Below are 57,671 nucleotides of genomic sequence, written 5' to 3' on the forward strand. Positions count from 1 at the left end.
AGTTTTTTACTTTGCTTTCACTTTATTGACTTGTTTGTCGGCCAACTATGGAACTCATTCCGGCGTTGCGGTATTCCTGGGGAGAAATCCCCATCTTTTTCTTGAAAAACGTCGTGAAATAGGAATGCGAATCGAATCCGACCCGGGCGGCGATTTCATTCAGCTTCAGGTTCGTCTCCCGCATCAGATGAAGCGCTCCTTCCAGCCTTTTCGTCTGAATGTATTCGAGCAGATTATGTCCCGTCATTTGCTTATAATAACGAGACAGATAAGACGGATTGAAATGGACCTCCTCCGCGATGGCCGTCAGCGAAAGGTCACCTGATAAATGCTCGAGTATGTACCTGTGAATCTGGTCGATGACAAAAAGCTTCATCTCATCCTGCTGCATCCGGCCCCGCTCATACAAAGCCTCCTCATGCATATTTTTCTTTTCGATGTCGACAATGACCATCTTTTGATCTAATAGAGCCCTGCCCCGCAGCATGGACCGCAGTGTCTCGAATTGCTGCCGGGCGGTATCCCAGCGTCCATTCAGGTTGCCCGATATGCCGAAAGAAACGGAAGCGCCAAGCAATTCTTCACATTCATTCTGAATGAGCTCCAGTATCCCCCTCATATAGACCGTAATCCCGTTCCAATTCAGTTCTCCGGCAGACTCAGGATTTTGAAAACGCGCAAGAAGCTCCTCCCCGGGCTGAAGCAGCCATATAGGCATTTCTTCCATTACAGCGGGCTCGCAAGCAAACGAAGCTGGCAGGTAATTGCGAAAAGCTCTTTGAACGGATGCAATCAGAGTCCGGGTATTCCCATCCTCCTTGCACTCAATCCTACCGATCAAATAAAATGCGGCCCGGTCGGCTGCGATATGAAAATTAAGCCCTTCATACCGGGGTTCGGACAAAAGCTTATGTATCGGCTCGCCATTCAACACTCTGTCTACCAACTCGCTTCGCAGCAGCGGTTCCGCGATTTCAAAATGTAGTTTCGCCTGCTCCTCTTGAATTCTGCGGCGGTTTTCCGTATCAAGCTTGTTTGTTGCCTCCCTCACGGCTTCGAAAATAGGATCGATGCCCTCGGTCTTCAAAATGTAATTGTCCACGTTTTTGCGGATAGCTTCATGAACGTAATCGAATTCGCTGTATCCGGTCAAAAAAATAACCCGGCACAGCGGCCAATAGTAGAGGATCTCATCCATCAACTGCAGCCCGCTCTTTTGCGGCATGCGGATATCGCTCACAAGGATATCCAGCTTCATTTTTTTCGCGATCTCAATCGCTTCTTTGGCGGAATACGCTTTGCACACATCCAGTTCGAATTGGTCATTCTCCCGAAAAAGTTGAACCAGGCCGTTTACAATGACAGGTTCGTCGTCTACGATCAGCAGTCTGTACATCATTGTACCTCCTCATTTCCACTCTTAATGATCAGATCCACCCTCATCCCGCCGTATGAACTGCGCGAGACGAACAGCCCGCTTTCAGGCCCGTATTTCAGCTGCAGCCGGTTGTTCACGTTAACTAATCCCGTTTTTTCCATATGCTTCGAATCTTTGGCGAGCTTATCCCGCAATTGTTCGATCATCTCGTCCGTGGCCAGATGACCGTTGTCCTCCACCGTAACGCGCAATTTTCCTTCCTCATATCTAGTAGCGATATAAACCATGCCCTCCATCATACCATCTTCGAAAGCGTGTTCAAACACATTTTCGACCAAGGGCTGGATGATCAGCCGCGGTACGGAAATGGAAGGCGGAACTCCCGTGATTTCCTCATATTCGTAAGCAATCCGGTTGGAGAAACGGATGCACTGAATCTCGCAATAATCCAGCGCATGCCGGTATTCCTTGTAAAACGGCACTTCATCCGACCCGCTCCTTGTGATGTACTGGTAGTAGTTCCCCAACTTTTGGGATAACTCCGCGGCGCTGTCCGAGTCCCCGACCTTGCACATCATATAAATATTAAAAAAGCTGTTATACAAAAAATGGGGATTGATTTGGGACTGAAGCTGTTTTAACTGGGAATGCTGCAATGCGATCTTTTGCTCATAGTTTTCCTCAATCGAATTTTTCAGCTTCTGGACCATATTGTTAAAGCCGTTAAACACGTAGTGGAACTCGTCCTTTGTCCTCGATTCGATCATGATATTCAAATTATCGGTTTCGATCATATGAAAAGCTTTGACCAGCTTCGACAGCGGCCTGTGAATCATCAAATTGACGGAAAAAGAATACAGCACCATAACGATAACCGCAATGATAAACAGCGTATAAAACCAGGTCGTAAACTGGCTCAAAGGCCGGGTGATCTCATTTTGGTTCACATACATGATCAGGGATAACTGCAGCGAACTGACTTCGTTCTGGACGACAAAATAGCTGATTCCATTCATCCGTTTAATCTCCGGCACATTGGGGTCGGGAATGCTTTGGTTGTCAAGCAGATCCAAGATGGCATTCGATTCCTGCCGATCGCTCGCCGTCGTCAGCACGGTGCCCAATTCCTTGCTTCCAAGCAGCACCTCCGACTCCTCATATAGCTTGGCGATTTGACCCAAGGCCTCAAGCAGCTTCGGTCTGGAAAGCTCGATGTATGAACACACCCCTCCGTTATTCTCGGTTTCAATCAGAAAAATCCGGTCCCCGCTGCGATAGAAAGACGGCTTCGGCTTGACGGTCATCATGGAGGTAATCAGCTGCATTTCCGCATTTGGCGTCGCGGTTACGCCCGACATCGTTGAAATGGTTTTACCCACCGCCTCGACATAGACGCCCGCGTTCACTACATATTCGCTGGAAACCAGCAGCGTAGCCAAACGGTCCCTGACCTGATCGATAAGCTCCACTTCCTCATAATTCTCAAGCATGCTGCCGCGGAAGCTAAGCTTCTGCAGGTCTCTGTCATTAAGCAGCTGCAGCTGTAAATTCCGTATAAAATACATTTCTTTATCCAACTGCTTGGAATAAAAAGAAGCTCCCGCCAATGAAGAATTCAGGATCGCATGCTTCGTGATGGACATGCCTTTGTAGTTCAGCCAAATATTCATCGAAATTAGCGGAACCAAAAACAAGACAAAAACAATGATTATTTTTTGGTATACGAACCATTTTGCTTTTCCCGCGGCCTGAAGTTTCATGCCTTCCCCCCGTTTTCGAATCATGATGGGTGTTGGTATATATGTTGAACCAATGATTGAAACGTAGAAGGCAGCCAGGAGAAATGTTCTTCCGATCGCTGTTGCTCACAGATTTCTTTGATTTGAACTCAGCCATAGTCGAAATCTGCTCACAAAGGCGAACGCTTCGCTTCTCCAGAATCATTTCTCCGTCTTGCCTATTCCTTTTCTTGAATTCAACATATATAGAATTTAGTATAGTGCTAAACAAAAAAAGAACCATCCCTATGGGGAGATTCTCTTTTTGCCAAGATACAAGAAAGGGCAGGCTTCGAATAAGAGGAGCTTCCTTATATCTCGAAAAATGGCTGACTAGCGTCGATTGTACATTTCAAGCTCATTGATCGCGAAGTTACCCCACTTCAGATTCGCTGCACCAATTTTCAGCCTGAATTTCGCAGCCGTGGTCTGGTCAAAATCGAGGGTCTTCGCTTCGTTCGTCTGATCGCTGTACTGCCATACCCATTCAACGCCGGTCTTCAAAGGCAGCCAGTTTGCGCCATCGAAATATTCAAGATCAAACTTCGTGACACCTTGCCCCGTTCCGAATCTCGTTACGATTTTCAGTTGATTGACGGTTACCTGCTTGCTGCCGAAATCAAGCGTGATATAGTTCGGAAACGTCACGCCCTTGTCTACGCTGGACCAAGCTTTGTCATACGATCCGTCCGTCAGGCTTTTGATGGAGCTGGTGGACAAAGTCGCTACAGAAGCCGATGCTGTCGCGAGCGGCGCCAAATTGCCGGGTTCCGGCCCAGGCGGCGTCGGTAATGGCTTAATTGGCGCAGGCGTATATACGATCGGCGGTTTTCCGGTTGCCGGAGGCACGTTTCCTTGATATTCGAATGCTCCAATGTCCGGGTCGCCGTTGTACAGCGGATTGCCGAAGTAGTCCCTTCCCCCGTTATCGGCAATAGGCACGCCTGCCCCGATCAGCGGAGAATCGCTTTGCAGCTTGTAACCATCCACGGTACCCATACCTGTTCCGCCGCTGCCCGGATTCACGAATTTCGGATTCGCCGTCACTTTATGGGCATCTGCATTCACCAATGTTTTACCGCCGTAATAAGCGTTGCTGTCAAAGGTTTGTCCGGTTAAATTCCAGCCCCTGTCCCCCACGCTGTAATACACATTGTTATAGTTATATATATTTTTCGGACTGCCGGAAGATTTCGTGAAGTAATCGCTCATGACCGGATTGCCCGAACCCGCGCCGACATAAATGGTGTTGTTGTAGTTCAGCACCGTATCGATCGAACCGCTGTAGCGGAAGATGCGGGCCTTGTCGTCTTGGCTGATGTTGTATCTTACGATCGTATTGATCGTGTTATAGGTATCATTGACATAGAGCATAAACCCGCCGGCATTGTCATGGCTGTAATTGTATTGCACCAACGAGCCCAGATTACCGGCATCTACGTCGAACCCCGTTCCGTCCTCCGAGCCGTTGCGGCTTGCAAATGATTCATTGTATTGAACGATGCTGTTATCCGCATAAGCCCACCAGATCGAAGCGTTCGTAGCCAAATAGGTGGCTTCTTGAACGGTATTATGTTCCACCACCGCGCCGTCCGTCACATTCCAGGCAATGCCGCCCGTTGCCGCCCGTACGACGGTATTGTTGGAAATTTTCACGTTGGTAGAAGGGGTCCAAGGTCCGTATGGTTTGGGCACCCATTCCCACAAATCGCCCATGCCGTAACGCAGAATGCAGTTCGAGCTGATATAAATCCCGTAAGCATCCACATCGGTTAACGTATTGCCGTCGATGAGGACATCGTTGAACGCGCTCGGCACCCATGAACCCACGGAATCGAAAATAATACCGCCGGATCTTGTTGTATACACGCCATCAACGTCGTGGATATTAAGATTTTTAATATAAATATGGTTCAAAATGCCCTTTTCCTCGTTCAAAACATAAACGCCGCGCCGTTCCCCGCGCTTGCCTTTCCAATCTCTTGTGAACGGTTCCGATGAGGGATTCGTGACTTCCAGGTTACTGATTTCCCAGTACTCCTGGTTTTTCAGGAAAACCGTCTGCAGCTCTGAGGTGACGCCAGCGATAAGCGGCTTACTGCCTGTCCCGTACATATCGATGATGATCGGACTGCCTTCCATACCCGAGCCCTTAGGCCACAACTGGCCCTGCCAGGAGCCTCCAGCCTTGAACAAAATATGGTCCCCAGGCGCAAAGGTCGTCGCATTGACTTTGGCAAGCGACTTCCAGGCCGTATCGGGATTCGTGCCGGCATTGCCGTCGTCGCCGCTTACATTGTCCACATAATACGTTGTCCCCCGCGCCGTCTCGGCTTTGGCTGGCGATGGGACGATCGCTGTAATGCCTGACAACAAAATGATCGCCGACATCATGCTCATCATTTTTCTTGCTGTCCTTTTCAACATATGCCTGATCCTCCTTTTTGGATTCTTTGGCGGAAATCCAAGTTGTTTCCCTGTATCCGCCATATGTAATAGCACCACAGGCATTCTGTGAAGCGTTTACATAAATGTGAAGCTTTGCTTATTGGATGTGATTGAAGTTCCAAGCGTTGTACCGCTCTTCATTCACGTGGATGTCCGCTTCGGACAGCTTGTTCCGGATGATTTCCTCATATTCGTTATCGATATAATCTTTACGGACTTGCTCCTTGTTCTCGCCAAAGGCTTGATATGCCGTTCCCGGCTCTGTTTTGTCGACACACTTCAGCAGATAAAGTCTGCCGTTCTCGTCGATGATGCCGCTCATATCCCCGGGCTTCATCCATGCCGCAGCTCCCGCTACCGGGCTTCTGGAGTTTTGCCGCTCACTTCCGAGATGGAAAACAAGCTCCTGCTCGGTTCCCTGATCGGAATAAGCTTTGGCCGCCTCCGCAAAAGACGTGCCGGCTGCCAGCCTGACCGCCGCTTCCTCCAGCCTCTCTCGAACTTGTTCTTTCTTGCCCAAATCGATCTGCTGCCTGGAATCCAAATACGAAGCAGATATACTGAGAACCTTCACATCGCCTGGATTTAGGTAAAGCTCTTTTTTATGTGCATCATAAAAGGACTTCAATGTCTGTTCGCCGGGTTTTAGTTTCTTATCCAGCTTCTGCTTTACGGCAGTTGCGGCATTCGTCATGATATATTCAAAATAAGCATCCTCGTTATATTGAACAGGCCCATAGATAATCTGATGATTAGCGGCAGCCTTCGTCCTGCGCTCATTTTCCTGCTCAAGCTGATTCAAAAATCCCCGATAGCTGATATCCTTCAGCACGCCTTGCTCTTTAGCAGCCATTTGTCTGACCTTGATGTTGACGCTTTCATTCAGAGCCGTTTTTTTCAATATTTCCAAAGGGATTTCGCCGGCAAAAGAGGTTGTCCAAAACGAGGGGGTCTGTTCAGCACTGTATTTCTCGTGAAAATAATTCATGATTCTGGACTTGTTCATTTGAATAGCTCTGTTATATTCCGGCACAGTCACTGGAATTCCGTCAACGGTCGCCATGACCTCGTCGCCCTGTTCATCGGCCTTGAGCCCCCCTTTCGCGAACGCAGCTGTAGTACATACGGTGAGAACAAGCAAGCCCGCAATCGTCCATTTAGTTTTGACCCGCAGACGCTTCTTTTCCGCCATGATCTCCCCCGCCTCCTGCACTGATATGTCGATTATTATGGATTGTCTTTCCATTGTAGACCCGATTGTAAACGCTAACAATTTCAATTCATTTACTTTCGCTTATAATTTTTTTACTTGTTTACAAAAGACTTAGGTAGAATACAAAAAAAGCCTGGAGATTCTCTCCAAGCGTTTGGCTTACAGCCTGCCTTAGGCTAATTTTTGCAAAATAACCGGTTTCTCATATTGCCGGATGCACCAGTTGTATTTCTCCAACACCTTTTGGTTTACCGATGAGATGGAAGGATCCACTCTTGCAAACCCGAATTTTTCATAAAAATGCTCCAGCTCCCGAAACGGAATGCAATAAACCGATTCCAAACCTAAGCTTCGGGACTTATCCACCAAACAGCCGACCAATTCATGCGCAAGAGAAAGCCCGCGAAATTGCTCAAGGATATAGATCCCGCCCATCTCGGCTTCCTTCTCGTTTAGGAGAACTAGTCGTCCTACACCGGCGTTTCGTCCATTATGCGTTACGATCGCGATCTCTTCGCGCTCCAGACTGCTTGGAACAAATCCGATCTTCTCGTACTGCTCATTAATCCATGGCAGATCGCTGTTTTCTGCCCATCTGATAGCCATGTAACTCACCTTCCCGGTAAAAAGTATAAATATATAATAACAAAATTTCCCGGTCAGGTTAAACTTGAACCCGCTTCATTGCTCCATGCGGCAGACAAGCATGCACTCCTTTCACGCCGTTTACAATCTGGGTGACCCTTAGATCAATGACAGCGCTGCCCAGAGCCATCGCTTGAACCCGGTCCAAACCATATAACTCTCCCATCAAATCAAGCATGCCGTCAAGAGCATAGACCGTCGCTTCGTTCAAATCCTCATGGAAACCAAAAGCAAGCCACCCGGCAGGCGTATCGGCCCGCGGATATGCCAAACGCAAATCTTCCAGCAAATGAATGGTGACTTCAACCTCATCCATCGGACATTCGATCGCCTGGCAGCTCACCTCGCCATCCCCTTGCGCCGCATGCCCGTCGCCTATAGCCAAATATCCTCCATCTACGGGTACGGGCAAATACAATGTGCTGCCGGTTACAAGTTCTTTGCAATCGATATTCCCTCCGCAAAAACGGGGCGGCCAGGTAGAATGAATCCCCTCCTCTTCAGGAGGCATGCCAATTACGCCCATAAAAGGGTTGAGCGGTACAGAATAAGCCGCGTCGTTCATCCGGCAGCTGCCTTCCATGTTTTCTTTATCCAACGTCCAATCTATAGTGATTTCTTGGTATTCCGTCAGATGCAGCTTTTGATTTTGCCAATTGGGATATTGTCCCGCACAAGTAAATCCATATTTTCCGGGGACAATCCGGTTGAACTGAATGGCCAGAGTCATTCCCCGTTTGGCATTTTCGATACAGATCGGGCCGATTAAAGCATGGCCGCCATCCAGCTTATCTCTTCTGGCAAACGGCTTAACCCGCTCCTTATATGAAGGTCCTCCCCCCCAGGCCGCATCCGGGGCTTGAAAACGAATCGAATCTCCCGATGAAACAGTGATTAACGGCTCGGTATCTTTCGTAAAACACCCGATCAAAGCTTCTCGACATAATCGAATTTCATGTACCGCCATATCATCCGCCTCCAATAAGGAATCAATATTAAACTTTTAATCGTCCCGTAAAATACAGCTCATCGATTGAAACATGGTCGGCCCCGCCATCCAGGATGATCCTCACGTCCTCCAACATTTCGTGGAAAGGAATCCATTCCGCCTTTTTCTTGGTGTATGGCTCGGCAATATAAAAAGGTTGTGACAGATAGGCTTCCAATCTTTCTCCCCGGAGATATAACAATTGATCCGTTTCCGGGAGCTTCGCTGCCCCCCTGAATTGAACCAAAGGCCGCAGCTCCCGATAACGGCGCATTAATTTTCTGGCCTGCTGCTGAATGGACAGATGCTGGGGCTCCAACTGCGATCCTTCCAATAGGACGGAAGTTGAAACGATCGGGTCGATGGCCGGGAATAGTCGCCTTGTCGTTAGCTCCGTATCAAATCTAAGGAAAGTATCTAATGGCCCATATGGCATCTCTTCGTCCACCGCATCACCGCTGACATCAACGAGAAGCGTCGTAACCGGGCGAACGCCTAAAGACTTGAGCTTTTCTTTCATATCATCCATCTCGCCGGATAAAACCATAGAACGATCAGCCCCCAAGATCACATCCCTTCGTTCAGCATGATGAACAATCCGGCCGAAAATTTCCTCAGCCGTTAAGCAAACATCCTCAGACTCTTGCAGCAATTCATCAACCCCCGCCGTATGCTCGCTGGGCTTCCAAAAGATCGTTGCAAAATCCTTTTTTCTGAATCGGTTTATGAGCTCAGCCAGCAAAGCCATCTGGCCTGTGCCCGGACGGGCCACTAATCCGACCATGCCTCCCTTAACGACCGGCGCCAATAAATCCAAAACCTTGATTCCCGTTTCAAGCATTTCCAGCGGTTTGCCGCGGATAATGAGTTCGTCCATTGTGCAGCCGGCAAGATCCGCAAGCATGGCCAATGTCCGAACCTCCGCCTTTCCGACCGGAATTTTCCCTGTGCAAAGATTTGATACCGTAGCTGGACGCAGCCCCGCTGTACGGGCAGCAACCGTTAAATTCGGCACGCGGGCCCTTAGCAGAGCTACATTCAGATGCAGTTCATCCATATTTATCCACCTCCTGTAATTACTTTATATAGTAATATATATACCTTTAAAAGTAAATACAAATTTTTACACACAAAAAAAACGCCTGTCCACGCATCCTCATGGAAGACAGATCGTTTTTACGAGATTATTGAAGGGGATAATGTTGATAAATGTGGGACAGGCGGGGACTATCTCTAGCATGATGAGCAAAAAGTTGCGATTCTGCATTTTTTTGCTCGAATCTCACCATACATACGTTAAATTGATGCGAAAGTGCAATAATTTTACTTATTTTCCTCGTCATACCGAGATCACGCGCTCAAAACTTGCACTTTCGCAACCTTTTCCTTAAAAAGCCCCTTTCGCCTTGAAAAGCCTGCACTTTCGCAACTTTTCCCGTTTATGCCAATCATAGACCATGGGAGCGGGACAAATCTCAACATACAACCCTTCCCTCAATCCGCCTCTGCCTCATGGAGCAAAGATTGAAGTTCGCGTATCGCCGGAGCTAGCTCCTGATTGCTGTTCAGAATCGGTGCAAATACAGGCTCCGCCTGCTTCAGCAGCAAATAACTGAAATAATAATAGCCGAAAAACGGCTCCGGCCCGTAACCAGGGGGCTCTTCCTCTTCCCACTGCAGCTCATCTTCTTCCTCATCCTCCGGCCACAGATACCTTTCATCCAGCAGTTCATTCATCCTTATCTCTCCCTCAGGCCCCGATCCGATTTGCTGCCCGGAAAAGGATGATGCTACCGCTATGTATAATTCGATTTCATCCAGAGTTATATTTTCAGGGCTCGCCGCGCGCCGCTTTAGATCGCGCAATAGCTCACGCAGTACCCATGGCGTCACCTGCCACAAGGTGCTCTGATGTTCGATCAATTCCGCTAACGCTTTGTACTTTGTACTGCCGGGTCTCGATTAGCCGCGGAATATCCGTTCCTCTGCCATAGGCGGTCGTTAATCGCTGCCACGGAATGTGTTCGGTCGTTTCATCCAAAATATCCATTTGATTTTCCATCCTTCCACTCCATTCTTCGCCATTCGGGCCCTACTATAAAACGATGAATACACCTAGCAAGTTACCATCTATCTTATAAAAATTGCAGCTCTATTGCCAAAAACAAGCGTTTCGTCATCTTCATTCCCCCACGCTCTTCTATCAAACACGGCATAGAATAGCGTAAAGATCGATAGGGGTGGTGGATTGATGAACAGATTGAATAGAGTATGCCTCGTCAAAAATTCCAATGTCAAGCAATCGAATAACTTAGGCTGGGTTTCCTCCAACTGGAGCGGTTATGCCGTTTCGGGACGGAAAAACGCCTTTCGTAAAATATCAGCGAACTGGACTGTGCCTTTTGTACGGCCGAGTTCAAATAATTCTTATTCTTCCGCCTGGATTGGCATCGATGGTTTCGGAAACAGCAGCTTGATCCAAACGGGAACCGGGCATGACTTCGTCAATGGAAAAGCCCATTATTACGCATGGTGGGAAATCCTCCCCCAAACGATGACGCTCATCCCGAAGCCTGTTCACCCCGGTGACCACATGAAAGCGGTTATTTCCAAACTCAAAGGCAGCACTTGGCTGATCAGCCTCCGCAATACAAGCCGAAACTGGGTTTTTCGCACAATCAAACGGTACAGAGGCCCGCAGGCTTCGGCCGAGTGGATCGTAGAAGCACCCCAAGTTGGGGCCAGCATTTCGAAGTTGGCGAGGATTTCGAAGGTGTATTTTACCGGCTGCCGGTTAAACGGCAAAAATCCGATGCTGACTCCGGAGAATCGCGGCACCATGCTGCAGAACAACAATGTAACCTCGATTCCCGGTAAACCCAGCGCGGCGGGCGATGCTTTTGCCGTTACGAATCTGATCGGCCGAGCCAGCGGCCCAGTCAGAAAACCAAAGCGCTCATAACTTTACTGAATTTGGGCGGATTGCTGCCTGAACTGCTGCGGAGAAACCTGATATACTTTTCTGAACATCTTAGAGAAATGAGAAAAGTTATGGTAGCCGAAGGTTTTGGCCACATCCGAAATCGGAATGCTTGTCGTCGTGATGAGATCTTTTGCCAGCGACATGCGGACATGCAGGATATAATCCGTGATGGACTCGCCTACCTCGCGTTTAAACAGGCGGGATAGATAAGCCGGATTGAGATGCACGTAACTGGCAAGCTGTTCCCTTGTGATCTGCTCGCCCAGATTCTCCGTAATATAGTATTTCACCCGCTGGATGACGGAATGGTTTTGGTGCAATTGATCGTAGATGATCCGGACCAACTGGAGGGACAAGGCTTCCATTTGCTGAAGATTTCGCGGCTGGGCGCTTAAGAGAAGTCCCTCTTGATCCTGGAACAATTCGAAGGCGGAAAGCCCATTTTTATGGAGAATATAATGTACCATCTGCATGAACTCGTGACGGAATCCCTCCAGTTCATTCAGGGAAAGACCTGGCATCTTTCCCATCTCCGTTATCCGAGAGCGGATCTCCCGCTGCAGTTCCTCCAGCTTGCCCTGTTCCAGCAGAATCGTCCACGTCGAAATCCGCGGGATCATTGCTTTGATGGATTGCGTGCCTTGCGCCGCCAAGGTGTACACTTGATTGGATTTATTCAAATTATTGTATTCCATCTCCAGCAATTGCCCGTACGTATCCGCAATATCGTAGATCGACGAGCTTTTGCCGATATAACACGATAGGTTGCAGCCAAAATAATGATGGCAATTCCGGATATATTTTTCACAGCGTGCATGGATATCAAAATCGCCATCTGCCTGCCCATCCTCTCCGAAGGCTATCACGACATTGACGCCTTGTTTGGTCTGAATAACCTCGCCCTTTCCGGATGGAAGCAGCATCTCGGATGCGCCTTTGCGAATGGCATACTCCATGATCTCCTCATCTTTGGTACTGAACTCACGCAGCCAGGATTCCACGCTGACCAGAATGGGAAGGAATACCGCATGCTGTAGTTCCATAAGCTCATGCTCTTCCAAAATGCCGACGACATTGTTCGGCGAACAAACGACTCTGCCTGATAATAGATCATTCCAAAATTTATCCGTAATAAGAGACTTCTTTTTGCGCCATCTCTCATAATACGGCTTGTATTGCTCACGGAGCATATGTAATTCGCGTTCCTGTTTGATCGATCTTAAGGCCTTGGCAATCGTATCCTGAAGTACATCGAATTCGATCGGCTTTAACAGATAGTCGAAGCCATCCAACTGAATGGCTCTTTTCATGAAATCGAAATCGGAATGGGCTGTCAGGAAAATCGTCTCCGTCTCGGGCGAGATCTCATTCACCCGCTCCAACAGCTCGATACCTGTTCCTTTGGGCATTTCAATGTCGCAAATCATCACATCAACCGGAGTACGTTCAAACACCCGCAGCGCGTCCCGCATATTGTAGGCCTCGTATACCTCGGATACCTGCAATTCCTGCCACTTTACGCCGCTTTTGATTCCCATAACCGCATAAATCTCATCGTCGACGATCAATGCCTTATACATAGCACTACCTCCATTCAATATGAAGTGAACTGCTCTACCGTCCGGAAAGGAAGTACGATTCGAACCCTTGCCCCTGCGCCTGGTGCATTATCGAATTCAAGCTGGCTTTTTTGCCCGAATATATGTTTTAGCCGATACTGTACATTGGAAATCCCCAAATGCTCCCCGTTTTGATTTTCCTTATAACCCCCTGACTGCAGCTGCTCCAGCACCTCTTGGGAAAAGCCGTTGCCGTTGTCCCATATGACCATTTCCACCTGTTCCTCTTCAAACAAGCGAATGTCAATGGCGATATGGAACGGATGGTCCATGAAATCAAAGCCATATTTGATGGCGTTTTCGATAAAAGGCTGAATCAGCAGCGGTGGAATCGCCGCCTTTTCCGCGCCGTTCGAAATACGAATTTCATAAGTGATGCGTTCCGGAAAGCGAACCTGCTGGATTTTGATATAACTCTCCATATGCTCCATTTCTTCCGCAACCGTCACTGCCACCTGGTTGGTTTTGGTCGTGAAACGGAAATATTTTACCAAGTTCATGCACATGAGCTGGATGACGCTGTAATTTTTAATCTCCGCCAGATTGTATACGATGTTGATGGAGTTCAATAGAAAATGAGGGTTGATCTGAAGCTGCAAATGTTTGAGTTCCGCTTTATGCGCTTTGATCTGTTCTTCATACACGCTGATTTTCAGCCGATGAATTTCGGATGCCATACTGTTAAAGGTTTCGTTGATGATCGCGAATTCTTTTGACTTTGAGGATTGAAGCCGGGTATCCCAGTCGCCATGTTTAATTCTCCGCATCCCGCGAACCAGATTGTTCATGGGCTTTAGGATAATATCATTGAGATAAACCAGATAAATGAACAAAATAATGAGCGCAATCCCGGAAATAATCAGAATCCCTCTGCGGAAATGATATAAATTTTTCAGCATCTGGGACTCCGGAATAAACGCGCTTAAAATGACGTCCGTTCCCTGGATCTGATTCATAACGACGATATATTTGCGGTCATCCGTTTCTACAACCTGGTATACCTCATTGGATTCAGGTGCAAGCGAGGGGTCCAGGCGGCTCGGACCAATCCCAGGCGAACTCGTGATCAGTTCCCCCTCAGAACTCGCGAAACCGGCAAAACCATCCTCCAAATGGATCAGATCCAGCGGGATCATTAAATTTTCAAGCTCCACAAAAGCCCCAAGATAGAAATTGTCTCCCGTATCAACAAGCCGGATTAAGGCGTATTTCCCCCGGCTGTACTCGGTAGCTTTCCATTCCCGGAAATAACCGCTCTCCGGACGGACCTCCTTGACCAGCTTCTCAATGGTGGTTTTGATGGCCATAAACTCTTCATAGGATTTCGTTTTGATCGGCGTGGTGAATAAATCCTGTTTTTGCACTGAATAGATAAATTGCAGATCGACGCTGTTGTCGAACCGGTGGTACCTCGTGAATGTGTTCAATATCCTGGCTTTGGCCAGGTAATATTCGTCGGGATCGTGAAGCAGCTGCGAAAGGGCGGCGATATTGGGATCTTCCACGGCGATATTATAGAGAAAATTCGTTTCCTTGTTCAAAGCCGCTTCGATCTGGTGGGAATACAATATCATTGAGTTTTTATTCGAATCCGCCACCTGCTCCCGGATCGTATTGGATGCATAATAATTGTTGTAGAGCAGAAGCCCTACCAGAGGAACCGCAATCGTCACGAAACCGATGATTAACTTGAAGCGAAGCGAATGTTTAATATTCAACATATTCATAAAAGGACCCCGGCTTTATTAAAAGTTATAGAGGTTGTTCAAAAAGTCCGCGTTTGATAAGAAAGCCTAATGGAGGCAACATCAAGGTTGAGCGACCGCGATGCATAGGTACTTATAGGAAAGTCCAGTGTTTCCTGGATTCATAACTTGAGTATAGATATTCACGAAAAAAAAGGGAATCCCTGCGTAGGACCTTCAATGAACAGTCCCGGCTTCCGAATTCCCTTTTTTTCGAATCATCTCTTACTTGCTCTGAGTCTGGGCCCATTCCGCCAGCTGCTTTTCCACTTCGGCCTTGATTTTATCGAAGCCTGCAGCCTTGCGTTTTTCCTTCCACTTCTCAATGATCTTCTCCGGTTCCACGGCTCCGGATCTAAGCGTTGCTCCGAACTCCTTCTCCACGTTCGCCAGCGAAGCCATCTCCGATTTGACAGGCTCCTGGTTAAACGCGAATCCAAGTGCGATGGAATGCTCGGCCCGCTCATTGAACTTCTGGAATTCTTCCCACTTGTTCGGATCTTCATTGGCCCACAGATAGGAGTTGAACTGATTGCCGAACATCCAGCCTCCCGGATTCGGATAGGTCTGATTGTCGGCGTTTACCCCTTGCGGAAAATCGATGACGTTCTCGGATTTCTTGACATAATGTTTGCCTTCAATGCCCCAATCCAGCATGTTGAGCAGCTTCGGATCGCTGTACAGCAGATTCAGGAACATCATCGCTCTTGCCGGATCTTTGGAAGTACGCGAAATGCCGAGCATAGCGCCTTGCGCGTCGCCGGTCGTCGTAAACGGCTCTGCCGTTTCGACCTGAACCACATCAACCCCGAAGCCCAAGCTCATTTCTTTGTCTTTGCCCGGCTTCAAGGATTGGGCTACTGCAAACGCTTTGCCGGCTTTGATCATATTCATGCCTTGGTCCGAGTCCGAAGTTAAAATATCTTTGTCAAACCAGCCGTTTTGATTCCACTGGTGCATGCGTTTATAAAATTCGATAAACTTGGGATCCTCTAGCGTGTCGATTGCTTTAATTTCTTTGCTGCCGCGCGGGATGGCGAGGTTGGCCACAATGCCGTCATAATTGGCCGCTTCCCAAATATTCGTAAATTTGCTTGAAACGATTGGCGTTACCCCGGGTTCATTTTCTTTAATCGTCTTGAACATCGCTTCCATGTCTTCCAGCGATTTGACGCCTTTTGTATCAAACTTGTATTTGTCCACAAGCTTCTTGTCCAGCAGAAAACCAAAGCCCTGCCCGAATTCCTTTTTGGTCGGAAGCGCAAACAGCTTGCCGCCGATGCGGGAACCTTTAATAAAATCATCGCCGAGGATTCCCGGAATATCTTTGCCGTACTTGGCCATCAAGTCGTCCAGCTCCAGATACTGCCCTTTGGCGGCATCTTTAGGATATGAAAACCAGCTTGCCGTGAACATCAGGTCGAACGGTTCATTGGATATTTTCATCAAATTCGTTTTATCATCCCAGGACGCCCATTCAATCGGTTTGAGTTCGATCGTGGCATTGATTTTTTCCGTCAAGTATTTGCTCATTTCATCCTGGACAAGCTGCAGATCCTTGGGAGCTGAGGCCGGATAAACCAATGTAATTTTGTAAGGACTCAGCGAAGATGAATCCGACTTTTCTCCGTTCGCCCCGGATTCCGTTTTGGTGTCCGCTCCGCCCGTTTGGTCTGCCGTTTTGTTTGAATCCCCCTTGCCGCAGCCGGTTAATGCCAACATGCCGCATAACATGATCATAAGTATCAAATGATGAGCTTTTTTCATATTTTCCGGTGTTCTCCTCTCAATTTTTAACTTGGGCAAGCTTTATTGGAGCTTCCGTCAACCCTGCCAGCCCCACCTCCTTTAAATAACCCCGCAAAGAGTATCGGAAAGAAGTCCGACGCCTCCCACAGAGGCGCTTTTGCGGAGCAAAAGTACTGAGAGTATCGGAAAGAAGTCCGGGCGCCTCACAAAGAGGAGCGCTTTTGCGGAGCAAAAGTACGGAGTGGAGCCATTGCTTCGCTGCTTATTCCAAATACTTTGCGGGGACCCCCAATAAACTCATGAAACAAGGCAGTGATGTTTACTTTCCGATATGTTAAAAAGCCGCTTGGTTTAACCCTTCACTGCGCCGCTTGTAATTCCGCTGATGTAATACTTTTGAAAAAACGGGTAAGCGAACAATAAAGGGGCAATTCCGACGATCGCGAGCGCCATGCGGACGGTTTCCCTCGGCATCTTGGCGAGCAGGTCCCCGACCTGGGCCGAGCTGTTGGATTTCATCAGCAAATACTGAATGTTCGTAAGCGTCTTGGTCATGAGGTACTGGATGTTATACAACTCCGGTTTATCAATGAACAGCATGCAGTTGTACCAGTCATTCCAATAAGATAGCGTGTTGAACAAGCCAATCGTCGCCATAATCGGCAGGGAGAGCGGAACCACGATGCTGAAAAATATTTTCAGTTCGCTTGCGCCGTCAATCGTTGCAGATTCAATGACGGACTCCGGAATGCTTGAGGCAAAAAAGCTCCGCATCAAAAGCACGTTAAAAGCACTTAACAGCAAATTCGGAATGATCATCGCCATAATCGTATTTTTCAAATCAAACATGTTGACATAGGTGATATACCAAGGGACCATTCCGCCGCCAAACAGCATCGTGAAAAAAATATAAAAGGAAAGCGTGCGTCGGAACGGCAAATCCGGCCTGGACAGCGGGTATGCGAACAAAGCCGTAATCAGCAGGCTTACCACCGTCCCGACTACTGTAGTCAAAATCGTAACCCCATATGCCTTGGCGATTTCCGAGAAATCATTAAACAAAAATTGATACGCCGAAAAGCTGATATGGCTCGGGAACAAGGAATATCCGTTCTGTAGGATGGAATCCTCGCTGGAGATGGACACCATAAAAACCAGGATAAACGGCACTAAAGACACGATGGTGAACAACCAGAAAAACAGATGGATCAGGGATGGACCTATATATTTCGTCAATTTAAGCTCCTTCATTGTCTCTTCTCCCTCCCCCGGATTAAAATAATGCATCCCGTTTATTGATGCGTCTGACTGCGGTATTGGCGACCAAGATCAGTACGAAACAAACCACGGATTGATAGAATCCGGCCGCCGTCGACATGCCGATATCCCCCGATTGGATCATGGCGCGATAGACAAACGTATCGATCGTATTTGTCGTCGGAATCAGCGCGCCCGTGTTCATCGGCACCTGATAGAACAAACCGAAATCCGACCGGAGAATGCCGCTTACAGCCAGCAGGGTCATGGTCGTAATGACCGGCAGGATCAGCGGGATCGTAATCCGGGTCATCTGCTTCCATTTGCTTGCGCCATCGATCGTGGCGGCTTCATAATATTCCTTGTCGATGCCGATAATCGACGCAAAATAAATGATGGACAGATATCCGACGTTCTTCCATGCATTAACGATAACCAAAATATAAGGCCAATATTTCGGCTCCCCATACCATGAGATGCCTTCAGAGCCAAACCATTTGATGAGCAGCCTGTTCACGAGCCCGCTGTCCGCATTTAAAAAGCTGTAGACCAGATACGCAACCACAACCATTGAGATGATATGCGGCAGCAAAAACGTGCTCTGATAGAACCGGCTGATCACTTTCTCCTTGATTTCGTTGATCAGAAGCGCGACAAATACGGAAAGGATCAAATTCAGCAAAATAAAGACAAAATTGTACAGGAAGGTATTCCGCGTAATGATGTAAGCATCCTGCGAGTTAAACAAGAATTTAAAGTTGTCCAATCCCGCCCAATCGCTGCCCCATATGCCATCCACGAAGTTGTAGTTTTTGAATGCCAGAATCACGCCGTACATCGGGATATAGTTGTTGATGAACAAATAGACAATCCCCGGCAATGTCATGAGCAGCAGCCACTTGTACTTTTTGAGACTTCTCCTGAAATGCGATAATTTCCCCATGTTCCAGCCCCTTCGCTAACCCGTGATGTAAACCTTTACAAAAATAATTTTAAAACGCTGCAATAAGCCAGGCCACTATCATGATGACTTTCCGATACCACGATCATGACTTCTTTTAGACAGTTTTGCGGCAAAGATTGACAGCTTTCATCAGACTCATTATGCTAGGGGGGCATCATAAGCGCTTTCATACATTTGTTAGGGAGGTTTTCAGTTTTATGGGTAACGCGAGAACGATTCAACGGGTGTTCATTCTAGGGATGGACGGGGCCGGAAACTTCATTCAACATACGGCGACGCCGAATATCGATGCTTTTTTGAAAAACGGCGCCGTTACTTATAACGCCCAAGCGCAGTCCCCAACCATCAGTGCGGAGTGCTGGGGATCCATTCTGCATGGGGTCGTGCCGGAAAAACACCAATTAAATAACAAGGTAGCGTCAAGCGGGACGTTTCCTGCCGATTCCCCTTATCCATCCATATTTCGACTGGCGCGGGAAGCTTGGCCGGAAGCAAAGCTGGCAGCCTTTTCGAGCTGGACGCCGATTAACAGCGGAATAATCGAGGAAGAGCTTGGCATACATAAAGAGTCCATGCCGGAAGCGGAACTCGTAAGCGCCATCGAGTCGTATTTGGACAAAAACAGGGATGTTAAGCTGCTTTACATGCAGCTGGATGAGCCGGATGCTTCCGGGCATAAATACGGTTACGGCCCGGATTCACCGGAATATTTAGAGGCTATTTCCAGCATGGACGAATTGATCGGACGCGTGCTCCGCTCCATCGAAAAAAATGGGCTGCTGGAAGACAGCCTCGTCATTTTGCTTACCGACCATGGCGGCGGCGGTGAAGATCGCTATGACCACGGGAGCGATCATCCGATGGATAAGAATGTGTTCTGGGGATGCGTCGGCCCCGGGGTTGCGCCCGGTACGGTTTTGCCGGAGATGTTCATCGTGGATACCGCGGCGATTGCGGCGCATGCTTTGGGTCTTCGGCAGCCGGATGCATGGGACGCCAAAGTTCCTGCTTCATTGTTCCGCGCCTAGGAAGAAATAACGGAGATATGAAAAAGTTATAGAGAAAAGAGAAACGGGGCCCGTTCTTGCGGGCCCCGTTTACGATAGATTTAGTTGAGAGGGAGAGAGTTCAAATCGAGCTCCATTACCAAACCATGAACGGCTCCTTCCTTATCGATTCGTCCGTTCAAGCGAAACCCTGTAGACTCGTATAATTTCTGGGCATGGGCATTGTCGGGATGAATGCTTAAGTAGATTTTCTTGCAGTTGTACTGCTGTTCGATATGACGGATCATCAATAGCAAAAAACGTTTGGCGTAGCCTTTCCCCTGATAGGCGCGATCAACCATAAACCGGTCCAGCCAAGCGCTTTGATCTTCGGCGGAAGGCCAGCCGTACATGGCAAATCCGATCATGGTGTCATTGTCGTACATGGCCACGGATACGGCGTTTTTCTCGTAAAAGCACTCCGCCATGGAAAATGCATTGCTTTCAATAAAATGCTGCTGCTCCGGGGCAACGGACAAAGCGGTGGCGTTCCGCCAATTATCTTGATTAATTTCTCTGATGTACAAACTCATAAGTCTCTCTCTTTTCTGTGCAAAGTTTTAGAATCTTTATCGGCGTATAATTTCCATGTTCATATTCCCGCATATATCCAGTTTATCCACAAAACCGTATCGCTTCAACCTAACGAAACTGTGACACGCTATTCAGCCCAATAGAGGTTCATTCGGCCGTATTTCGGGCAAATAACGATTTGCAGTTTCGTTAGAGTTAATTCGGCTCTGTTTTTGCGCTTATAACGCTCCCCAGTTTCGTTAGCCGATTTTCTTCCCGCCAAGCTGAAAAAGCCCGACCGTGTCGGGCTTTGGCCGGGCTTTTCGCTGTAACTCCTAATCGTGGATCTTTATTTCACCGCAATGACTTCAATTTCGACAAGGCCGCCTTTCGGCAGCTTGGCTACCTGGACCGCGCTGCGTGCCGGATAAGGCTCAGCAAAAAACGTCGCATAAACCTCATTGACCTTCTGAAAATCATTCATGTCCTGCAAAAATACCGTCGTTTTGATGATATTCTCCATCCCGAAACCGGCGGACTCCAGGATGGCCTTTACATTAAGCAGCGACCGCTCGGTCTGTTCTTCTACAGTTTTAGGGAATTCGCCTGCCGCGTTCATGCCGAGCTGTCCGGATGTGATCAGGACGTTTCCGATTTGGACCGCCTGGGAATAAGGCCCGATGGCCCCAGGTGCTTCGCTCGTTGCAATCGTAAGTCTCTCTTGTTGTGTCATGATTTTCTCTCTCCCCATTCGCGCTTTTTTTCTGCGCTTATATTTATAATAAATCTTGCAATAACGTTAACAATTCTCACACTTCACGTAGGCATTGACCGGGATCGATAGCGTTTTCCGACCATTGTGGAATTCAGAAACCTTGGGGCTAGCCCCATATTATGACCTTCCGGCAGTAGAACTTGGTGCACGCTCTTAACGGGTTTATGCACCTTACCTATGCACCATGCCTATGCACCTTGCTTTTGCCCCAGCTCTTCGGCGTCCGAACTTTCGTATTCCTTCAGCATTTCTTTTTGTTGTTCAGGCGTCAGCTTCGCGATTCCGAATCCGGTATAGCCCCAAATCGTTGCGAAAATAATACCTGTCCAGCACAGCATCGCCCATGGCAAATAGGACAGTGTTGCGACTCCCAAAGTACCGGCCATGTAAGCGCCCGCCGCCGTCCAAGGCAAGATAGGTTCAATGATGGTCGCGGAGTCTTCGATTGTACGGCCGAGGTTTTTCGGATGCAGACCACGGCGGATATAAGCTTCGCGCAGCATTTCGCCCGGCATCAGAATCGATACTTGGCCGTTGCTCGTTACCCCAATCATCGTCAAGCCGGTAATAATCGTTGCAACGATCAGCGAACCTGTCGAACGCACATATTTCAAAATTTTATTTACGATAAGTTCAAGCGATTTGGTAAGTGAAATTGTGCCCGCAAACGTGATGGCGCAGAAACAAATTAACAGCGTGCCCATCATAGAATTCATGCCGCCCCGGTTAAGAAGTCTCGGAATGTCCGGAATAACGGCGCTTGCATCAAAACCTTTTGCATGAACCATCGCAATGTCAAACCCGTTCAATACCGAACTCACGACGTCATGCAGGGTGAAACCTTGGAAAATCATTGCGTTGGCCATGGCAACGGCTGAAGATATAAGCATTATGGGAATCGTCGGTTTTTTGGTGATTGAGCCGTATAACACGATCAACACCGGCACGACAAGCAGCAGATTCCAATCATAAATGGTGCTGAGCGTATCCAGGATCGTGCCGACCTTTTCGGGAATGGCGACGCCGGCAGCATTCATGTTCAAACCTGTGATGACATAGGCGATACCCGCGACAACAAATGACGGCAATGTCGTATACAGCAAGTGACCGATATGCTCGTACAGGTTAACGCCTGTAGCCAAGGATGCAATATTCGTCGTATCCGATAACGGAGACAGCTTGTCTCCGAAATAAGCGCCAGCTACGACCGCTCCGGCGACGGCAGCCAAATTGGCATCCAGCCCTGCGCCGACTCCCATAAACGCAACCCCGATCGTTCCCGCCGATCCCCAGGATGTCCCTGTACATATGGACACGACGGAAGTAACAAGGAAAGCGGTGATGAGCAAAAATTGCGGATTAATGATTTTCAGTCCGTAAAAAATCATCATCGGAATCGTTCCGCCAACCATCCATGCGCCGATCATAAATCCGACAGTAATCAAAATAAGAATGGCCGGCATCGTCTTGGCTATTTTTTGGGCGATGGACCCCATAATGTCGTCGTAGCTGTAGCCCAGCTTTATGGCGATCATCCCCGCAACCACAGTCGAAGCGATAATAAGCGGCTCGGGCGGCAGTTCAAACATGACATAACCTAAACTAAGCAGCACAACCATGGTGATGATCGGAACTAAAGCTAAAAACAATGTCGGTTTCTTGATGGTTTTTTCCTTCGCTGGTTTAGCCATTTTGTATTCCCCCTGGAGTAAAATGAATTCTTGCTAATCGTTGCGCAATGGGTACCTTTCCGCCAAACGTTCCAGCGCTTTCTTTAAAAGCGCTTTCGGAGCAGCTGCATTGATGCGGATAAAACCTTCGCCAGCGGCTCCGAATGTAGACCCAAAGCTGACGCTGACCCTGCTTTTCTCCTGTATCCACTCCACTAAATCGCTTTCATCTTTGCTGCAGCCCGTACAATCGATCCACAACAAATAGGTCCCTTCAGGCTTAATTACCTTCAATTCAGGCATGTGCTCAGCAATAAATTTTTCCGTAAAAGAGATATTTTCCGTGATATAGGCCCGCAGTTCCTCAAGCCAATCATCGCAAGCCGTATACGCCGTCTCCAGAGCAGGGACCGCAAAAAAAGTCGGATTATGGATTCCCGCCTGCTGCAGCCCTTCCTTGAAAAGTTCCCGGAGCCGTTCATTCGGAATGACAATGTTAGCAATCTCAAGACTTGCAAGATTGAAGGTTTTGCCTGGTGAGGTGCAAATGATCGAACGTTCTGCGGCCTCATCCGACAATTTGGCTATCACCGTATGCTTATGGCCTTCGTGAACAAAATCGGCATGAATATCGTCCGAAACGATCAGCGCATCATATTGAACGCATAGTGCCGCAATCCGCTCCAGCTCCTCTTTCGTCCAGACGCGGCCTGTAGGGTTATGGGGCGAAATCAGAAGCACGATTTTGACCCCTTCCTTCATTTGGCGCTCCATATCCTCCCAATCAATCTCGTACCGGCCGTCAACCAGCCGAAGCGGGCTTTCCACCAATCTCCGGTCATTGATCGTAACCGCTTTCGCAATCGGCTGATAAGCAGGAGTATGGATCAAAATGCGGTCGCCCGGAGCCGTGAACTTCTGAATGATTATGGATGCGGCTTGGACAATTCGCGGGCAAAACACGATCCATTCCGCAGGGACATGCCAATCGTAAGCTTTGGCAAGCCATTGCTTTACTGCCTGAAAGTACGGCGGGAAAGGATCCGTATACCCGTATATTCCATGCCGGGCCATCTCCACCACTTTATCCACCACAACGGGAGGCGCTTGCAAGTCCATGTCGGCAACCGAGAGGGCAATCATCCCCTCTCCGAATGACTGGGCCATCCCGTCCCATTTGGCGCTGTTCGTTCCGTATCTGCTGATGATTTGATCGAAATTATACTTCATGGTGTCACCATCCTTAATCACCGTATTAAAAGATGTGTTCAAAAAGTCCATTTGGGATCACGAACTAAAACGATATTATTTTAGCTTTTGCAAATACCGGTATACCGTCGGTTCCGATATGGACAATGCCGCTGCTACCTGCGAAACGCCGCCCTTCAGCAGAAAAACCCCCTGCTCGTTCAGTTCTTTCACGATCTCGATCTTCTCTTTGGAGGATAAACGGTCCGGAGGGATGCTTGTTTTGCTAAGCACGGTAGTGATCACATGCTGAAGCAGGTCATCCGCATTGCCTTGCAAATACTCCTTGGATTGCTTGTCTTCCTGCGGCGAATCGATCGATGTGGGCGGAACAAGCGAACCTCCCTGCAAAATGTGCTGGATCCATTCGGCCGCAGCTTCCATATGCGTAATGTCGATATTCAAACACATGAGTCCGACTAATTTTCCGCTGTCATTTTTAATGAAATATGTGGATGATCTGAAACTCTGTCCAAGCTTGCCTGAAGCCTTATAGTTGGCAATAAACTGTTCTTCATGGTATGCCTCTGCTTTAAGCAGCTTCAAGACGAGGTCAGTCGATGCATCGCCAACTTGGCGTCCGCTGATATGGCCGTTTTCGATAAAAATAATAGAACGCTCGGGGTCGCTGATATCATGGACAACCACCTCGCATTTCGGTCCGATAATGGCCGCAATGAAGGATGCAATCGGGAAAAACTTTTCAAGGAACTGCCGGTTTTCGCTCATCGATAACGTTTGCTCCTTTCCATTCCTTATCTTGGTAAAATTTTATCGTTATAATAATTTATTATCTTGATAAGATTGTATTACAAAAATAAAACGGTTTCAATACCTTTTTTGATAAAAATTTATTTTCGCAATAATTTTTTTGCTCGACGAATCCATAAAGATGCCGCCGAATCAATAACGTTTGAAATCATGACTAAAGTCCTCCATCCAAAGATTCATAAATTCACAAAAATGATTTTGCCAAAATCAAGACATATAGGGTAAAGGTATTAAGAATATGAGTTTTTATTCGATATATAAGATGACGGTATGTCGAATTATACTTCATATTGTCGAATCATATCATTCACATCATAGAGGAGGAACAGCAATGTTAAAAAGCATTCGAATGAAACTGATTCTAGCCTTCCTGGCAGCCATCTTGATCCCTATTACGATCATTGGCGTCATCGTTCACAAAAGCATGGTTAGAGAAATCACCGATACATTCGTGATGGCGACATCCGATGAAATTTCGCAGGTGGACAAAAGAATGGCTTTATTTTTCGATACGACGAAAGAAAATGTAAAATACCTGGCGGATACCCCGATTGTCCATCAAGCGGATAACACGATCACCACCTACATGAACCAAACGGAAAAGCAAAAATCTCATTTCGCTCAAAATGGCGGCATCGAAAGCAAACTTTTTGAAGATTTCGAACGGTTCGCCAAAGCTCATCCCAATACGTCCTCCGTGTTCATGGCCACAAGCAACGGCGGTTACGTTCAATGGCCGGAGAAAGAAATGGCCGCCAAATACGATCCGCGGACTCGTCCTTGGTATAAGGATGCGCTTGCCAAACCGGATGAAGTAACTCTAACCGAACCGTATGTGGATTCGGTAACAGGAGAACTGCACATGAGCAGCGTGTCTGCCGTCAAGGATCAAAATGGCAAAACGATCGGCGTGATCGGACTGGATACGACCCTGGGCAAGCTGGCGGAGCATCTCAAAAGCATCAATATAAAGTCGACCGGGTATGTCGTGCTGCTGTCCAACGACGGAACGATTCTGGCGCATCCGCAGAAGCCGGAGCTCATCTCCAAAAACATTGCCGACATCGGCGTACCTGAACTCGCTGACATTAAAAATAAATCGGCGGATTATTTCAGAATCAATCTGAATGACAAGGATTATATGGCGAATTTATTCTCGTCCAAGCTCACCGGGTGGAAATATTTAGCCTTCATTGAGGAAAGCGAATTGACCGCCGAAGCTAACCAGCTCGGGCGTCTCAATTTTATTACCAGCTCAATATGCGCCCTGTTGTCCATTCTTCTGGCGCTTGGGGTTGCATCAAGCATTACGAAGCCGATTAAAGTCGTCGTTAACAAGCTGAAAGAAATTAGCGCTGGCGATTTTACGGGTGAGGTCCCTGCTTCCGTCTTACGGAAAAAAGATGAAATCGGCATTTTGGGCCAGTCGCTGCAAGCGATGCAGAACTCGATGCGCCAATTGGTTGGGGAGGTGCGAAGCACCGCCAAGACGTTGGCAGCTTCATCTGAACAGTTGTCCGAACATACTGCGGAAAGCACGCGGCAAATTAAAGAAGTCGACTCCATCGTCAAAATCGTCGCAGCCGGTGCCGAGACGCAAATGCGGGGTACGGAAGAGGGTTCGAAAGCGATGGAAGAGATGGCAACCGGCATTCAACATATTGCGGAGAGCGCAGCCAGTATCTCCGAAACGTCATTGGATACAACCCACCAGGCCAATCAAGGAAATATGCTGCTTCAGGAGGCCGTTCGGCAAATGGATTCTATCGCCCAATCCGTGCGAAACTCGGGGGAAATGGTTCAAAATCTGGAGGAGCGCTCCGAACAGATGGCTCATATCGTCGATGTCATTACCCAGATTGCTTCGCAAACAAACCTGCTGGCCCTGAACGCCGCGATTGAAGCTTCCCGCGCCGGCGAGCAAGGCAGAGGTTTTGCCGTCGTCGCCCAAGAAGTACGAAAGCTGGCGGAACGTTCGGCCGCATCGGCACATGAAATCGCCGAGCTGATTGACGTGACAAAGCAGGATGTCAATCAGACCGTAAAATCAATGGAGCTTGTCCGGCATAACGTCGCGGACGGCATATATAAAGTCCAAAATTCAGGCGAAACCATCGAGCGCATTTTAACGGATATTACGGAAATGTCGGCTCAAATCCAGGACACTTCGGCTGTTACACAAGAAATGTCCGCCGGATCCGAAGAAGTGCTGGCTTCTGTGAATGAAATCGCCCATATCGCCGAAAAGAACTCGGAACATGCCGTGGATCTGGTGAAGTTTGCAGATCGGCAGCTGTCGGATATGGCTGCATTGGTTAAAAATGCGGAGCAGTTAAACCAGATGGCGCAAACACTCAGCCAAATGATAGACCGTTATAAACTATAATCGAAAAACGCAGCAAGGCGGAGCAGGAATCTATCCTGCCCCGCCTTATTCATTTTTCATGAACTGCAGCAGCCTATGTGGCCGCGTTTTGTGAAGAATCCGCCGAATTCGCTTCGTTATTAAACATCCGAATCCATTTGAAGCGATTCACTTTGACAATGGCGACGAAACATTTCAAGATTTGGTCGCACTTCAGGCAGATGAACGTAATCAGAGGCGAAAAATTAAAAACGAATGCGCAAAGCGCGGACGCAGGCAGCACAACAAGCCACATAAAAATAAAATCATTATACAATACGAATTTCGTATCGCCCCCGCTGCGAACGATTCCGGTTAAAGCCGGCATTTGATATGCGGTACCTACCACCGTGATCGACAATACCGTCATAAAATGAACAGCCAAAGTTTTGGACTCATCGGAGATTGCATACAGTCCCGTGACATAATCCTTCGTAACAAACAGGACCAGTCCGGTGCCGAGCCCGATCAAAAGATACAAGAGTTGCATCGTTTTGCTGTAGGTTTTAATTTTCGATACATGCCCTTCGCCAATGGTCTTTCCGATCATGATCGCCGTTGCGCTTGCCGAAGCATACGTAATGACGGTTACGAGTTGAAAGACGGTTGTCGCTACGCTGTTCGCCGCAATCGCCGCTTCTCCCATATGCCCCAAAATGGCGGATTGAGTAGCCATCGCGCAAGCCCATAAAGCATTCGCCAGCAAAATCGGCGAGCCGATACGCAAGTACTGCCTGAACAGCTCCTTGTCGACGCGGTAAAAATCCTTCAGCTTAAGCTTGAGCCTGCGGTCGAAACGTTTGATAAATACGATGACGATGCAGGTTTCGATGATCCTGGCCGCAAGCGTGGCCGTGGCCGAGCCGCTGACCCCCATTCGCGGAAACCCAAAATGGCCGTAAATCAGCACATAATTCAAGCAAACATTAATAATCAGCGTGGATAAAGATACGATAAAGCCAATTCTGACGATTTCGACGCTGCGCAAGGATGCCAGCAGCATGTTCGTGACCGCAAAAAACACATAAGAAAAACAAATGATTCTTAAATATTGCGCCCCTTCCTGTATGACCCGCTCCTCATTGGTAAACAGCGACATACAGCCTTCCGGGAGCAGCAGCACGACGATCCACATCACCACGCTAACCAGCAGCGCGATCCGCATGCCAATGCTTGCCGCTTTTTTTACGGCCTCCATGTTTTTTGCTCCCCAGCTTCTGGAGGATAAAATCACCAGTCCCTCCGCCGCCCCCATCACGAGCATCTGCAAAATGAACTGAAGCTGATTGGCCAGTGCCACGCCGGATAATGCCGATTCGCTATAGCCTCCGAGCAGCAGGTTATCGGACAGATTCACGCCAAGGGTAATGATATTTTGCAGCGCAATCATCAAGGTCAACCTGAAAAAAGTTTTGTAAAATGACGTTTCTTTCACCCATATGCTCATGGCATTCCTTCTCTTCTCCATAACTTTGATGTACAGCCGGATTACTTATCTGTCTCATATGTATATTCGTAGTTATTCTTTACAAGCATACCATATCCAGTATGATGCCGGGGCCTGAAAATCGCGGCCTATCTCACAAAAAAAATCGTAATTTTATACGTCCGAAATACGAAAATTAATGCTTGACTTTGTACAGGTAAAACCTTTGCTGTCTGGTTCCCTCCCTTTAAGCTATCCGTAGTGTTAGATAAACCTGCGCGACTTTGGGTTTGCCCTGCTTATACGAGGCTCCCGCTCGATCCCGATCAAGATCATGCCGGCAATGACCAGCAAGCCCCCTGCCCATTGCAGCCATCCGGCATGTTCTTTCAGCAGCCAAACCGAGAGAGTCAGGGAAGTGAACGGCATCATGCCCGAGAAGGCGGCTGCGGTCGACGCACGGCAGCGCCTTATGCCTGCATACCAGCAAATAAATGCCAAGGCGGTCACGACGGGACCATACCATACCAAGGCCAGCCACCCTTGCCATCCCAAACCGGAGAGAGCCGCTAAAGGCTGCTCAACCAGGCAAGGAATCAAACTGATCAGCCATGCCATTGCGGAGACAATCGTCGTCTGCACGACAGGATGAATGGCCTCTTTTTTCATGTTGCTTTGGACTGCTGCTGCGCGGGAAAGTACATTAAACAGCGATTCGCAGCCGGCAGCACACAGGACCAGAATGTTACCGCTGATATGTTCATTGGAAAAACGGCTTTCCGGCATAATCACGCCCTGGATCAACAATATCCCGCAGACCGTGCCGAAGACGCCTAAAATATGGGCAACATTCATCTTTTCACGCAGCACCAGCCAAGCCAAAAAAACAGTTATCGCAGGAGTCGCACCGGTTAAGATGCCGGCCTCCACCGAGCTTGTACGGCTGAGTCCGTAGAGCAGAAACATGCGAAACAGCAGAACGCCAAACGAAGCCTGGCAGAACAGCAGCAGCCATTCTCCTGGCGTCAGTAAGCGAATCGTTCTCAGCAGCTTCGACCCACAAAACGGCAGCAGACAAACCAGCGAGATCAAGAGGCCCATTGAAGTGATCGTAAATGTCCCTAGCCTTCCGCTCACAAACGATGCCGCAACGACAGAGGTGCCGGCGAGCCCAAATGCGCATAACAGGTAAGCATAACCTTTGATTCGTTCCATTCTTAGCACATCCCCGATACAGTATTTTCGTTATCCAAAAGATTGTTATATCATAGAGGAACAAACTGGTACGGAAAAGTACCAGTTCATCCCGAAATCAAACTAACCAGTTGGAGGATTGCCATGTGGGGAATTGATTTGGATCGGAGCCTGGACATTTCATTAAAGCGGCAAATCTATCAAAGGTTGCGGGATCAAATGATAAACGGAACCCTAAAAGCGGGCGCTTCCCTTCCCTCTACCCGCGAATTGGCCAAGACGCTTTCCGTGTCACGGAATACCATTAATGAAGCGTATGACATGCTGATCGTCGAAGGGTATGTGGAGACCCGGCAAGGGGCACCGTCCCGGGTCGCAAGAGGTTTGATTCTGGCCCAAGCCCAGCAGAGTGCGGCCCTGCAGCGTCAGAAACCGGCCTCTGTTCCTACATTCCTGGCGGATTTCAAGACAGGCCAGCCGGATCTGCGCCAGTTTCCGCGCTATGTATGGCAGCGGATATCCCAGAAATCTTTGAGCGAAATGTCGATGGAGCTTCTGGGCTATAGCGGCCCTCAAGGTCTGACGCAGCTTCGTGAAGAGATTGCCGCTTGGCTTATGCGCAGCAAAGGACTGGCCGTTGATGCCCGTGACATTTATATTACCGCGGGCGCCACACAGGCGCTTCACTTGGTTGCCGACCTTTTGTATGCGGACCATCCGGAAATTTTGGTTGAGGATCCCTGCAATATTGAAATGATCCAAACCTTTATTCAGAAGGGATACACGGTGACGCCAGTGCCCGTGGATGCCCAGGGGCTACAGACGGATGCGTTATCTATGGACCATCGCGGGCCGATTTACGTTACACCATCGCATCAGTTTCCTCTTGGAGGCATTTTGCCTGCCGCAAGGCGCGCCGCCCTGATTCGCTTTGCGCGCCGCTGCGGCAGCTATGTCATTGAAGATGACTATGACAGCGAATTCCGATACTACGGCGAACCGGCGACGCCTTTGTATGCGATGGCCCCGGATCGGGTCATTTATATCGGTACGTTTAGCAAAGTTCTATTTCCTGCCCTTCGGATCGGGTATGTGCTCGTTCCCCGCGAGCTTCAAAGCCGCTGGAGCAGGCTGCGAACCTATACGGACGTGCAGAATCCACCTTTCGAACAAGCGGCGCTGGCCGAGTTTTTGCGTACCCGGAAATTTGACCGGCATATCGCAAAGATGAGGAAGTTATACAGAGAACGGCGCCAGGCTCTTCTCGATGCGCTAAGGGACTTTTTTGGAGAGCACTGGCGTCCATGGGGAGATGCGTCAGGGCTGCATTTGGCCGTCGAATTTACCGGTATGGTCTTTGATGAGGCGTTTCGGGAGCAAGCCCGCCGGGCTCGGATACGCACAGTGCCGCTGGAACATCACTGCATGCGGAAAGGAAGGCATGCCGACAAGCTTCTGCTTGGCTACGGTCATCTGGAACCCGATGAAATCCGACTGGGAGTCCAACATATTCAGCGATTTATAGAGGAGTATTTTAAGGAACATGCGCGTATTCGCTAGATTCCTCGTGCAGTAGCGCTGGAAGCCAAAGTCATCTATTATGAATTTTAAGGAACCATGTCAAATAGAATAGAAAAAGGAGCGAAATTCCGCATGAAGGTCAAACGTATCGTCACCAATATACATACGGAGAAAATGGCCGAGGCGAGGCGGTTTTATGAGGAAGTCCTCGGCCTGGAATTACTCATGGATCACGGCTGGATCGCCACGTACGGTTCCTCGGAGCAAACGAGCGTGCAGATCAGCTTCGCCTCCGAAGGCGGTTCCGGTACCCGGACACCTGATCTATCCATCGAAGTGGATGATGTGGAAGAAGCATACAACCGCATGCTGCAGGCCGGATTCAGGATTGAATACGGCCCCGCTGACGAACCTTGGGGCGTCAGGAGATTTTATGTACGCGATCCTTTCGGCAAACTTATTAATATACTGAGCCATCAATCCTAACGTCAAAAAGAAAGACACTCCCTGCCGTCATAGGGCAGGAAGTGTCTTTTGTTATCTATCGGTAAAAATCGGTACTTATATCCCTTTCGATGTTCTGACGCTTGGCAGCAGCGGTCCGCTCGTCCGCTCAACGAAAATCCGGTTACCATACTCCTGCAGCGGAATTCCTTCAAAGATAACCATTCCACGGTCTTCCCCAGCCGGCTTGGACACGGCCACCGGGGTATCCGCCTGCAGCGAACCAAATAACGAGATTACATCGCCCTTGTTGACCTCACGAATGGTTACATTGCCGGATGCGTCCAATTGAATGTTCTCCGTAAATACTTTATCCGAAGGCTCCGGATAAAGCTCATCGAACAATTCAAACGCATAGATGCGCGTATGTCCGCTTCCCTCAACGCTTGTCTGCGCCGGTTCCATGATCTGCAGCCGGATGTAGCGGGCCTTAACCTCTTGCGGAAGGATTCGGTTGACCACGTCGGCTTGATTGCCGGTAAATTCATCGATTAGAGTAAAGGACTCTCCATCCTGACTTGCAAGTATCTGGGCATGCATGGTGTTCCAATATTTCGTTTCCTTTGCTTCCGGATGCCCGCAATTGACCAGCCGGTATTGTTTGATCGACTTCGCTTCCTTCAAATCGACCGTCAAATGAGGACGATGCTCGGAGGAACACCACTTGCCGCTGCCGATGACGCCGTCAATCGTTTTGGAGGCATTTTCGATATCGTTTACGCTGCTGGAAGCGGTCGCTGTTACGCCGAGCGAAGACAGGGCCAAGTTCTTCCGTTTATAATTCATCGCTTTCGGCGCCTGTTCGGTTCCAGCCTTCACGGCTGTCTTCACGATCATATCCGCAATAAACGGCTTGATCAACAAGGTGCCGACATCAACCGTAAAATCAAAAGGATGCTCTTCTTTCAGACGATTCACTTTACACTCTTCCATCGCCAGCAGCAGCTTATGAGCTTCTTCGTTGTGGCGCTCCATTTGAAGCACATTTTCTTCATTCATCGCAGTGATCGCGCAAATGACATGCTGCCCGGCCTCCGCCATCAGCTTAAAAGCTTTCAGGAATGGCGCCAGCTCCTGTTGCAGTCTTCTGTTCAAGCAATGGCTTTCAATCTGCTCCGCTGCCTTTTCCATACGTTCAAAACTTGCCAGCAAAGCGGCAGCAGGCGCCGAAATATCCCGTCCGGCTTCAAATCCTTCCCGCACCGCTAACATGTCTTGTTTAATATCCCAAGATTCATCAAAATAAAAATCCCCGCTTGCGCCGCCGTCATCTTTCAAATAGCTGCAGTTTGACGCAAAAATCTCCAATTCTTCCGCAACCTCGGGCGCCAGCGCCTTGAATGAAGCGGAAAAACTGCGTGCAGCATCAAATGCATCCGTATTCCAGTTATGGTCGGCTATGCAGAATAATGCTTGTTTGGAAGCTTGGGCCTGGTTCATCGGATTCGCGAAAAAGCCGTTGACATTGTCCAGATCGGCGCTTAAGTTTTCAATCTTGCCCATCAAAATTTTCGAATCGCAATAGTCATTGACCGGGTAATTCCACCATACGGAGAGATTGCGGTCAGAGCCGATCTGACGTTTGGGCGCATCATATTGTTCCTTGGAAATATTGGACATGGTGGCCGCCCCGGTCCACATGACCTCGACATCCTCATGCAGCGTGTCCATGAAAGGTTTGAAATATTCAGTCATTGACGGCCCCCAGGCTTCGCAATACCGCGTACCCACCGTAATCAACGGGCGCACGTCGCCTTTAGGTTTCACGAATTCACTGTCGATCCGGTTGATGAATTCCGCCTGCTGCTTCCCGTCCGGAACTCCCACCAAATCGTCGAACAAAACGCCGAATTGGCGTACGCCAAGATCATACAGCTGTTCCAGCTTGCGAATCGCGGAGTGAAAATCATCTTCGGAAGATAAATCAATGGAGTCCCCCGGATGGATCGTCCAAACGAAGTTCAGATTATTGGCATGTCCGGCTGCGGCAAGCCCGGCAATTTCCCGGGCCTTATCCTCCGGATACAGGTCTCTCCAATGCTTGCGATGATAAGGGTCATCCTTGGGCGCATAAATATATGTATTCAGCTTTTGTTCACCGCCGAACCGCATCAGGTCCATCCGGTCTTCATGGCTCCAAGGGTAACCATAAAAACCTTCAACATATCCCCGGTAGAGAATCTCAGGATAATCCTCAATCCGGCATCTCTTTAATCGACGCTCCGGGGATTGTCTCAGCATCTGGGACAACGTGACCACACCATAATGGATTCCGTCGGCGTCGCTCCCTAGAATCGCGATTTGCCCGGCTTCATTACCGCTGACCATCAACATATATCCTTCTCTTTGCATAACCAACCGGCCATGATCCGCGCCGATATTGGCAATAAAATCCGCATTTTCATTGGAAACGAGAACAATGTGGGATTGTCCTGCCGTAAACTGATCGGAGACATGATAAGAATAACCATTGTCCCGTAAAGCTTGTTGCAGCTTGGGCAAAGTGGCCTGTTTCAAGCCCGCTTGAACGACGATATGCACAGTTTCGTTCAGCCTGGTTTCACCGCCGGCAGGAATGACCGCTTGAGGGACTGGATATAGTTCATAGAGATAGCTGTCCATGTTGTTGGAATTATTCATCGGGTTGTCTCTCCACCTCTCCTTATAGAGGTAATTCAAAAAGTCCGCTTTTGATCACGAAGTGAACCAGGAAGCGCGTTCGGCATCGAATCTTGAATTCAGCCGGGCCTTCCGGTACTCACGTACCCACTACGTACGCTCCGCTCCTGAAGTCCCTATCTTCGTCCAATCTTCTCGGTGCTGAAAACCGAACTTTTTGAACTCGCACTCATAACATTATTAATTATTATATCAATGAAGTCATTGCTAGGACACCATTTTGCTCATATCCGCAAAAATCGGGACAAAGAGCCATTTTTCTTGGGACGATCCGGCATATTTCACGTATAATAGGAAAAAACGCTTATTGACTTACACGTATGAAATACAGACCGCGTTTGAAATTCTGTAAGCATTGATGAAGTCGATTGGAGGACATACCATGGGATTGTTTGATTTTATTAAAGGCCAATTTATTGAAGTTATTGAATGGACCGACAATACCAATGAAATTGTTCATCAGTTTCCGGTATATGACAAAGCGATCAAAATGGGCGCGCAGCTGACCGTACGCGAGTCCCAAGCCGCTATTTTTCTGAATGAAGGACAAATTGCCGATGTTTTCGGGCCTGGCAGATACATATTAAGCACCGAAAATATGCCGGTTCTGACAGCACTGAAATCATGGAAATACGCGTTTAATTCACCGTTTAAAGCGGATGTGTATTTTGTGAACACCCGTAATTTCACTGATCAGAAATGGGGTACCACCAACCCGATTATCATGCGCGATCCTGAATTTGGCGCCGTCCGTTTGCGGGGGTTCGGCAGCTATGCATTCCGGGTGCAGGATCCGGCGCTTTTCTTGAAGGAAATCTTCGGAACCCAGTCTTCGTTTACTGCCGATCAGATCGGCGGATACCTGAAATCCCTTATTGTCTCCGGACTAAGCGATCTGATTGGCGAAGCGCGGATTCCAATCATGGACCTTGCGCTACATTATGATGAGCTTAGCTCCTCAGCTCAAGCCAAGCTTGAGCCTGTATTTAATGGTATGGGCTTATCTTTATCAGGATTTTTCATCGAAAATATTTCGCTGCCTGAAGAGGTCGAAAAGATGATCGACCGCAAATCGTCGATGAATATCGCCGGGAATCTGGATCAATACATGAAATTTCAGGCAGCCGAAGCTCTGCGTGATGCCGCAAACAATCCTGATGGCGGGGCAGCCGGAACCGGAGCCGGACTGGGGGCGGGAATGGCCATGGGCCAAATCTTTGGGCAAGCGATGAACCAGGCTGCAGCAAATCCAGCCCCGACACCGGCAGCTCCTGCAGCGCCAGCTCCGGCGGCCGCCGAATCGACGCAACCCTGCAGCTCCTGCGGACATGGGCTTAAGCCTAATGAGAAATTTTGCCCGGAATGCGGTACGCCAAGACCCGAAAAGAAATTCTGCTCCGAATGCGGCGGTACGCTTGAGCCCGGCATGAAATTCTGTCCGAGCTGCGGCAACAAGGCGTAAAGGAGAGCAGATATGACGGTTGAGACCCCTATCCGTTTCCCTTGCCCCGGCTGCGGCGCGCAGATGGTCTTTGACGCCGACAGCCAGCAGCTTAAATGCTCATATTGCGGCAATACGGCCCCTATCGATGTTCCCGAAGACTATGAGGAACCGGTCGAACATGATCTGGATTTTGCAGATGAAAGCGATGAATCGCTGCGAGATTGGGGAACCGAGCAGCAGGTCATCAAATGCGAAAACTGCGGCGCGGAAATGCTGATCCCGGTCCTGCAGACGGCGGCCATGTGCGCTTTCTGCGGTTCGCCCAAAGTGCTGTCGCAAGGAAGCGATGACAGCATCAGACCCGAATCCTTGATTCCCTTCCATATCACGAAGGAAAAAGCCGTCGAGCTTTTTCTGAAGTGGAAAAGGAAAAGATGGTTTGTGCCGAACGCATTTAAAAAGCAGCACATCAATTCAAATGTGACGGGAATTTATGTGCCGTTTTGGACCTTTGACGCGCAAACCGACTCCGATTATTCGGCTGAGGTCGGCATATACCATTACCGTACCGAAACGCGCACGCGAACCGTTGACGGCAAGACGGAAACCTATACGGAGCAGGTCCGGTATACGGTCTGGCATTCCACAAGCGGATCATACAGCCTGTTTTATAACGATGTGCTGATTCCTGCCTCCAGCCTGCATGACAGCAAACTGATCCGCAAGTTCGATGATTTCGATCTGAACGATCTCTCTCCTTATAAACCTGAATATTTGAGCGGATATATCGCCGAACGTTATAATGTTTCGCTGCGGGATGGCTGGGATGAGGCCGAAACGCAGATCGATTCAGACCTTGAGAGCCGAATCCGCAGCAAAATCGGCGGCGACGAAATCCGGAATTTGCGGATCTGTACCGACTATTACGATAAAACATACAAACATGTCTTATTGCCTTTATGGAATGCGACATACACCTATAGGAATAAAACCTATCAATACATGGTCAACGGCGAAACGGGCAGCATAAGCGGCAAGGTCCCGCGCAGCGCCTGGAAAATCACCTTTTTTACCCTTTTTTGCATTCTTATCGTTATCGGCCTGATCTGGTATTTCAATCAGCCATCATATTCATGATTCATACAACAAAAAGACCGATCCGGGTTACCCCGCGGCCGGTCTTCTGTTTTTAAGCATAGGTAGGCTTTTATTGGTTTATCCCCGCGACTTCCGCCACAATCTCATATGAACGCAGCCGGGCTTTATGATCAAAGATCGAAGAATGGATGATCATCTCATCCGCCCGCGTTTCATTCAGGAAAGCCTGCAGCTTCCGTTTCACTTCTTCCGGATTGCCGATAATCGAGGTGGCCAACTGCTTCATGATGATCAATTTCTCCTGCTGCGTCCACAGTCCTTCCATCGACTTCACCGGCGGAGGCAGTTGTCCCGGTTTATTCCGGATCAAGCTTAGAAATTGCTGCTGATGCGATGTGGCAAGATATTCGGCTTCCTCCGTCGTGTCCGCAGCGAACACATTCACGCCAACCATCGTATGCGGCTTATCAAGCACGTCCGATGGTTTGAAGCTGCTTCGGTATTGGTCCAGCGCCGGAATGGTATATTCGGGAGAAAAGTGACTTGCAAAGGAAAAAGGAAGCCCTAACCGTGCAGCCAACGCGGAACTGAATCCGCTGGAACCAAGCAGCCAGATCGGAATGTCCTGTCCCTCGCCCGGAAAAGCCCGCACCCGATTATATTTCGAATCCGGATGAAAGTAAGCTCTGAGCTGTTCCAACTGCTCCGGAAACTCTTCCCCATTTGCCCGGACATCACGCCGGAGCGCCATGGCTGTCAGCTGGTCGCTGCCGGGAGCGCGTCCCAGCCCCAGATCGATCCGGCCCGGGTACATGGCCTCCAGCGTTCCGAATTGCTCGGCAATGACCAGGGGCGAATGGTTTGGCAGCATGATGCCGCCGGCACCAACCCGGATCCTGCTTGTTCCTCCGGCCACATATCCGATCACGACTGAGGTGGCCGAGCTGCCGATGCCCGGCATATTGTGATGTTCAGCCAGCCAATAACGGTGATAACCCCATTTTTCCGCATGCTGCGCAAGGCTGAGCGTGTTTTGGAAAGCATCCGATGGGGTGCTTCCCGCCGTTATCGGGGCAAGATCCAAAACGGAGTAAGTGATCTGATTCAATCTTTTTGTTGTGTCCATCCTATGCACCTCGCTTTAGTGAAGACGTTTGCGTGCTTCGTTGATTTGATGCGTCCGGACCTTTTCGGGGGTCACGTCGTTTCCTTCCGGGTCTACGATCGTTAATCCCTGAAAGGACTTCAGCACCTGCCCGCGGATTTCGCGCAAATAATCTTCACGCAAAACCTGCTGTTCCACCCGCTCGGAATTGGTTAATCCTACTTCACGCTCTTTTTTGGCAAGTTCATTAATACGTCCCAAAATCGGAATCATCCGTTTCCCTCATTTCTAAAATTTATTGTTCAACGATTATTTAACAACCATTTTTTCTTGCACCCATGCTTGCAATGCCTCCAATTGCCGTGTAAAACGTTCCGCCTGCATCTCTTCGGCCAAATGCGCAACAGTCTTCCGTTTGAGGACGGATTTCCAGGCATTTTCAGCTTCATCCATCAGCTCCGACAATAAGCAGCATCGGTCTTGCTCGCACAGTTCAAGCATGTCGTTCAAAATCCCGCTTGAAGAATATAGCGACTGCCTTCCTTCAATGGCGAGGTATACGTCGTAAATGCGAATATCCGCGATCCGCTTTTTCAGCTTAAAGCCGCCTTTAATCCCCGGGACGGAAGCTATCAGATCGGCGCTCACCAGTTTTCTTAGCAATTTCTGAAAATAAGTGGCTGACACGCACAACTGCTGACTGATCGCTTCGCCCGGCAAAACCGCCTTTTCCGGCAGCATGCTCAATATCAGAATCGCATATACGGATTGTTCGACGCCTGTTTTCATATGCATGCAGATTCACCTTGTCTTGCTTATTTTAAAAGTGGATAAAGAATATCCGCTTTATACATTATATTCGATTAATCTATAATTGCAAGCATGCTCGGAAAGACACGCAAAAAACCGGCACAGATCTCCCCTGTATACCGGTTCTTAGGCTCTTATTTAATATATTTGTGGCTAACGAGATCAGCCGATATGGCTTCGGTTGGAATCACGAATTCCACGGCTCCCATGTATCCCGGCGCAACGTCGTATTTATTGAATGCGATGACAAGCTTGCCGTCTTGGTTGATATAGAAGTTTTGGTCTTTTTTGATGGATTTGAATTCATCCGTCGGCTGCAAATCGAGAGTTCCCGTTGTCCAGTACACTTTATCCGGATCAGCTTTCATCTGCGCCTTCATCTGTTCTTTGATATTTTCGCTGATAAGCTGGATATACCGGTCATCCTTAAACAACATCGGCAATGTGATCAGCACCTGGTTCTTTTTGTCGATGGTATCCAGCTTGATTTCTTCGGATGATGAACCTGCGCTTTCTACGACATACCGTTCAATCGCGAGGATTTCTTCGGTGTCCGTTTTGACCTCATAACCTGCGTCCAGCCCCAAATGGCCGTCGCCTTGTTTCTTCATCTCTTTAATTTCCGCCTGGAATTTATCGTACAAAGCCTTGTTTTCTTTGAGATATTTCTCGTTTAATCCAAGCTCTAGCTCTTTGTTGTCGAGATGAGTGATGGCAGGCACCTTTATATTCGCATTATAGTTCTTCTCATCCACCACGTATTCCTTCAGCATAAGCACCTTGATGATCCGGTCAACACCGGGGATAGTCGATAAAGCATTCGCCACAGTCGAACTCGTATTAATGGTTACCAGGAAGATCAGCGCAGCCGCGCCAACGCCGGCGACCCATTTGTATTTGACGTTTTTATTTCTGCGGGCCTTGGTGGATTGCTTAATGGCCCTGCCTACGATCATATCCAGCTCTTCAGGAATCGGTATTTCCTCGTATTCTTTCTGCAACTGGTTTATTTGCATATTCATTTTACTTACTCTCCTTTAAGGATTCGTCTACCATCTTCACCCGCAGCATCTGCAGTCCTTGATAGAGCCTTGTTTTGATAGTATTGACATTCTCACCGAGCACTGCCGCCACTTCATCTATTTTCATGTCTTCAAAATATCTGAGTATAATGACACTTCGGTATTTCACCGGCAAATCATCAAGCGTTCTTTTCAAATCAATGTCTGTATATACATCCTCTGCGCCAGGCGCATAGATCTCGATCGTTTCATGGTCCATAGACTGAACCTTTTTATTCCTGCGCAGAAAATCCAATGCGGTGTTTACGACGATCCGGTAGAACCAGCTTTTGACGGCTTCCGGATTTTTTAACATTTCAATATTGGTCATAGCCTTATAAATGGAATCTTGTACGATATCAAGCGCATCTTCTTTATTTTTCACGTAGCTGTATGCAAGCCGGTAAACATTCTCTTTATGTTCCGTAATACAGCGTGTTAGCAATTTCTCTGTTTTCCTATTCAGCATGTCGTTTTACCCTTCTCTGTATAGTGGCTGGTGTCAGGATTTTCTTGGTAACCCTGTTTTTCAGGAGTAAGACGAATGAATACGGGGAAAAAGTTTGCGAAAAATAAATTTTTTTATTGCCCCAGTGTGTTGATGGCATTAACGAGAATCGAGGCGTAATATTCCGCACCATCCCGCTTCAAAATGGTTTTTTGCGACATAAAAAAAATCGCCAACCTGATACGGCTCTCGCGTACCAAATTGACGAATGCTGTGTAGAATTATTTATCCCAATTGATGATTCTAAGCAAAATGGGGGCTTTATCGTGAAACGTATAACCTGTAAAAAAAGGCGAAGCCATGTTCAGACCGGAAAAACGCCCCTCCCGGATTAGCCGGTCAATCACCTTCCAGAATACAATGGACAAATTGCCTTCCAAATTATTTTTGCACTTGGGCATTCAAAATTTCGGACACAAATTGTACAGGAACATAGATTTTGTTGTTATGGATTACAGGAGCAGCGCCTAAAGCTTTAGGAGCCATTTTGGCGATTGCATACGTATCCTTCCCAATGGCAATTCGCGTCCACACTGCATTTTTATGAAGTTCGACGCTTTTGGCCGCCTTGTTCCATGTCAATTCAAAATTCAATTGATGAGCAACGTCACGCAAAGATACCATAGTGATGCCGTGACGGTTTTGGAATTTGCCCGCTTTTTTCAGATCAAACTTCACGTCCTTCCCCGTTTTGGGTGCTTCGGGTTTGGCACTGTCCGCGGACTGCCCCTTCAGGCTAAAACGGAATTCGGGTGAACCCTCGGAACCTGGAGCGATGCTGTATTTAGGGAAAACGATAACAAGCTCGCCATGTTCGATGTAAAACGTCTGCTCTGTTGAAGTCCCTTTGTAGTCCTCTACGAAATATTTGTCGGGATTTTTTTTGATCTGTGCCAGAATGTCGGCGTCAAGCTTCTCTTTGTAATTTTTCCCGAGCAGATCGGCCAAAGTTACGCGTTCCGCAGCTGCTTTATTTTTTACATTGTAAGTATCGATTCTTGGCATGCCGGTGCCGCCCGTCGAACCTGCGGTGATTACTTCCAGAGAAACGATGCCCGCGGGAGTTCCCGTTCCATCCGATTTGAGGCTGTAGCTGATATAAAGATCGTATGGATTGAGTTTCTGATGATTCGCTTTGGCTTCCGCCGCTGCTTGTGCCGCGTCCTTCTCCCATTGTTTCAGATCTTTCTCCGCATGGGAAAGAATAATATAGTTCAACTCTTCCTGATATTTTTTATCCAGCATTCCAGACAATTGCGGTACTTTAATCTCCGTGTTCAGGTATTTGCTGGCGGTAGTCAGCACCTTCTCATGCACTTTCACGCCAGCTGCCGCAGGTTTCATAACAAGCGCCTTCGTATGCACTGCCTGAGATTGAACCGGGGCCATTGCATGCACCGGAAGATTTGTCGCACTCAAGCCCAAGATGGCCGCGCAACATACCGCACTCATTTTGAACATCATCATAGTTTTCTTTTTCATGTCTTTTATCCTCCAAGCTTTTCTAGATAAGTGCCTTTTGACCACACTCATGGACTAGGACGCAAGAGGAGCATGAAAAAGTTTGGAGCTTCCCAAAAAAAAATTCGAAAATCGCAAATGAATTTATAAAACGATTTCAATCTCCCCAGCGAATGGACGATGAATCGGTCGCATCATAGGCCTGCGCCCAATAATACCCGTCAGCCGTAATCCGTCTTGCAGCAAAGCCGATCTCCCCGGACGGGGCGGAAACCGCTTCGGAGCTGGCAGTAAAGGATCCGGCGGCTGCAGCTGTGCCGTTTACATATTTGCCGGCCATGAACGTGAAACGTCCGGATACACTGGCGGCGATTCCCGCTCCGGTCTTCAGATCGGCGACATGGAGCGTAACCGTGGCTTTGGAGCCGTCAAAACCAAGATTCATCTTCGATACGATCATCGGCTTAAGCGACGTGGGCTCTGTATGAGCCTTGACGGGATTGCTCGGGGGTCCCTCATTCCCGGAGGTATCGACGGCCGCAACTTTATAAACATAGCTCGTATCCGGCAGCAGCCCCATATCCCGGAAGCTTAATCCTTTGGAAATTCCGGCAAGATGCGTTTCATCGGGTGCAAAATCCGGTTCGGTTCCACGATAAATACGGTATTCTTCAACAGCCCTATTGTCCGCAGCGGGACCATATGTGATATCAATCCGCTGGTAATCGAATACGTTCGCCTGCGGATCAGCCGTCACCGCAGTCGGCGGCTCGTTGTCCGGCGGCCCTTGCCAGAAGACCGCTTCCGGTCCCCAAACAGGCGGAAGGTTGCGGATGGATTCATAGTGGTGGATCGCAATTCCCCCGAAGGCGGGGTTGCCGTCAAATGCGGCGTACACTTTATCTAGCTCCGCTTCCATGTACAGCCGTCCCTCTTCGTGGAAGGTAATGCTCTCAGGATCGCCTCCATCCGCTATATCTTTTGTTTCAACGCCAAGAATAACCGAATATGGCTTTCCTATTTTATTCGCATACTCCATTTCGCCCTTCGCCTGGTCAATGATTCCGACGCTTCCGTCAGCCTGATCGCGGTAATCCATAATGGAAATGTAATCGAGCGTATCCTGCACATGTTCCGAGAGAGGTTTTATGGAACCGTTCCATAAAATATCGGTCGCGTCCGCAGAGGTATCAAACCAGCGGGGAATCGCCGCCCCGACCTGAAGCGAAAGTCCGGAGGCTTGCTTGCGTTCCATTAGATTCTTTAGCATATCAAGATATTGAATCTGGACGGAAGGCTTGGCGTTTTTAAAATCAGGCAAACTGTATGGCTCGGTATCCATATTGACCCCATCAAAACGTTCGCGTTCTTTGGAGGATAGGTTATAGTTTAAAATCTGTTCGAATTCGGCAACGGCCTGTTTCCGGTATCGTTCATACGCTCCGAAATACGGCGGAATTGTTCCGCCCGCAATTAACGCTTGCACCTGATAACCGCGGTCATGGGCCCAACGGATAAAATCACGAACCTCAGCCCGTATATCTTCGAGCATCCGGATGCCATTGTATTTCCCCACCGCCAAATACCATGTGCGGATTGGGTCTTGGCCGAAAGTGTCAGTATCTGATGACATGGCATCCAGCACCGTTCTTGAACCGGGATTCAGGATCAAGGGATAAGAATCATTTTCCCAAATCCACATCGCTCTGTCTTGCGGACGTACCTCATGTTTCATCGTTGAAACTGCATCTTCTTCCATAACGCCCCTGTTGTCGTCTTCTATTTGGCCATTTCCGTCCCTAATCCCATCATACGTTCCAGTGGCATCGCTTCCATGATTCCCCACATCCGTTGATATCCCAGCCTTGACATACACGGTTTGGCTGTATCCGACATTTCCATTCACATCCTCGGCTTTCGCCTCCAGACTGATGATCTGCCCTGAAAATGGACCCATATTCCAGCGCAGCAAATAACCTGAGGCGGTTGGATCGGCATCCTGCCACTTCCCACCATTAATTCTAACCTGAACATGGCTGATACCGTTTTTACCTGATGCTCCTACTTGCACCGTTACCTGCCCTTGCAGTACCTCCTGCTCCGCAGGACTGATCACCCGCACTTCCGGTACATTTGCAGCAGGATGGTTCACTTCGATTTGTATAAAAGATGACCATGCATTGTAACGGGTAACCGCATCCTGCCCCCTTGCAACCAGTTCGACCTGACCATCATACATCGATAAATCAATGTCTGCGTACCAAGTACCGGCAGTTATGCCTTCCATATGGGCGTCTGTCAGCGAATCGCCGTTAACCACAATTTGGACGTCATAAACTCCTGCGTACGATCCGGTCAAATGCAGCATCCCCGCTTCAAGCGGTTCGCTCGTATCCGGAGGGTTGATCGTAATTTGCGGGGAAGCCGCAGCAGGCAAAGGCGAAACAAGCACAAATACCAGAACAAAAGACAAAACCAAACGATTCAGCCATACATAACCTGTCATCCTCTTTCGGGTCCGGTTCCTAACCTTCCCTTGTTTTATTGCCATAAGTCCCTTCACTTCCCTTCATCTCACGTGAAAGACCTTTGACATGATAACTGGAACAGGCAAAATGCGTTGAATGCAGAAGCTTGTCGTAGGAATAAAGCGCTTACTTTTTCATATTGCGACGAATTTCATGTTAGAACCGTAAGCAGGAAAAAATCACGTCCGCCCCACACGAAAGTGAAGCTAATGATTGCAAACACTGCTACTATTCTATACAATATTATACAAAACAAGTATATTATAACAAACAGACAAAACTTCTTTCCCATACAGCAGGCGTATACTCCATTCTACTAGTAATTCCCTTGCACACTACTCCTATATTTGCAGAGCCGGGAGTTACGCCATCATCGGAGAAATCCAAGCCGGTATCCAAGTATCCAACTCCAGGATTGTAACCGCTTTCCCCATGTGGTGCGGCCTGGAGCTATTGGTTCGGGATATAAAAGGCGTCCCCATTGACGGAGATTCCTATTTTTAAAATAATAAGGAGAATTAGACATGAATAAAAAAGCCATTGTAGAAGAGGAATTTCTACATTCCCAAGAAGATAATTTAGAAACGTTATTAAACAAGACTGCCCTCCTTCAAAAGCAGCTAAAAGCCAACAATCATCTTAACCCTAAATTCCCTTCAGAGACATTTCTTTATAAAAAAGAGTTGGAAAAGAGTTATATGCCTGAAACCGGAGTAAATACAGAGGGGGTGTTTGCAAGTTTATCTGAAATGTTTGATGGAAGCATGCGACCACAATCACCATATGCTCTCTTTAATATGCTTCCATCCCCCTTACTGGATACAGTGGCTGCAACAACAATGACGCAATTATACAATTCAAATAGTCTAATGGATACCTTTGGCGGCAAAACCATATTATTCGAACAACGTATAGCAAGGGCCATTGGTCGTTTAGTAGGCTGGGATCAATCGCATGGAATTTCCTGTAATGGCGGTAAATTAACCCTATTTTATGCCATTAAATCAGCCATTTCAAAAATCGTTCCTGAGTCAAGACGTGAAGGCATTCCAAAGGATCTCGTTGTTTTAACAAATGAGGGGGCGCATTATTGCGTTGAACATGTATGTTCAATACTTGGATTAGGGGCGAATCAATGCATTCGTATTGGAACAAAAGAAGATTGGCGAATGGACGTAGATAAACTAAAACAGGTTATTCACGATCAATTAGCCAAAGGTAAGCGTATCGCAGCCATTGTTTGTTGCGGCGGAACCACAATTAATTTCGCTTGTGATGATACAAATGAAGTTTATCAATGTGTAAAGCAGGTTTTTAAAGAAACGAACCAAACGTATTTCCCATATTTTCATCTGGATAGCGTTATCGGTTGGTTGTGGTTTAATTTTATGGGTTTAAGTGAAGAAGAATGGGAACAACGGGTTGAAAATCCTGAAATCCGCTTCAAAATTAAGCGAGTGGCACAAAAATTGGAAGGCGTCTCTCATTTTGATTCATTTGGTGTCGATATGCATAAAAATGGTTTATGTCCGTATTCAACAAGCTTTTTTGTTTCAAAAACAGATGAATGTTTTAATCTCTTGAATGATGGTTCATATACTTACGGAGAAAATGACTATGAATTTGGCAATTTTCGCGCCTATCGATATACTATTGAAAACTCTCGGCCAGCTACCGGCATCGCCGCTGCCTGGGTCGCAATGAATCGTTTAGGGAAAACAGGCTATCAAGAATATTTGGTCCGACTACATACATTAAGTTCATTGTTTAAAAAAGAATTAGAAAATCTAAGCGGCGTGTCTGTTATTACTGCTTCACTCGGCTGGGAAATTGTTTTTACGATTTCATTTAACCGGATTCAATCATATTCCTCCGATTTTGATCCGAACGAAATTGCCAAAACATTCATTCAATATTGTTGGAACGAAACGAATAAAGGACGGGAAATTCCATTAATTAGTATTGTGCCAGAATTTAAAGTGACTCCAGAGGATCGAACGAGAATAGCTTTTCTACTATATCCGATGCATTTATTTTCCGAGGATAAAACCGGAGAGATTATAAGTAAATTAGCCTCGTGTATTTACGAATTTGAAACGAAAGTACTATCAGGAGAAATTGTAATCGAGAATCGCCTCTTGGAAAAACCAATCCGCTGATAAACTCTTAATAATTTCGCAATTGGAAATCCAGATGGTTCTCCAAATCCCTGGGTAGAATTGCGCGCTCTATGAATTTCCGGATCGGTGGCCCGCAATTTAGCGGCTGATTGAAGCATCTTAACACATTGTCCCTTACGAAATACACCCCAATTGTTAGTTACGCCTAACAAATTGGGGTGCAGTTTTATTTATTCACCGGAAAACGGAAGGGTTATGCCAAAATAGGTCTGCAATGCCTTGTGGTATTCATCCGGAGAGCGTGGAACAAATGTTTGCGCCCCCGCTGATGTAAAAATTCTGAATTCATCTCCCGCCACCGTATTCCGCCCCTCCAGAGTACGGATAAATACCATCGCCGTCTGCGTAAAGATCGAGTCAGGAGCATGCTGACACCAATAGGAGGCCATCTCATAATCCTGCGGCAGCTGCGGTTCCTCGGTAAAGGAATAAATCCGGCTCCACTCCCCATGCTTTCGTTCACTCAACATCCAGCCGTAAAACGGGTCGAGCTCCAGTCGGTAACATTCCCCGCCCAGCTGTTGTTCAAGACCCTCTACTAGCAGCAAGGGCCGAGCCGGCACAATGCCTCCAACGCCGACATCGCAAATATAGGACTGCCCTTCCGCCTTTACCCGTAAAACATGATGTCTGCGCATCGGCGGCGGATTTGGTTCGTCACGCCAAAACCTCGCGAAATAGCGGGTAACCTGAAAACCAAGCTCCTCAAGCAACCAGCCGAACAATGCATTCAGTTCAAAGCAATATCCGCCGCGGCGGCGCAGCACGATTTTATCGTACAAATCATCCAACTCCAGGGACAGCGGTATCCCCTGCAAGATATCCAGGTTTTCATACGGCACAGCATAAATATGATGTTCTTGAAGGCTTGCCAGTGTGGACGCAGAGCGGTCGATCGCTCCGGTATACCCGATCCGCTCCAGATAAGCGGCAGCGCGCTGCGAGATTTGCGAATGGAATGAATTCATGGGACGATGTACCTCACCTTCATCGATATCAATTCTTCTTCTGTAGTCTTCCATATCGGAGCGTCCACCTCCTCCCTGCCGCAGCAAAAAAAGCGTTTTCATAGATCAATAGATTTATTGGAAATAGCAGATCTATGCGAAAATTGCTGATAGCGGCTAACTACGATTTTCCCTCGGTAGCCATCCGCCAATAGAAAAAAATCTCGACGTTCTTCAGGGGCGTTGGCACGTGGTCTTGAGCGTGGTTTGAACGATAGGAATGCAATTGATTCAAAGTGCATCCTCTCTACGCTCGATGCTGGTGCATTCAATGAACTCCTGCAAAAGAACATCCTCTTCACGCTCGATGCTTGCGCATTCAATGAATTCCTGCAAAAGAACATCCTCTTCACGCTCGATGCTTGCGCAATCAGTGAATTCCTGCTTAATGAATAATATTACGGGTATTTGAACAGTGGCATTATGAAATGGATTCTTGAATTCGTTTTTTGGATTTTAGTAAAATCCTCCATACAAAAATGACGGGCTGTTCCATCTGAAAAGTTGCAAAAGTGCATTTATTTTAGCGTTCCAGGCAACTATGGCTAGAAAGCTTGCAAAAGTGCATCTTTTCCCCGGCTTTTAGGCAGAGACAGGCGATTCATAGTCAAATGGATGTACTTTCGCAACAATTTTACATTTCACGCTATAAAAGGCCTGAAAAGGATGCACTTTCGCAACATTTTTCCTTTTCACATGATCAACTGTCTGCAAAAGCTTGCGCCCTGAATCCATTTCATATTGGATTGATATCGAGTATTTGAGCCGAAAAAGCCTGCATTTTTCAGGCTGTCGAGACCTCCCCCCCTTTCATTTCACGGGGTTTAAATTGCCTCGCGGGTCTCTCAAGTGGGGTGCTCAGAGCATTTTAAATCGATTTTTATTTTAAAAGATATGCTTCCCTGCTTCCCCCATATAAAAAATAGGGTGCCGAAAAGTCCGCTGGACATTCTCGACACCCTGATTTTTGCAGGCTTTTACCACACCTGCTGCTAGGCACCTTGTTCTGCTGCCCCTTCGGATTCCCCCAATTAGACAGCAGTATATCCGCCATCTAGACAGCAGTATATCCGCCATCCACAAGCAGGCTTGTGCCGGTGATGAACGATGCGTCGTCGCTGGCAAGGAACAGGACGGCTTTCGCAACTTCCTCCGGTTTGCCCAAGCGCCCCATTGGATGAAGCCCGATCAGATGATTGTTCAACGCTTCGGTTCGGCCCTGAATTAGCGGCGTATCGATGTAACCTGGGCAAACGGCGTTAATGCGTATTCCTTGGGAAGCATAGTCAGCGCTCAAGCTTTGGGTCAGCAGTTTCACGCCGCCTTTGGCGGACGCATAAGCGGTGACTCTCGATTTGCCGACATGGCTGTGAATGGAGCCGCAGTTCACGATCACGCCGCCAGCCCCTTGCGCCAGCATTTGCTTGATCGCATATTTATCGCAAAGGAAAACTCCGGACAGATTAATGTCGATCGTCCGCTGCCAGCTTTCGTATGACAGTTGATCCGCAGGCGCATCCTGCGCAATGCCCGCGTTCGCAAACAAAATGTCCAATTTTCCGTATTTCTCCACGGTTTGCTCAACCAAGCGAATGACATCCTGCTCCTTCGTTACATCGGTTTTGACGAATAACGCATCGAATCCTTGCTGGTTCAGTTCATCCGCAACAGCTTGTCCGCGATCCGCAAAATCCGCAATGACGACCTTTGCACCTTCCGCCGCAAACAGTCTAACAGTGGATTCACCGATTCCGCTTGCACCGCCCGTTACGATTGCTACTTTATTTTCAAATCTCATCTTTTCTCTCTCCCCGTACACAAATTGCATTAAACATTTCGAATAATTTTAAAAAAGTGGTTTGTACTGTTCGCTTCAACCTCGATTGTTTTTATGGTGGTTTAATATTAGGCATGTTATATATTGTTCTATCAGTTTGCCGTGGCGCCGCCGTCGATGATAAATTCGGAGCCTGTAGAATAAGACGACTCGTCGGAAGCCAGGAACAAAACCAGATTGGATACTTCTTCGACGGTACCGAACCTTCCCATTGGAGCCACGCGTTTCCCGAGCTCTGCCTCGGACATCTGGCTCATTTGTGCCGCATAATCACCCATGGCGGTGTTGATATATGCCGGATGGATGGAATTGACCCGAACATTGGCAGAGGCGTATTCAATCGCCGCATCTTTGGTCATCGTCCGTACCGCGCCTTTAGTTGCTCCATACGCCAAATGTCCCGACGCTCCAATCAGACCGGCAATAGAGGAAGCGTTAATAACCGAACCGCTTTTTTGTTTGGCCATCACCGGTAGGACATGCTTCAAGCCCAGGAAAACGCCCGTCACATTGATCGAAATCATCCGGTTCCACTCATCCAAGCCAATCTCCGCAATCGGTTTAATAAAGTAAATACCGGCGTTATTGAACAACACATCGATAGCACCGAATTGATTTAATGACTCCTCAACGATACTCTTCCATTGGTCTTCGTTGCTTACATCATGTTTGAATGCCAGGGCCGTACCGCCCGCCTTTTCGATTTCCGCCGCCGTCTGGCTTACGCTTTCCAAGCTGATATCCGTAACGATGACTTTGGCGCCTTCTTGCGCGAATCGAATTGCCGTTGTTTTTCCGATGCCTGCTCCCGCGCCTGTAATAAGTGCGACTTTACCTTCCAATCTCATGCGACCTCTTCCTTTCCATCCATTGCTTTGTGGCAGATCATAATCAATAACTAAGGGGCATGCAGTGCTCCAGCTTTAGTTCAAAGGTACCCCCAAACTTTACTTCTATGGTATCATCGAAATTAATTAAAAAAAATTTAATTATTTTTAATTTGATTTAAGAACAACTTAAACCAAGGAGGCGGATCATCATGAATATCGAAAGATTGGAGTATTTAGTTGAAGCTGCCAAAACAGGCTCCTTGTCTAAAGCTGCCCAAAATCTTCATGTGACCATCTCGGCAATCAGCCAATCCATTTCAAGCCTGGAGGAAGAATGGGGAGTTACGCTTCTCAAGCGGTCGAGAACAGGCGCTATCCCTACCCCCGAAGGAGAAGTCATCATTAATAAAGCTATTGAGCTGCTGCAAAAGTACAATGAGTTAAAAGAAGCAGCGTTAGGTTATTCCGAAACGGTTGAGGGAAGATTGAGGGTAGCCACCATCCCTGGTCCCGTGTTTCTCTTGGAGCAAGCCGTGCTTGATTTTAAAAAACAACATCCGCAGGTTAAAGTCGAAATCGCCGAGCAAGGATCGCAGGACATCATCGATGATATTTTGAATGATAAAAGCGACCTTGGCATTATCATTCTATTTAAAAACCGTTTGATTGAGCATATGGACCTGGAATTCGAGCGCCTGTTAAAAGTAAAGATGGTGGCGGCTACAAGCCTCCGCTCCCCGCTCGCCTTTAAAAAGGTAATTACGCCGGCGGAGCTTATCCAGCAACCGGTTGTCCTGTATAATGATGATTATGTAAAGTGGTTTATGGATGAGTTTCAGAAAAAGTACGGAAATGCCGACATTGTCTACACGACCAATAATCGGGCTTTAATCAGCCGTGCCTGCATGAATTATTTGGCGGTAACGCTGGGACTCAATTATTCCTTCATCACGGAGCCTTTATTTCCGGAAGACGATACCATAATCCTGGATTTGGATCTTCCGCAGCAAAGCCCGGTATATTTGGGAGTGATCCAGCGAAAAGACCGTACGCCATCGACCATTTCCCGCCATTTTCTCGAACGATTGAAACATGATATATCCGAATTGCGGCAAATGATGTAATCTAGATTGGAAGCAAAGCCGAGGAGGAGCTTGTAGCAATGAATTTTTCGTCCCTTATTCTAGGATTAATTCTATTCCTTAACTTTATATTTGCATTATTCGTTGTGTTTAAAGAACGCAGGGACGCCGGTACAACCTGGGCCTGGCTGCTGGTTCTATCTTTTATTCCGATTGCCGGCTTTTTGCTGTACCTGCTGTTCGCCCAGAACTTCCGGCATGTGCGTCTGTTTCATTGGGGGGACCTCAAAAAAATTGGCGTCGAGGAGACTTTGCTGGAGCAGCTCGAGCAGATGCAGAATGGAAACTATCAATTCCGCAACGAATCGGCACGCAAAAACCGCGATTTGATTTACATGCATCTGAATAACAACCATTCTATTTTTACGGAGGAAAATGCGGTCGATATCATTACAGACGGACAGGAAAAATTCGACCGGCTGTTCAAAGACATTGCAGAAGCAAAAAATTATATTCATGTCCAATACTACATCATTCGGAATGATGCCTTGGGCAAAAAACTGATTGGCATTCTCACGCAAAAAGCAAAAGAAGGCGTCAAAGTCAGAGTATTATATGATCAGCTTGGTTCCAAAACATTGACAAAAAGATTTTTCCGCGAATTCCGCGCTGCCGGCGGATTAGCCGAGGCTTTTTTCCCTTCGCGGCTGCGGCTCATCAATTTGCGGCTTAATTACCGTAATCACCGCAAGCTTGTTATTATTGACGGTGATATCGGTTATGTCGGCGGATTTAACGTAGGTGATGAATATCTGGGGCTCAACTCAAGTTTTGGATATTGGCGGGACACCCACCTCAGGATCACCGGTTCGGCCGTATATGCTATGCAGATCCGGTTTATTTTGGATTGGAACCAAGCGTCGCATCATCATTCCATTACATATACCCCCAATTTATTCCCCCGCGTGGAGCATGCAGGAAAAATTGGGATGCAGATCGTAACCAGCGGCCCGGATAGCGAGTTCGAACATATCAAAAACGGATATATCAAAATGATATCGTCAGCCAAAAAATCAATTTATATTCAGACGCCTTACTTTATCCCGGATGCAAGTTTGCTCGATGCGCTGCGGATTGCCGCCTTGTCCGGCGTCGAGGTGAAAATCATGATTCCCGATAAACCGGATCATATCTTTGTATACTGGGCAACGTATTCATACATTGGCCAGCTCCTGAAAACCGGGGCTACCGTGTATCTGTACAATAATGGATTTATACATGCCAAAACGATCGTGATCGATGAGGAAATCTCGTCGGTAGGAACGGCCAATATCGATTTCCGTAGTTTCAAGCTGAATTTTGAGGTTAACGCCTTTTTGTATGATGAACGAATTGCGAAAAAGCTGACCGAAGTGTTCGATGAGGATTTGCGTGTTTCCAGGCAGCTCACGCTGCATGAATACGAACAGCGTCCGAGATGGATTCGACTCAAGGAGTCCGTTTCCCGTCTGCTTTCGCCGATTTTATAATGAATTTTAGAAGCTGTCCTACCGTGGACAGCTTCTTTTTGCGTGCACCTTATTTCATTTCAAGCGACTGATTGATCTGCGACCAGGCCGGCTTGCCGAAGAGCCCCAAACGCCAAAACGCAACGCCTTTGAGATCATATCGTTTGGCCAGGCCGATTTTGGAATTTACCGTTGTATCCTTCTCGCTTCCTAGCGAAATTCCCAAGATCAGCTTGTCCTTGCTTGTTTCGTTAAGCGCTAAACGGATGGCTTCATCCACTTTGTTCAGCGGCTCAGGCCCTTTTTCCTGTTCGAATGCATATGCCATAATGACCAGGTCATCGGCCAAATTCGCCAATGTTTTGTAATCGTATCCGGAATAAGAGCTGTTCAGCGGATGCAGAACTACAGTCAACTTAAGCCCTGCCTGATGGGCTTTGCCTGAAAGATTTTTGATAAATCCGTTGTAATCCGATTTCACTTTGTTTTTGTCCCCGGTGAGACCCAGTCCTTCAAGATCGAGCGCAATGCCTTTGAATCCTTTTTCGGATGCGGTCTTCACGATTTGCGAAATCGTATTTGCCTGCAGTGCAGGATCTTCCAAATTTTTCGTGAGCTCATGGTTGGAATCAACCGAGTAGACCATCAGGTATGGCGCCGTCCCCTGCTGGGCCGCATCCTGAATAATCGATTCAGGCGTGATGTCGCCCGCTGCCTGCGGCCATTTGTATTCCTTGCCTTCAACCGTGAATTGCCCGTTCGCATCAATCCGGCTCCAGCCAAAAGCAACGGAATTAAACGAAGGGATATATGCCCGCTCATCAAAGGAAGAAAGCGCATAAAAACCCATCGTGTACATTTCTTTTTGCGGCGAGGTGATCGATACGGTTTGTGTCGGTTGATCCCATGCTACCTCTGCCCCAAACTGCTGGCTGAAGAAGCTGAGCGGGATCATCGTGCTGTTTTGGATCGTTTGCGGTGCGTTGGCGAGTGGGACGGACTTTCCGTCGACCAGGGCATTTTTACTGCCGATGGTGAGTACCACCTTCTTGGTTTCTCCGTTGCTTGCTTTGGTCGCCGTGATCGTCTGCTCCTTCGGATTCCATACCACGGCAATCCCCAGCGCCTCTGAAATGGCGCGGAAAGGCACCATGGTCGTTCCTTTCATGACGGTCGGCTGCACCGGAAAAGCCAGCGGGTAGCCATCAAGCATGATGCCGACTTTGCCCGAAGCGGCTTCCGCTGACGGAATGGCGGCAAATGATCCGGCGAGGATCGCGGAACTCAAAATAATTTTTCCTATTATTTTCATAGTTAGCTCTCCTTGTAAAACTAGCAATATTTCAACTCATAGATTACTAGATTTACTATATCACTAGTCCGGATGCCATTTCTACTTTTGAACTCCCCTAGTTTCTATTGACCTCCACCTCCACCGCCAGCTGATCCAGCTCTTGTTCGGTATAATCCCCATCCTCGGGATGCACCGGAAATTTCATAAGGACAGGCACAATGATAACCTTCTTGGCTTCTTTCGGAATCGGTTCGGCATATAAGCGCACATCTTTCAGTTGACTCCACTGGTCTTCAGGGAGCTTGCGGTCTTTGATCCGGCTGGAGTCCACGGAGGTCACGATGTTAAGGGGTTGCCCTTCCGCTTTGATCAAATATTTGATGCCGTAAAAGGTCTTTTCAGCTTTCTGGTTAGCCGCAATCATGCTCTGCGGTATTTCCCAGTGAAGCTTCCATTCGGAAGCAGTATCCGAAAAACGGGCTTGAACCACGTTAAACCGGACTTGCTGAAAATCGCGGGCTGCGCTCTCTTGATATATTTCGCTTGCAACGCCGTTTCCGGTTTGTTGGATATCAACGGCAAAATCCCAGTTCCCCTGTACCGTTTGCTGCCCCGCTGCATCTGTACTCGTGTCCATCACTCCAAGCGCAGGAACATGAACTAGAAGCTTGAATTTTTCCGGAAGTTTACCCTGAAAGAAATAGTTGACGATTCCCGCTTTGCCCTGATTCAGCACACCTCCGGAATCCGATTTCAAGACTGCGGGATCCAATTGTTTGATGGTCGCGTCCAGTTTGAAATCCGGAATGACATGGACATCCTTGGACATTACATTATCTTTTTTCTCAAGGCTGTAACTCAAGGAAAGTCTCATTCCATCGAATCTGGTCTCATGAATCTTTAAAATATAACCTTGATCTTCTTTTTGAGCCAGCACAGGCAGCACGGTCCCCCCTGAATCGTTTTTGCCTGAAGCAAGCCCCCGATCTCCCATCCATGAGAAAATGGAATGCACCCATGGCTTGATGGCGTCGGCAAAGGTGCTTTTGGAAAGAGCTATGATGGAAAAAGCCAACAGCAAACACGCCACGAATCCGGCAGCCGCTTTGCCCATGCGTAATCTATCCCTTCGTTCATGTGTTGGATCATGAGGCAGCCGGTTCAATGTGTCATCGATGCGCCGCCTTACCACATCCGGAATGGGATGCAGGCTATTTTCCATATTCGCTTTAATCCGCTCGTCCAGGACCGCTCGCTTCATTGCTGCTCCGCCTCCCCTTCCGTTTCTTTGAACAATACGGCTAATTTTGCCCTTGCCCGGTGCAGCCTCGATTTGACTGCGGATTCCGAAATCCCCAATGTTTGCGCTATATCTTTTACGGGAAAATCCTCCAAATAATACAACATGACAACCTCCTTATGTTCGAAGTCCAGACCGCATAGAAAATCATAAAGTTCAAGCTGCGACGCAGCTTCTATGCGATTGGATGGGTCCGCCCTCTCAACGATGTGCTTCAGCGGAATCACTTTGCCCTTTTGCCTGATCAATTGCCTGCATTCGTTAATGAGAATCCGGATGAGCCAGGTTCGAAAATACGCCGGTTCCCTCAGTTTGGTTATTCCTTTATAGGCTTTAAGGATGGTCTCTTGGATCGCATCAGCCGCGTCTTCATCCGACTTAAAAAATCCTTTGGCTATTGCATACATCATCTGCTCGTTTTCATGGATCAGGCAAATAAAAGCTTCGCGCGAGCCGCTTCTGGCCTCCTGCACGGTTTGTATGCTGCTCAATCAAAGCACGTCTCCTCTCTCTGCTTTTAACCATTAGATGGGGAAATACGAAGTGCGGTTGCCCAAATTCTCAAAATTTGTATGCATAGCAAAAAACCCGCCATTTAGACGGGTTTTAATAATCATGAATTAAAAAGCAGATTCACCGAGTATTGTTTGCCTTCCAACAGATCATACTCTACCATTCTGTAATCGTTAACCAGTTCTTGCTGCTCCGGATTCAGTCCTGAGATGACGCCCGAAGAACCAATCAGAACCTGTTTGTTAAGCCCAGGAATTTCCGATTTGACTTTTTCAAGCAATCTGTAATAAGGCGGCATATTCTGTCCGCTTAACTGAAAAACAGTCGGTCCGATAAATGCAGGGCTCAGCGTTCCCACTGATTGTTTGCCGATATCGAAATTCGCCATGTAGAGCAGCTTCGTTTCGTGCTTTAATCTTGGGTTATCGTTCCAGCCCGTTTGCGTGTAAATCCCTTCGGACAATGCCGGCAGGTGATCTCCCCAAAATACGACGATGGTCGGCCGCTTGATGTTCTTGATTTCCTTGCTTAGATATGCAAGCGCATCGTCGGTCAATTTGGTATCATGCACGTACGTTTCAAGTTCATCTTTATATTCCTGCTTTACGCCGCCCACCGTAATGGTATTCTCGCCATTCAATCCTTTGGTAAACGGAAAATGGTTTTGCATGGTTACCAAATGAAGGAATGTTGGTTTGTCCGCTTTTTTCAGCTCGCTAACGGCTTCCTGCACGGCAAACATATCCGAGATGTATCCGTTTGGCGTGAAACGATCGGCATTCTGCATATCCTTTTCGCTTGTAAACTGGTCAAAGCCAAGAATCGGGTACACCCGGTTGCGGTTATAAAAGGTATCGTCAAACGGGTGGAGCGCTTTGGCCTCATATCCTTTTTCTTTGAGGATGCTGACAATCGACGGCAGTGACGGCATTTTGACGATCCGCTGCTGATACGGAATCGAGCCGTCTTTCAGAAAATACATCGATAATCCTGTTAAAGCTTCGAATTCAATATTGGCCGTATTCCCGCCAAATTCAGGTGACAGCATAAATCCGGATGGCGTCGTATTCTGCACCCGATGGATGAACTGCAATGGATCTTGACTGAACGTATACGTCGGCATTCGGGTCGGATCGAAAAAAGCCTCGTCCATCAAATACATTATATTTGGTTGTTCAGCTGGGGCCTTTCCGCTTGGCGTATCCGGCAGACCGCTGTATTTTTGGGCAATTTCAGCGATCGCTTCCTCACTGTACCCATCCGGCTTGTCCATCAAATTCTGATTCAGATTGCCTGTAAAAGCATACACAAATCCGTTTTGCGAATAATTCACCTTCTGGTTCCAAGGAATGCTTTGATATTTCATCGAAGTGGCCAGCACATGCTGTCCGCCAACCATTTGGATGAAACCGGCAATCATCATGATAGAAACGACCACTAGCGTTAAACGCAGCGGCAGTTGAACTTTGATTTTGGGCAGCTTGCAGATCAAGTAGATCAGCGCCGCAATCAGAACGATGACCGCAACCACCGCAATCGGCGATATCATCCCTTTGGTGATTTTACTCATTTCTTTGGCATTTTTAA

At 47.9% G+C, this 57,671-nt stretch carries 46 protein-coding genes (1 of these 46 running past the window's edge); 10 read left to right on the forward strand and 36 right to left on the reverse strand.

The window, feature by feature from the left end:
• Positions 1–22: 22 nt before the first annotated feature.
• The 9 genes from L6442_RS18620 to L6442_RS18660 all read right to left on the reverse strand — a co-directional run bounded on the left by L6442_RS18620 (position 23) and on the right by L6442_RS18660 (position 10,512).
• A complete protein-coding gene (locus tag L6442_RS18620) occupies positions 23–1,399 on the reverse strand; it encodes a response regulator (RefSeq protein ID WP_237099980.1) in 1,377 nt (458 codons plus the stop codon).
• Positions 1,396–3,138 carry a sensor histidine kinase gene (locus tag L6442_RS18625; protein ID WP_212976582.1) on the reverse strand — a complete coding sequence of 581 codons (1,743 nt, stop codon included), beginning with the start codon at positions 3,136–3,138 and terminating at the stop codon, positions 1,396–1,398. The genes L6442_RS18620 and L6442_RS18625 overlap by 4 nt, the downstream gene beginning before the upstream one ends.
• 351 nt (positions 3,139–3,489) lie before the next feature.
• Positions 3,490–5,583 (reverse strand): hypothetical protein, encoded by a 2,094-nt coding sequence (locus L6442_RS18630; protein ID WP_237099981.1) that lies wholly within the window; start codon positions 5,581–5,583, stop codon positions 3,490–3,492.
• Between the two features lie 118 nt (positions 5,584–5,701).
• Positions 5,702–6,796 carry a peptidylprolyl isomerase gene (locus tag L6442_RS18635; protein ID WP_212976583.1) on the reverse strand — a complete coding sequence of 365 codons (1,095 nt, stop codon included), beginning with the start codon at positions 6,794–6,796 and terminating at the stop codon, positions 5,702–5,704.
• A gap of 192 nt (positions 6,797–6,988) precedes the next feature.
• Positions 6,989–7,423, reverse strand: coding sequence for a GNAT family N-acetyltransferase (locus L6442_RS18640; protein ID WP_212976584.1), 435 nt, complete (start codon positions 7,421–7,423; stop codon positions 6,989–6,991).
• 58 nt (positions 7,424–7,481) lie between these two features.
• Entirely contained in the window at positions 7,482–8,429 is a 948-nt protein-coding gene (locus L6442_RS18645) for an acetamidase/formamidase family protein (protein WP_212976585.1), read from the reverse strand.
• Positions 8,430–8,457: 28 nt separating this feature from the next.
• Positions 8,458–9,507: an ATP synthase beta subunit C-terminal domain-containing protein gene (locus L6442_RS18650; protein ID WP_212976586.1), complete on the reverse strand. Its 1,050-nt coding sequence runs from the start codon at positions 9,505–9,507 to the stop codon at positions 8,458–8,460.
• Between the two features lie 437 nt (positions 9,508–9,944).
• Complete coding sequence (locus L6442_RS18655) at positions 9,945–10,187, reverse strand: hypothetical protein (protein WP_237099982.1); 243 nt, start codon at positions 10,185–10,187, stop codon at positions 9,945–9,947.
• Positions 10,188–10,320: 133 nt separating this feature from the next.
• Positions 10,321–10,512 carry a hypothetical protein gene (locus L6442_RS18660; protein ID WP_237099983.1) on the reverse strand — a complete coding sequence of 64 codons (192 nt, stop codon included), beginning with the start codon at positions 10,510–10,512 and terminating at the stop codon, positions 10,321–10,323.
• A 189-nt stretch (positions 10,513–10,701) separates the two neighbouring features.
• Here L6442_RS18660 and L6442_RS18665 point away from each other — a divergent pair, with 189 nt between their 5' ends.
• Positions 10,702–11,412 (forward strand): G1 family glutamic endopeptidase, encoded by a 711-nt coding sequence (locus tag L6442_RS18665; RefSeq protein ID WP_212976587.1) that lies wholly within the window; start codon positions 10,702–10,704, stop codon positions 11,410–11,412.
• A gap of 2 nt (positions 11,413–11,414) precedes the next feature.
• On the opposite strand, the gene L6442_RS18670 is transcribed toward L6442_RS18665, so the two are convergent.
• The 5 genes from L6442_RS18670 to L6442_RS18690 all read right to left on the reverse strand — a co-directional run bounded on the left by L6442_RS18670 (position 11,415) and on the right by L6442_RS18690 (position 18,746).
• Positions 11,415–13,013: a response regulator transcription factor gene (locus L6442_RS18670; RefSeq protein WP_212976588.1), complete on the reverse strand. Its 1,599-nt coding sequence runs from the start codon at positions 13,011–13,013 to the stop codon at positions 11,415–11,417.
• A 14-nt stretch (positions 13,014–13,027) separates the two neighbouring features.
• Complete coding sequence (locus tag L6442_RS18675; protein WP_237099984.1) at positions 13,028–14,779, reverse strand: sensor histidine kinase; 1,752 nt, start codon at positions 14,777–14,779, stop codon at positions 13,028–13,030.
• A 243-nt stretch (positions 14,780–15,022) separates the two neighbouring features.
• Positions 15,023–16,564, reverse strand: coding sequence for an ABC transporter substrate-binding protein (locus L6442_RS18680; RefSeq protein WP_194233452.1), 1,542 nt, complete (start codon positions 16,562–16,564; stop codon positions 15,023–15,025).
• A gap of 333 nt (positions 16,565–16,897) precedes the next feature.
• On the reverse strand, positions 16,898–17,797 hold the full coding sequence (locus tag L6442_RS18685) for a carbohydrate ABC transporter permease (RefSeq protein ID WP_194233453.1): 900 nt from the start codon (positions 17,795–17,797) through the stop codon (positions 16,898–16,900).
• Positions 17,798–17,819: 22 nt separating this feature from the next.
• On the reverse strand, positions 17,820–18,746 hold the full coding sequence (locus tag L6442_RS18690; RefSeq protein ID WP_212976589.1) for an ABC transporter permease: 927 nt from the start codon (positions 18,744–18,746) through the stop codon (positions 17,820–17,822).
• 218 nt (positions 18,747–18,964) lie between these two features.
• Between L6442_RS18690 and L6442_RS18695 the strand changes: the two genes are divergently transcribed.
• The gene (locus tag L6442_RS18695; RefSeq protein ID WP_212976590.1) at positions 18,965–19,795 is read left to right on the forward strand and encodes an alkaline phosphatase family protein; all 831 of its coding nucleotides are present in this window, start codon (positions 18,965–18,967) and stop codon (positions 19,793–19,795) included.
• Between the two features lie 80 nt (positions 19,796–19,875).
• On the opposite strand, the gene L6442_RS18700 is transcribed toward L6442_RS18695, so the two are convergent.
• The 5 genes from L6442_RS18700 to L6442_RS18720 form a co-directional block, all read right to left on the reverse strand.
• On the reverse strand, positions 19,876–20,346 hold the full coding sequence (locus tag L6442_RS18700) for a GNAT family N-acetyltransferase (RefSeq protein ID WP_212976591.1): 471 nt from the start codon (positions 20,344–20,346) through the stop codon (positions 19,876–19,878).
• Between the two features lie 329 nt (positions 20,347–20,675).
• Positions 20,676–21,059, reverse strand: a complete 384-nt coding sequence (locus L6442_RS18705) for a RidA family protein (protein ID WP_212976592.1) — start codon at positions 21,057–21,059, stop codon at positions 20,676–20,678.
• 230 nt (positions 21,060–21,289) lie between these two features.
• Positions 21,290–22,792, reverse strand: a complete 1,503-nt coding sequence (gene nhaC / locus L6442_RS18710; RefSeq protein WP_212976593.1) for a Na+/H+ antiporter NhaC — start codon at positions 22,790–22,792, stop codon at positions 21,290–21,292.
• A gap of 33 nt (positions 22,793–22,825) precedes the next feature.
• A complete protein-coding gene (locus L6442_RS18715) occupies positions 22,826–24,001 on the reverse strand; it encodes a MalY/PatB family protein (RefSeq protein WP_212976594.1) in 1,176 nt (391 codons plus the stop codon).
• Between the two features lie 75 nt (positions 24,002–24,076).
• Complete coding sequence (locus L6442_RS18720) at positions 24,077–24,748, reverse strand: helix-turn-helix transcriptional regulator (protein WP_212976595.1); 672 nt, start codon at positions 24,746–24,748, stop codon at positions 24,077–24,079.
• 373 nt (positions 24,749–25,121) lie between these two features.
• Between L6442_RS18720 and L6442_RS18725 the strand changes: the two genes are divergently transcribed.
• Positions 25,122–27,176: a methyl-accepting chemotaxis protein gene (locus tag L6442_RS18725; protein WP_212976596.1), complete on the forward strand. Its 2,055-nt coding sequence runs from the start codon at positions 25,122–25,124 to the stop codon at positions 27,174–27,176.
• Between the two features lie 73 nt (positions 27,177–27,249).
• On the opposite strand, the gene L6442_RS18730 is transcribed toward L6442_RS18725, so the two are convergent.
• Together L6442_RS18730 and L6442_RS18735 are read right to left on the reverse strand one after the other, a co-directional pair.
• A complete protein-coding gene (locus tag L6442_RS18730; RefSeq protein WP_212976597.1) occupies positions 27,250–28,641 on the reverse strand; it encodes an MATE family efflux transporter in 1,392 nt (463 codons plus the stop codon).
• Positions 28,642–28,884: 243 nt separating this feature from the next.
• Positions 28,885–29,835: a DMT family transporter gene (locus tag L6442_RS18735; RefSeq protein WP_212976598.1), complete on the reverse strand. Its 951-nt coding sequence runs from the start codon at positions 29,833–29,835 to the stop codon at positions 28,885–28,887.
• A gap of 123 nt (positions 29,836–29,958) precedes the next feature.
• On the opposite strand from L6442_RS18735, the gene pdxR reads away from it, so the two are divergent.
• Complete coding sequence (pdxR, locus tag L6442_RS18740; RefSeq protein WP_212976599.1) at positions 29,959–31,374, forward strand: MocR-like pyridoxine biosynthesis transcription factor PdxR; 1,416 nt, start codon at positions 29,959–29,961, stop codon at positions 31,372–31,374.
• 93 nt (positions 31,375–31,467) lie between these two features.
• A complete protein-coding gene (locus L6442_RS18745) occupies positions 31,468–31,821 on the forward strand; it encodes a VOC family protein (RefSeq protein WP_212976600.1) in 354 nt (117 codons plus the stop codon).
• A gap of 75 nt (positions 31,822–31,896) precedes the next feature.
• On the opposite strand, the gene L6442_RS18750 is transcribed toward L6442_RS18745, so the two are convergent.
• Entirely contained in the window at positions 31,897–34,479 is a 2,583-nt protein-coding gene (locus L6442_RS18750) for a glycoside hydrolase family 84 protein (protein WP_212976601.1), read from the reverse strand.
• A 421-nt stretch (positions 34,480–34,900) separates the two neighbouring features.
• On the opposite strand from L6442_RS18750, the gene L6442_RS18755 reads away from it, so the two are divergent.
• On the forward strand, positions 34,901–35,980 hold the full coding sequence (locus tag L6442_RS18755; RefSeq protein WP_212976602.1) for an SPFH domain-containing protein: 1,080 nt from the start codon (positions 34,901–34,903) through the stop codon (positions 35,978–35,980).
• A 12-nt stretch (positions 35,981–35,992) separates the two neighbouring features.
• Complete coding sequence (locus L6442_RS18760; protein WP_212976603.1) at positions 35,993–37,099, forward strand: TFIIB-type zinc ribbon-containing protein; 1,107 nt, start codon at positions 35,993–35,995, stop codon at positions 37,097–37,099.
• 70 nt (positions 37,100–37,169) lie between these two features.
• On the opposite strand, the gene L6442_RS18765 is transcribed toward L6442_RS18760, so the two are convergent.
• From L6442_RS18765 to L6442_RS18795, 7 genes are all read right to left on the reverse strand, one after another.
• A complete protein-coding gene (locus L6442_RS18765) occupies positions 37,170–38,186 on the reverse strand; it encodes an LLM class flavin-dependent oxidoreductase (RefSeq protein ID WP_212976604.1) in 1,017 nt (338 codons plus the stop codon).
• A 15-nt stretch (positions 38,187–38,201) separates the two neighbouring features.
• Positions 38,202–38,438: a DUF896 domain-containing protein gene (locus L6442_RS18770; RefSeq protein ID WP_194235482.1), complete on the reverse strand. Its 237-nt coding sequence runs from the start codon at positions 38,436–38,438 to the stop codon at positions 38,202–38,204.
• A gap of 36 nt (positions 38,439–38,474) precedes the next feature.
• On the reverse strand, positions 38,475–38,960 hold the full coding sequence (locus tag L6442_RS18775; protein ID WP_194235483.1) for an RrF2 family transcriptional regulator: 486 nt from the start codon (positions 38,958–38,960) through the stop codon (positions 38,475–38,477).
• A gap of 149 nt (positions 38,961–39,109) precedes the next feature.
• Positions 39,110–39,997, reverse strand: a complete 888-nt coding sequence (gene rsiV, locus L6442_RS18780; protein ID WP_212976605.1) for an anti-sigma-V factor RsiV — start codon at positions 39,995–39,997, stop codon at positions 39,110–39,112.
• A 1-nt stretch (position 39,998) separates the two neighbouring features.
• Positions 39,999–40,505: an RNA polymerase sigma factor SigV gene (locus L6442_RS18785; protein WP_212976606.1), complete on the reverse strand. Its 507-nt coding sequence runs from the start codon at positions 40,503–40,505 to the stop codon at positions 39,999–40,001.
• Between the two features lie 420 nt (positions 40,506–40,925).
• Entirely contained in the window at positions 40,926–42,026 is a 1,101-nt protein-coding gene (locus L6442_RS18790) for a stalk domain-containing protein (protein WP_212976607.1), read from the reverse strand.
• A 136-nt stretch (positions 42,027–42,162) separates the two neighbouring features.
• Positions 42,163–44,556, reverse strand: coding sequence for an Ig-like domain-containing protein (locus tag L6442_RS18795; RefSeq protein ID WP_237099985.1), 2,394 nt, complete (start codon positions 44,554–44,556; stop codon positions 42,163–42,165).
• Between the two features lie 501 nt (positions 44,557–45,057).
• Between L6442_RS18795 and L6442_RS18800 the strand changes: the two genes are divergently transcribed.
• Positions 45,058–46,692, forward strand: coding sequence for a pyridoxal phosphate-dependent decarboxylase family protein (locus tag L6442_RS18800; RefSeq protein WP_212976608.1), 1,635 nt, complete (start codon positions 45,058–45,060; stop codon positions 46,690–46,692).
• A 191-nt stretch (positions 46,693–46,883) separates the two neighbouring features.
• Here the strand turns inward: L6442_RS18800 and L6442_RS18805 are convergent, their stop codons facing one another.
• The 3 genes from L6442_RS18805 to L6442_RS18815 all read right to left on the reverse strand — a co-directional run bounded on the left by L6442_RS18805 (position 46,884) and on the right by L6442_RS18815 (position 50,405).
• Entirely contained in the window at positions 46,884–47,681 is a 798-nt protein-coding gene (locus L6442_RS18805; RefSeq protein WP_212976856.1) for an arylamine N-acetyltransferase family protein, read from the reverse strand.
• 1,093 nt (positions 47,682–48,774) lie between these two features.
• The gene (locus L6442_RS18810) at positions 48,775–49,518 is read right to left on the reverse strand and encodes an SDR family NAD(P)-dependent oxidoreductase (protein WP_212976609.1); all 744 of its coding nucleotides are present in this window, start codon (positions 49,516–49,518) and stop codon (positions 48,775–48,777) included.
• A gap of 131 nt (positions 49,519–49,649) precedes the next feature.
• Entirely contained in the window at positions 49,650–50,405 is a 756-nt protein-coding gene (locus L6442_RS18815) for an SDR family NAD(P)-dependent oxidoreductase (RefSeq protein WP_212976610.1), read from the reverse strand.
• 191 nt (positions 50,406–50,596) lie between these two features.
• On the opposite strand from L6442_RS18815, the gene L6442_RS18820 reads away from it, so the two are divergent.
• Positions 50,597–51,511 (forward strand): LysR family transcriptional regulator, encoded by a 915-nt coding sequence (locus tag L6442_RS18820; RefSeq protein WP_212976611.1) that lies wholly within the window; start codon positions 50,597–50,599, stop codon positions 51,509–51,511.
• Positions 51,512–51,549: 38 nt separating this feature from the next.
• Positions 51,550–52,998, forward strand: a complete 1,449-nt coding sequence (gene cls / locus L6442_RS18825; RefSeq protein WP_194235314.1) for a cardiolipin synthase — start codon at positions 51,550–51,552, stop codon at positions 52,996–52,998.
• A gap of 49 nt (positions 52,999–53,047) precedes the next feature.
• Here cls and L6442_RS18830 read toward each other — a convergent pair whose 3' ends face one another.
• From L6442_RS18830 to L6442_RS18845, 4 genes are all read right to left on the reverse strand, one after another.
• Entirely contained in the window at positions 53,048–54,289 is a 1,242-nt protein-coding gene (locus L6442_RS18830) for a stalk domain-containing protein (RefSeq protein ID WP_212976612.1), read from the reverse strand.
• 97 nt (positions 54,290–54,386) lie between these two features.
• Positions 54,387–55,532, reverse strand: coding sequence for a DUF4179 domain-containing protein (locus tag L6442_RS18835; protein WP_212976613.1), 1,146 nt, complete (start codon positions 55,530–55,532; stop codon positions 54,387–54,389).
• Positions 55,529–56,062: a sigma-70 family RNA polymerase sigma factor gene (locus tag L6442_RS18840; protein ID WP_212976614.1), complete on the reverse strand. Its 534-nt coding sequence runs from the start codon at positions 56,060–56,062 to the stop codon at positions 55,529–55,531. The genes L6442_RS18835 and L6442_RS18840 overlap by 4 nt, the downstream gene beginning before the upstream one ends.
• Positions 56,063–56,184: 122 nt before the next feature.
• Positions 56,185–57,671 carry the 3' portion of an LTA synthase family protein gene (locus L6442_RS18845; protein ID WP_212976615.1) on the reverse strand. The gene runs 328 nt beyond the window's last position, so 1,487 of the gene's 1,815 nt are visible here — the last part of the coding sequence; its start codon lies off the right edge, out of view; its stop codon occupies positions 56,185–56,187.

Source organism: Paenibacillus azoreducens, assembly GCF_021654775.1.
Classification (GTDB): domain Bacteria; phylum Bacillota; class Bacilli; order Paenibacillales; family Paenibacillaceae; genus Paenibacillus_AQ; species Paenibacillus_AQ azoreducens.

What these genes read in the sequence shown, in the direction of transcription:
- L6442_RS18620 (WP_237099980.1), bottom strand. Translation starts at nt 1,399, where the DNA reads ATGATGTACAGACTGCTGATCGTAGACGACGAACCTGTCATTGTAAAC.
- L6442_RS18625 (WP_212976582.1), bottom strand. Translation starts at nt 3,138, where the DNA reads ATGAAACTTCAGGCCGCGGGAAAAGCAAAATGGTTCGTATACCAAAAA.
- L6442_RS18630 (WP_237099981.1), bottom strand. Translation starts at nt 5,583, where the DNA reads ATGTTGAAAAGGACAGCAAGAAAAATGATGAGCATGATGTCGGCGATC.
- L6442_RS18635 (WP_212976583.1), bottom strand. Translation starts at nt 6,796, where the DNA reads ATGGCGGAAAAGAAGCGTCTGCGGGTCAAAACTAAATGGACGATTGCG.
- L6442_RS18640 (WP_212976584.1), bottom strand. Translation starts at nt 7,423, where the DNA reads ATGGCTATCAGATGGGCAGAAAACAGCGATCTGCCATGGATTAATGAG.
- L6442_RS18645 (WP_212976585.1), bottom strand. Translation starts at nt 8,429, where the DNA reads ATGGCGGTACATGAAATTCGATTATGTCGAGAAGCTTTGATCGGGTGT.
- L6442_RS18650 (WP_212976586.1), bottom strand. Translation starts at nt 9,507, where the DNA reads ATGGATGAACTGCATCTGAATGTAGCTCTGCTAAGGGCCCGCGTGCCG.
- L6442_RS18655 (WP_237099982.1), bottom strand. Translation starts at nt 10,187, where the DNA reads ATGAATGAACTGCTGGATGAAAGGTATCTGTGGCCGGAGGATGAGGAA.
- L6442_RS18660 (WP_237099983.1), bottom strand. Translation starts at nt 10,512, where the DNA reads ATGGAAAATCAAATGGATATTTTGGATGAAACGACCGAACACATTCCG.
- L6442_RS18665 (WP_212976587.1), top strand. Translation starts at nt 10,702, where the DNA reads ATGAACAGATTGAATAGAGTATGCCTCGTCAAAAATTCCAATGTCAAG.
- L6442_RS18670 (WP_212976588.1), bottom strand. Translation starts at nt 13,013, where the DNA reads ATGTATAAGGCATTGATCGTCGACGATGAGATTTATGCGGTTATGGGA.
- L6442_RS18675 (WP_237099984.1), bottom strand. Translation starts at nt 14,779, where the DNA reads ATGAATATGTTGAATATTAAACATTCGCTTCGCTTCAAGTTAATCATC.
- L6442_RS18680 (WP_194233452.1), bottom strand. Translation starts at nt 16,564, where the DNA reads ATGAAAAAAGCTCATCATTTGATACTTATGATCATGTTATGCGGCATG.
- L6442_RS18685 (WP_194233453.1), bottom strand. Translation starts at nt 17,797, where the DNA reads ATGAAGGAGCTTAAATTGACGAAATATATAGGTCCATCCCTGATCCAT.
- L6442_RS18690 (WP_212976589.1), bottom strand. Translation starts at nt 18,746, where the DNA reads ATGGGGAAATTATCGCATTTCAGGAGAAGTCTCAAAAAGTACAAGTGG.
- L6442_RS18695 (WP_212976590.1), top strand. Translation starts at nt 18,965, where the DNA reads ATGGGTAACGCGAGAACGATTCAACGGGTGTTCATTCTAGGGATGGAC.
- L6442_RS18700 (WP_212976591.1), bottom strand. Translation starts at nt 20,346, where the DNA reads ATGAGTTTGTACATCAGAGAAATTAATCAAGATAATTGGCGGAACGCC.
- L6442_RS18705 (WP_212976592.1), bottom strand. Translation starts at nt 21,059, where the DNA reads ATGACACAACAAGAGAGACTTACGATTGCAACGAGCGAAGCACCTGGG.
- nhaC (WP_212976593.1), bottom strand. Translation starts at nt 22,792, where the DNA reads ATGGCTAAACCAGCGAAGGAAAAAACCATCAAGAAACCGACATTGTTT.
- L6442_RS18715 (WP_212976594.1), bottom strand. Translation starts at nt 24,001, where the DNA reads ATGAAGTATAATTTCGATCAAATCATCAGCAGATACGGAACGAACAGC.
- L6442_RS18720 (WP_212976595.1), bottom strand. Translation starts at nt 24,748, where the DNA reads ATGAGCGAAAACCGGCAGTTCCTTGAAAAGTTTTTCCCGATTGCATCC.
- L6442_RS18725 (WP_212976596.1), top strand. Translation starts at nt 25,122, where the DNA reads ATGTTAAAAAGCATTCGAATGAAACTGATTCTAGCCTTCCTGGCAGCC.
- L6442_RS18730 (WP_212976597.1), bottom strand. Translation starts at nt 28,641, where the DNA reads ATGAGCATATGGGTGAAAGAAACGTCATTTTACAAAACTTTTTTCAGG.
- L6442_RS18735 (WP_212976598.1), bottom strand. Translation starts at nt 29,835, where the DNA reads ATGGAACGAATCAAAGGTTATGCTTACCTGTTATGCGCATTTGGGCTC.
- pdxR (WP_212976599.1), top strand. Translation starts at nt 29,959, where the DNA reads ATGTGGGGAATTGATTTGGATCGGAGCCTGGACATTTCATTAAAGCGG.
- L6442_RS18745 (WP_212976600.1), top strand. Translation starts at nt 31,468, where the DNA reads ATGAAGGTCAAACGTATCGTCACCAATATACATACGGAGAAAATGGCC.
- L6442_RS18750 (WP_212976601.1), bottom strand. Translation starts at nt 34,479, where the DNA reads ATGAATAATTCCAACAACATGGACAGCTATCTCTATGAACTATATCCA.
- L6442_RS18755 (WP_212976602.1), top strand. Translation starts at nt 34,901, where the DNA reads ATGGGATTGTTTGATTTTATTAAAGGCCAATTTATTGAAGTTATTGAA.
- L6442_RS18760 (WP_212976603.1), top strand. Translation starts at nt 35,993, where the DNA reads ATGACGGTTGAGACCCCTATCCGTTTCCCTTGCCCCGGCTGCGGCGCG.
- L6442_RS18765 (WP_212976604.1), bottom strand. Translation starts at nt 38,186, where the DNA reads ATGGACACAACAAAAAGATTGAATCAGATCACTTACTCCGTTTTGGAT.
- L6442_RS18770 (WP_194235482.1), bottom strand. Translation starts at nt 38,438, where the DNA reads ATGATTCCGATTTTGGGACGTATTAATGAACTTGCCAAAAAAGAGCGT.
- L6442_RS18775 (WP_194235483.1), bottom strand. Translation starts at nt 38,960, where the DNA reads ATGCATATGAAAACAGGCGTCGAACAATCCGTATATGCGATTCTGATA.
- rsiV (WP_212976605.1), bottom strand. Translation starts at nt 39,997, where the DNA reads ATGAATATGCAAATAAACCAGTTGCAGAAAGAATACGAGGAAATACCG.
- L6442_RS18785 (WP_212976606.1), bottom strand. Translation starts at nt 40,505, where the DNA reads ATGCTGAATAGGAAAACAGAGAAATTGCTAACACGCTGTATTACGGAA.
- L6442_RS18790 (WP_212976607.1), bottom strand. Translation starts at nt 42,026, where the DNA reads ATGAAAAAGAAAACTATGATGATGTTCAAAATGAGTGCGGTATGTTGC.
- L6442_RS18795 (WP_237099985.1), bottom strand. Translation starts at nt 44,556, where the DNA reads ATGGCAATAAAACAAGGGAAGGTTAGGAACCGGACCCGAAAGAGGATG.
- L6442_RS18800 (WP_212976608.1), top strand. Translation starts at nt 45,058, where the DNA reads ATGAATAAAAAAGCCATTGTAGAAGAGGAATTTCTACATTCCCAAGAA.
- L6442_RS18805 (WP_212976856.1), bottom strand. Translation starts at nt 47,681, where the DNA reads ATGAATTCATTCCATTCGCAAATCTCGCAGCGCGCTGCCGCTTATCTG.
- L6442_RS18810 (WP_212976609.1), bottom strand. Translation starts at nt 49,518, where the DNA reads ATGAGATTTGAAAATAAAGTAGCAATCGTAACGGGCGGTGCAAGCGGA.
- L6442_RS18815 (WP_212976610.1), bottom strand. Translation starts at nt 50,405, where the DNA reads ATGAGATTGGAAGGTAAAGTCGCACTTATTACAGGCGCGGGAGCAGGC.
- L6442_RS18820 (WP_212976611.1), top strand. Translation starts at nt 50,597, where the DNA reads ATGAATATCGAAAGATTGGAGTATTTAGTTGAAGCTGCCAAAACAGGC.
- cls (WP_194235314.1), top strand. Translation starts at nt 51,550, where the DNA reads ATGAATTTTTCGTCCCTTATTCTAGGATTAATTCTATTCCTTAACTTT.
- L6442_RS18830 (WP_212976612.1), bottom strand. Translation starts at nt 54,289, where the DNA reads ATGAAAATAATAGGAAAAATTATTTTGAGTTCCGCGATCCTCGCCGGA.
- L6442_RS18835 (WP_212976613.1), bottom strand. Translation starts at nt 55,532, where the DNA reads ATGAAGCGAGCGGTCCTGGACGAGCGGATTAAAGCGAATATGGAAAAT.